Origin of the sequence: Nonomuraea basaltis, from assembly GCF_005893125.1 — a bacterium.
Classification (GTDB): Bacteria; Actinomycetota; Actinomycetes; order Streptosporangiales; family Streptosporangiaceae; genus Nonomuraea; species Nonomuraea basaltis.
Genome location: NZ_VCJS01000068.1, coordinates 1 through 55,366 on the forward strand (window position 1 = coordinate 1; position 55,366 = coordinate 55,366).

The window sequence follows — 55,366 nt, forward strand, 5'->3', positions numbered from 1 at the left end:
GGGCGTTGCTGGGGCGGGGCGCCGTTCATGATGTAGCCGGTGGCGGGGCCCGCGTCGGGCGGCGGCGCCATCCGGGCGGCGTAGTCGACCTCCTGGTCCCCAGCGCGGTATTCGGCAACCAGATCGCCCAGCCCCGTCGGCCGGCGCGGCGGCGCGGGCGGCAGGTCCGCGGCCGGCACGGGCTCGGGCATGGCCCTGCGGCCCCGCTGGGGCCGCTCGTCGTGCGGCACCGGCCGCTCCTCCCTGTGGTTGGCGCGCGCGCCCTGCCGGCCGCTGGGCCGCTCGTCGGCGTCGAGGAAGTCGTCGTCGTCCTCGTCGTCGTAGGGCGCCAGCGGGCGCAGCACGGTGTACCAGATCGCCGCCCCGGCCACCGCGAGCAGCGCCGTGGTGAACAGCGGCGGCACCGCGAACCGCATCGCGCCGACGAGCGCGATCCCGGACGGGACGATGACCACGGCCGCGTGCAGGTTGTCGGTGTCGTACTCGTCGCCGCTGCGCCACTTGAGCGCCGCGACCACGACCATCGCGAGCATGACCAGCACGGCGACGACGTGCACGCCTATCAGCAGATAGGTGGGGAAGACCGACCAGTGGTTCGAGGCCACGGGCAGCGTCTTGCCCATCTCCTCGGACTTGAGCGGGTCGAAGATCATGATCGTGCCCGCGACGATGGTCAGCGCGATGCCCATCAGCCACGCGAGGAACCGCGGCGGCACTTTCTCCGCCAGCAGCTGGATCATGCCGACCGCCAGCCAGAGCGGCGCCAGCATCGATCCAGTCACCTGATAAATCCGGAACGTGACCGCTCCGAACCCCATGAGGTAGCCGATGCCGATCACAGCGAGTGACAAGCACAGCGCCGCGGCTGCAACGGTCCAGGCGATCAACCACCCCTCAGGCTCGTCGCGCAGCCGTCTTATCAGGGCACCGGCCGCGAAAGCGGCAAGGAGCGCACCGGCCAAACCTATGACAGCAACGAGGATCTCCATGGTGACTCCAATGCTGCCGGACTATGCCTCCCAGCCGGTAGCCGAAGAGGGAACAGGTCGAACCACACGGTATCTGCCGATTACGCCTAGTCATGCCAGCACGCTGTGGATTGTGGAATTTCCAGTTGATTTCTAGAGTGTTCGAGCACGCCGCACCCCTTACCCCTAGGGATACCGGATGCCTGACTCGTCACCGTTCGCCGGGCTGCTTGCGCCAGCGGTCGCTGGACCTGCCCGGACGGGCGAGGTCGCCGTGCGCCAAGAAGCGCCCGACGACGACGTGCGTACGCTTGTGCTGCACGCCAAGAACGGATGCACGGAGTCCTTTGGCACGCTCTACGACCGCTACGTGGACCTGGTCTACCGCTACATCTACTTCAGGGTCGGATCACACCAGCTCGCCGAGGACCTCACGAGCGAGACCTTCCTGCGCGCGCTGCGCAGGATCGCCGACTTCACCTGGCAGGGCCGGGACTTCGGCGCGTGGCTGGTGACCATCGCCAGGAACCTGGTGACCGACCACTTCAAGTCGGGGCGGTACCGGCTGGAGATCCCCACCGGGGAGATCATCGACGTTCCGCTCGACGGCTCGCACATTCCGGAGAACGCCGTGGTCACGGCCATCATCAACGACCGGATCCTGCGCGCCGTCCGAGATCTCAATCCTGAGCAGCAGGAATGCGTGGTCCTGCGCTTCCTGCACGGCCTCTCGCTCGCGGAAACCGCGCTGATCATGGGGAAGAAGAGTGGAGCGATCAAAGCGCTGCAGTTCCGCGCCGTACGCGCGCTCGCCCGGGCACTCAAGCACGACCTCGCGTAACCTCCCCCATCCGCACCTCGTTAGGCAGGTGTCACGGCTAGAACGGAGCTGCCATGAGTAGGGCGCGCAGGCGGAGGGAGCGCGTGCTCGAGCATCTCACGGAGTTGCGCCGCCTGCCCATCGGCGGCCTGCCGGAGCCCTCCTTCCGCGCACGGCTGCGCGCGGAGCTCCTCTCGGGCCGCCTCGCGGCGGAGCCCGACGCCGAGGAGCCGGTACGCCCGGCCCCCAGGCACGCGCGCCGCGGCCGCCCCGCGCCCAGGCGTCCGCTGCTGTCCCACCTGGCCACGTTCGGGCTGGCGGCGGCCATGATGGTCTCGTCGTTCGCCACCTACCAGGCGGTGCCGGGAGACTCGCTCTACCCGCTCAAGCGCGCCGCGGAGAGCACCCTCGTCCGCCTCAGCGCCGACGACGCCGAGCGCGGCGAGCGCGAGCTGGACTCGGCCAAGACCCGCGCGAAGGAGGTCGCCAGCCTGCTCGGCTCGGCCGACGACGGCCCGCTGGTCAGCAAGACGCTGAAGGACATGGAGGAGTCGACCCGGTCGGGCATCAGCCGGCTGAAGCGGGCCGAGCCGCGCTCACCGAAGATCAAGAAATTTGCGCGGGACCAGAAAGAGGTCGTCGGGCCCATGCTGCCGCAGCTCAACGAGGACCAGCTGGCCCAGGCGGAGGATTACCTCCACTACATCGAGGGTCTGGCCGCGCCTCAGTAGGTCAGTAAGCTAAGCCCATGTGGCGGCTAATTCGACGACGACCCGAGTCTGAGCCCGAGGCCGCCGGCGAGGCCGCGGCGCAGGCGGCGGTCGCCGTCGCCCCGGTCGAGCCGGACCTCCAGGCGGCGGCCTTCTTCGACGTCGACAACACGATGATGCGCGGCGCCTCGATCTACCACTTCGCCAGGGGGCTGGCCACGCGTGGCATGTTCACCACGTCGGACCTGTTCAAGTTCGCCGTTGGGCAGGCGGTGTTCCGGCTGCGCGGCAACGAGAACCCCGATCACATCGCGGTGGCCCGCGAGACGGCGCTGGCGTTCGTGGCCGGCGCCAAGATCGACGACGTCGTGCGCCTCGGCGAGGAGATCTACGATGAGGTCATGGCCGACCGCATCTGGGGCGGCACCAGGGCGCTCGCGCAGGCCCACCTCGACGCCGGCCAGCGGGTCTGGCTGGTCACCGCCACGCCCGTCGAGCTGGCCAGGGTCATCGCCCAGCGGCTCGGCCTGACGGGCGCGCTGGGCACGGTCGCGGAGACCAGCAACAACATCTACACGGGGCGGCTGGTCGGCGACCTGCTGCACGGCCCCGCCAAGGCCGAGGCGGTGCGGGCGCTGGCCCGCCGTGAAGGACTGGACCTGACCCGGTGCACCGCCTACAGCGACTCGGCCAACGACCTGCCCATGCTGTCGCTCGTCGGGCACGCGGTGGCCATCAACCCGGACAGCGAGCTGCGCGAGCACGCCAAGAAGCACGAGTGGCCCATCAAGGACTTCCGCACGGGCCGTAAGGCCACGCTCATGGCCCTCCCCATCGCCGCCGGCGCCGGCGCAGTGGCGGGGGGCGTGGCGGCGGGCATCGCCCTCCGCCGCCACTACCGCGGTCGATGACGGGCTACTTCAACGACTTGAACAGCTTTGCGGCCTCCGGCTGCTTCCACTGGAGTCGGCTCCTGTCGGCGGCGTACGGCTCCCACGGAATCGTCACCAGGCTCACCTTGGTCTTCGACAGCTCGGTGGCCAGCTCATACATGGATTCCAGGCTCAGATCCGTCTTGACCGACCTGCGCATCGCGCCGAGGAAGGACTTGAGGCGTTCAGGATCGGCCATCGCCGTCTTGGCCTTCTTCAGCATCGCGAGCACGAGCAGGTGCTGGCGCTTGATCCTGCCGACGTCGGAGCCGTCGCCGTAATACCGCAGCCGCACATAGCCGAGCGCCGCCTCCCCGTTCAGCACGTGCTTGCCGGCCGGCAGCTTCAGCTTGGCCATCCGGTCGTCCACCGCCTGCGGCAGGGTGACCTCCACGCCCCCGAGCGCGTCGACCATGCCCTTGAAGCCGGTGAAGTCCACCTCGACGGTGTGATGGATGGGCAGCCCGGTCAGCTTCTCCAGCGTCTTCCTCAGGCAGGACGCGCCGCCGGTGTTGTACACGGAATTGACCATGCCGGTCCTGCCCGGCTGCCCGGAGCAGCTCGGGATCGCCACCATCGAGTCGCGCGGAACGCTGACGGCCGTGGCCTTGCCCCGGTCGGCGGGCATGTGGACGATCATGATGGTGTCGGAGCGCTTGCCGACGTCGCTCTTGGCCGTATGAGGACCATACTTGGCGTTGCCCTCACCCTCTCGCGTGTCCGAGCCGATCACCAGCACGTTCCTGGTGCCGCTCATGTCCACGGTCTGGGCCCCGGCGGGCGGCGCGGCGGTGTGGTGGTCGGCGATCAGGAGGGTGGGCACGGCGACCGATGCGGCCGTGGCGACGGCCACGAGCCCGGTCGTCCACCAGGTCGCCAACCGGCGCCGCGGCCGGGCCCGCAGCAGGCGGTCCCGCTGACGGACCAGTGTCGCGGGCGGTTCGTGCTCGAGCGTCCCGCCGAGGTCGCGGAGCAGCTTCAGGTCGTCCATCGTCACTCCTCCTCCATGGGGTTGGTGTCGCCGAGCGCGGCCCGCACCTTCCGCCTGCCCCTGTTGAGGCGGGAGCGCACGGTTCCGATCGGGATGCCGAGCGCCTGCGCGACCTCCTCGTACGTGAGATCCCCCCAGGCGATCAGCAGCAGGACGTCGCGGTCCTTGGCAGGCAGGGCGGCCAGGGCGCCGGCCAGCTCGGCGCGTACGGCCTGGGCGGTGACGCCGGCGGCCACCCGGTCGGCGGGCGACTCGATGTCGGAGTCGACAGGGGCGCGCAGGAGGGCGCGGTAGCGGGCGCCCTCCTTGCGGTGGTGCCTGGAGATGAGCTTGGTGAGGATGCCGAAGAGCCACGGCCTGGCGTCCGGGTACGCCAGGTCGTAGCTCTTCCTGCGGGAGAAGGCGACCAGGAACGTCTCGCCGACGAGGTCCTCGGCGGGCTCGGGGCCGAGCCGTTTGGAGACGTACCGGTAGAGCATGGCGGAGTAGCGGTCGAATAACTCGGCGAACGCCTCGGGTTCCGTCCAGGAGGCGCTCACGAGCTCCGAGTCCGCACCCCTGGTGGCGGGTTGCGTGATCATCTCCGCCCTTCTGTGGGGGATCGGTCACGGATGTCTTGCCACAACCCCCCACCCAGGTTCACGGTGGGCCGCGGTCCACCGCAGCTAGCGGAGTCCGCACCTACAGTTCCTTGAGCTGGCCTCCGTCGATCACCAGCTCGGCGCCGGTCGTGCTGCCAGAACGCGGCGACACGAGCAGGGCGACCGCGTCGGCGACCTCCTGCGGGTAAACGAGCCGCCCGGTGGCGAGCTTCATCATCGCAGGAGCGACCTCTGCGATCACGCGTTCCTTGTCCGATCCCGCCAGGCCCGCTATGACCTCGGCGGCGCCTCCCTGCTTGGTCCACCAGTGCGTGAGCACCGGTCCGGGCGACACTGTGTTGATCCTGATGCCCTGCGGGCCGTACTCCTCGGAGAGGGACTTGCTGACGTGACGCATGGCCGCCTTGGCGGCGCCGTAGTCGACGTTCATGGCGCCGGGCTGCCTGGCCATGGTGGAGGAGACGTTGACGATCGAGCCGCCGCCCCGCTCGAGCATGACCGGCACGGCGGCGCGGATCATGCGTACGGCCGAGAACAGGTTGAACTCGAACATCGCCTGCCAGTCCGCGTCACCGGGCGTCATGAACCCGATCCGCGGCAGCGTCACCCCGGGCGGCGGCCCGCCCGCGTTGTTGACCAGGATGTCCACCCCGCCGAACTCCTCGACCGCCCGCGCCACGACCCGCGCGGGCGCCTGCGCGTCCATCAGGTCCGCGGCGACCTGCACGACCTTGCCCGGCAGCTCGCCGGTACGGGTCCGCGAGACGACGACGACATGGGCGCCCTCCTCGGCCAGGGTGCGGGCGACGGCCAGTCCGATGCCCTTGGAGGCGCCGGTGACGATGGCGACGCGCCCGGAAAGCTCCAGATCCATGGGTTTCCCTTCGGTGTTCCGGCAAATCGCTCGGAGAACACCGGGGAGGGCCCGCGGGTTGCGGGATTCACAGGAACGGCGGGAACGCGTGTCCTCTGCGCAGCCGCAGCTCGTTGAGCATCTGCTGGATCACCTCGCGCACGTGGTCGGTGATGTTGAACACCAGCATCGGGTCGTCGGCCGCCGACGGCTCGTATTCGTCGGTGCGGATCGGCTCGCCGAACTCGATCATCCACTTGGACGGCAGCGGCACCAGCCCGAGCGGCCCGAGCAGCGGGAAGAACGGCGTGATCGGCAGGTAGGGCAGCCCGAGGATCCTGGCCAGGAACTTCAGATCGCCGATCTTGGGGTAGATCTCCTCGGCGCCCACGATCGCGGTGGGCAGGATCGGCACCCCGGCGCGGATGGCCGAGGCCACGAAGCCGCCGCGGCCGAACCGCTGCAGCTTGTAGCGCTCGGAGAACGGCTTGCCGACGCCCTTGAAGCCCTCGGGGAACACCCCGACCAGCTCGCCCTTGCGCAGCAGCCGGTCGGCGTCCTCGCGGCAGGCCAGCGTGTGGCCGGTCTTGCGGGACAGGTGGCTGAGCATCGGGAGCTGGTAGACCAGGTCGGCGCCGAGCAGCCGCAGCGGCCTGCCGACCTCGTCGTGCATGGCCACCTGCAGCATCAGCGCGTCGAGCGGGAGCGTGCCGGAGTGGTTGGCGACGACCAGCGCCCCGCTCTCCTCGGGCACGTTCTTCAGCTCGACCGTCTCCACCCTGAACCAGTCGGTGTAGAGCGGCCTGACCAGCTCGAGGAAGACCTTGTCGGTCAGCTCGGCGTCGTAGCCGAACTCGTCCACCTCGTAGTCGCCGGTGATGCGCCTGCGGAGGAAGGCCAGCAGCCTGGCCATGGGATCGGGGTCAGGGTCCTCGAAGGACGGCGCGGCACTGATCGGGATCACGCGGGCATCGTCCTCGTCGCGGGGAACGCTCAACTGGGCACACCTCCGAACGGGCGCAGGCCACGGGAACGCAGGAAGTCGTCGAAGGCCGCCCCGGTCGTGAACTTGGGCTTCCAGCCGAGCTCGGCTTCCAGCCTGGAGGTTTCGACGGCGCGGCCGTGGCTCATCAGCCTGACCTGCTCGGGCGAGTATTCGACCAGCCCCACCCTGCGCACGGCGTTGCCGAGCATCCTGAACACGGGTGAGAGCAGCGGCAGCGTCGGCCGCCCCGCTCTCCTCGCGCACTGCGAGAGCAGCAGCACGCCTGCCCCGGCCACGTTGAACGTGCCGGGATGGTCCTCTTTCGCCATCCGGCGCAGCACCTCGACCGCGTCGTCCTCGTGGACGAACTGCAGCCGCGGGTCGAAGCCGAACACGGTCGGCAGCACCGGCTGGGTGAAGTATCGCGTCAGGGGCGAGTCCACGCCCGGACCCATGAAGTTGGCGAAGCGCAGCAACGACACCGTCATGTCGGGACGGCGCCGCGCGAAACCCCGCACGTAGCCCTCGACCTCGACCGCGTCCTTGGCGTAGCCGTGGCTGGGGCCGTCGTGCGGCTCCAGGTCCTCGGTGAACACCGCTGGATCCCGCGGCGACGAGCCGTAGACGGCGGTGGTGGAGCGGACCACCACCCGCCGCACGGTCGCCGACCGCTGGCAGGCTCCGAGCAGCTGCATGGTGCCGATGACGTTGTGCTCTTTCATGGCAGCCCTGCCACCGCTCCGCGAGGGAGCGCTGACCAGGCTCATGTGCACAACGGTGTCGATGTCCGCGGCCGCGATCACCTGAGCGATGTCGGGGCTACGCAGATCGACCCGGACGAACTCCGTCCGGCCGAGTGAGACGCCGCCGTCTCGCGTGAGCGAGGAAGGCGGCACGGTGTCCACTCCGATGACACGGCTGATGTCCGGGTCCGCAGCCAGAACGCTCGCCACCCGGGCGCCGATGTGGCGCGAGACCCCGGTGACGAGCACGGTGTGGGTCATCAGCGCCTCGCAGCTGCGTTGGTTACTTCTTGTTACGCCGCTGGATGCGCGTCTTCTTGAGCAGCTTGCGGTGCTTCTTCTTGGCCATCCGCTTGCGGCGCTTTTTGATGACAGAGCCCACGGGACCCCCAGGTACTGATAGCAAGTCTGAATCGGAGTGCGAGCGCACACCGGCTCACAGACTACCGGCGATCCACGGTAGATCGCCCCTCGGGGGACTCCGTGTCCCCAAGTCGGGGGCGAGAGCCCGGTCTCACCTCGCGGCGGCCGGGCCTCTCTCCCGCGACAGCATTCACGGCGTGACCATCACGTCGCTACGTCAACCTGCCTCGATGTAGGCCTCCCGCAGATAGTCGTGTACGGCCTGCTCGGGCACCCTGAACGACCGACCGACCCTGATGGCCGGCAACTCGCCGGAGTGTACGAGCCTGTACACCGTCATCTTGGACACCCTCATGACCGTCGCCACTTCTGCCACGGTCAGGAACTTCACCTCGCTGAGAGGTCTTTCGCCTGCACCCATCGGACGCCTCTTCCGCACGTGTTTCCGGGTTATCCCCACTGGTGCCATTGCTCACGCACGTGTACTGCCGTCAGCGTAAGTCGGGACTCCGGGCGCGCAAACCCCCCATCTTCTCTCTTGCCGGAGCCGCCCGTCAGCCGAACCAGCAAAGTCGCTGGCCAGCAGCCAGGCCGAGCACCTCACTCGGACGTTGGAACTGTCCAAGTTGCCACACATAAGAGTCGCCGGAGCCGCATCAAAAGTTGGCAAAGGGACAGCGAGCCCCTTGGAATGCAGGCGCGAAAAGACGGTATGGGGATGACCGAATCGGACTCAAAGGGCTCGTGAGACCTGAGTGACGAGCCGCGTCGTCAACGGAGCGTAATAGCGCGGTAGCACATTGTCGTCGAGCGGAACGACCACATCGATTTTGCCTTCCGCCTCACCGACGAACAGCCCGGGGTCGTTGCAGTCGGCGAACGCCACGGTCGGCGCACCGGCCTCTCCAGCCGCTCCCGCCCAGCCGTGGTCCGCGATCACGAGGTCCGGCAGCTCCCCGCCGAGCTCCTCGATCATGTGCCGCATCGGCGCCGCGTCATGGGTGTGCACGAAGCCGCCCTTGTCGTCGAGCATCGCGATGTCCTGCAGGTAGCGGATCCTGCGCGGGCGGCCGAAGCCCGACCCCGAGTACGTCCATCCCTCACCCGGCGTCAGCAGCTGCGCGCCGTGCTCGGCGCAGAGCACGGCCAGCGCCAGGTGGATGGCCAGCACGCCGGTCGGGTGCCCGGTGGCGAACATGATGCGCGGGCTCGGCCGCGACAGCGCCGCCGCGATGCGCTCGGCCATGACGTCGATCGCGTCGATCGTCAGGTCGGGGTCGATGGTGTCCTGGCCCCAGCGGTGCCCGGGGTCGGAGACCACGCCTGCGGACTTGGCCATGAGCGCCAGGATGTCCCGGTAGGGCCACGGCTGGTCGAACGTGAGCCCCAGCATGTAGTACGCGTCGCCGTTGGCGAGGGAGCTGTAGTGGTCGAGGTTGTTCTCTCGGGAGGTCGCGACGTCGCCGGCAATGCGGGTGCGGACAAGGTGCTCGCGGAGTTGGTCGCGGCTCAGCACAGCTCTTTCCTCGCTAGGGCATTGGGTCGAGGCCGTGCAGGGGGAACACCGCATGTCGGGTCGCCATGACCGCACGGTCAATGGGGTCCGCTGGATCATAACCACCGGATATGTCCTGAAATTCCGGGGTGCGGCCATCCGTCATGGTGAGCGGGGGTGTCTCGCCCGTGCGCTCACGTACGAACCGGCGCCATTCCTCGCTCGTCGGCGTGGCCGGGTCGAGCGGATGCCCGGCCAGCTCGGCGATGAGGTGGGTCCACGCCCGCGGCACGACCTGGACCAGCTCGTATCCACCGCCGCCGGTGGCGATCCACCGCCCGCCGGCCGTCTCGTGGGCCAGGCGGTGCAGGGCGGCGTACGCGGCGCGCTGGCCGTCGACGCTGAGCATCAGGTTGGCGAGCGGGTCGAGCGCGTGGCTGTCGCAGCCGTGCTGGGTCACCAGGATGTCCGGCCGGAACTCGTGCAGCAGCGGCGGCACGACCGCGTGGAAGGCCCGCAGCCAGCCGGCGTCGCCGCAACCCGCGGGCAGCGCCACGTTGACGGCCGTGCCGTGGGCGCCGGTCTCCTCGGGGAACCCGGTGCCGGGGAAGAGCGTGCGCGGGCTCTCGTGCAGGCTGATCGTCAGGACCCGCGGGTCGTCGTAGAACATCGCCTGCACGCCGTCGCCGTGGTGCACGTCCACGTCCACGTACGCGACCCGGCCGACGCCCTGCTCCAGCAGCCACGCGATGGCCAGCGCGGGGTCGTTGTAGACGCAAAAGCCGCTGGCCATGGCGGGCATCGCGTGGTGCAGCCCGCCGGCGATGTTGATCGCATGCTCGGCGGTGCCCTCCCACACCGAGCGGGCGGCGGCCAGCGAGGCGCCGGCGATCAGCGCGGAGGCTTCGTGGACGCCCTTGAACGCCGGGTTGTCCGGCGTGCCGAGCCCGCAGCCCAGATCGGGCGAACCGGCGACGGACACCCGCTTGACGGCCTCGATGTAGTCGCGCTTGTGGACCATGGACAGCTCGTCGTCGCCGGCGGGACCGCAGCCGGCCAGCTCGACCTTGTCAAGGACGCCGAGCTCGCGGGCGAGCGCCATGGTGAGCTCCACCCGGATGGGGGCGAGCGGATGGCTTGGGCCGAAATTGTAGGAGATCAGAGCGTCGTCCCAGATCACCCGTGCCGACCGGCTCATCACAACTCCTCCGTGCGCTCCCTCGCCTTGCGCCGACGTTACCGCAGCACAGACACCCGGATGTAGCCCGGCCACGGGGGAAGCAACGCCGATATTCCATCAATTAGGGTTTTGGCGTGCGCATAGCGCGAACCTTCATGAAGATCGTGCGTTTCTTCCGACGCCCCCGGGTCTTCGACGCGACCCTGGTGTTCCTGATCTCCATCCCTGCCGTGCTGGTCATCATCGCCATGGTGCCCCGGGGCGAATACGAGACGCCGCTGAGCGCGGCGCAGTTCCTGGTGAGCGCCCTGTTCCTGCTCATGCGGCGCCGCCTTCCGATACTCACCGCCGGATTGGTGACCGCGGTGGACGCCGTGGGCATCGCGACGCAGCTCGTGACGTTCATGACCGTGCCCTCGGCCATCGCGTTCTACAGCGTGGGCCGGTACACCACCGGCCGCTCGACCCTGATCACCTCGGCGGCGGGCTACGCCGTCTACGCGACGGTCATGGAGCGGTTCTGGCGGGCGGAGGGCGGCTGGCTTGGGGCCCTGTTCACCATCGCCGTACCCGTGGGCGTCGGGCTGATCGTTCGCCTCAGGACCGAGCTCAACGAGCGCAGCAGGCGCGAGGCCGCCGACGCCGCCGTACGCGCCGAGCGGCGGCGCATCGCGAGGGAGCTGCACGACGTGGTCGCCCACCACATCACCGTGATCAACGCCCTGGTGGGCGGCGCGCGGGCCACGCTCCCGCCCGAGCAGGAGGTCACCAGAGACGCGCTGGAGAGCGCCGAGCAGACCGCCCGCCAGGCGATGTCGGAGATGCGCCGCCTGCTCGACGTGCTCAGGGCCGATGGCAACGAGGGGCCCGACGCCGCGACCGGGGTGGGCGCGGAGCGGCTGCCCACGCTGATCAAGGAGGCCAAGTCGGCGGGGCTGCCCGCCAGCCTGACCGTGACGGGAGAGCCCGTGGAGCTGCCCGCAGCCGTGGACCACGCCGTCTACCGGATCGTTCAGGAGGCGCTGACCAACACGCACAAGCACGCGGTCAGCGCCAGGGCCAGCGTGCGCCTGGCGTACGAGCCCGCGGCCGTGGAGGTCGAGGTGATCGACGACGGCCTGGCGGCGCAGAACGGGGTCCCGGGGTTCGGGCTCGGCGGCATGGCCGAGCGGGTGGCGTTATGCGGCGGCCAGTTGTCCACAGGCCCCCGCCCAGAGGGCGGTTTCCGGGTGCACGCCCGCATTCCCCTGGAGACGTCATGATCCGAGTACTGCTGGTGGACGACCACGAGCTGGTGCGCAAGGGCTTCAAGCTGATGCTGGACGCCCAGCCCGACCTCGGCGTGGTCGGCGAGGCCGCCGATGGCGTGCAGGCGGTGGACATGAGCAGACGGCTCAGGCCGGACGTGGTGCTCATGGACCTGCACATGCCGGGCCTGGACGGGGTGCGCGCGACCGAGCTGATCACCGCGGAGCTGCCGGAGGTGCGGGTGCTCGCGCTGAGCACGTTCGACCTGGACGAGAACGTGGTCGCGGCGCTCAGGGCGGGCGCCGCCGGGTTCCTGCCCAAGGACGTCTCCCCCGAGGAGCTGATCGAGGGCGTGCGCGTGGTGCACCGTGGCGAGTCGGCCGTGGCGCCGCGCCTGCTGACGAGGCTGATCGGCACGTTCGTCCGCGCGTCGCGCCCGAAGACGGTGCCGGCTCAGCTGACCGGGCTGACCGACAGGGAGCGGGAGATCCTCGTCCTGATCGCCCGGGGCCGGTCGAACCCGGAGATCGCCGCCGACCTGGCCGTCTCCCCTTCGACCGTCAAGAACCACGTGACGAGCCTGTTCGCCAAGATCGGGGTCAGGGACCGGGCGCAGGCCGTGATCGTCGCCTACGAGGCGGCGCTGATCCACCCAGGAGAGTAGGACCAGGGTCCTAGAGGCGCTCGCGGAGAACGGTTCCCGGGCAGGAAGAAACCGGCCGTCCGCGACGGCACGCTTGGATCATGACCGCGATCCGTGCAACGAACCTGAGCAAGCGGTACGGCGGCACCACCGCCGTGGCAGACCTGTCGTTCGACGTCGAACCCGGTCAGGTGACCGGCTTCCTGGGCCCTAATGGGGCCGGCAAGTCCACGACCATGCGCATGATCCTCGGGCTCGACCGGCCGTCCGGCGGCTCGGTGCTCGTGGACGGGCGGCCGTACCGCGAACTGAAGCATCCGCTGCGCAAGGTGGGCGCGCTGCTGGACGCCAAGGCCGTGCACGGCGGGCGCAGCGCGCGCAACCACCTGCTGGCCATCGCGCAGAGCAACGGCATCCCGGCGAGCCGGGTGAGCGAGGTGCTGGAGACGGTGGGCCTGCGGGAGGTGGCCAAGCGGCGGGTCGGCGGGTTCTCGCTGGGCATGTCGCAGCGGCTGGGCATCGCCGCGGCGCTGCTCGGCGACCCCGAGATCCTGCTGTTCGACGAGCCCGTCAACGGGCTCGACCCGGACGGGATCCTGTGGATCCGCACGTTCATGCGCAAGCTGGCCGCAGAGGGGCGGACGGTGTTCGTCTCCAGCCATCTGATGAGCGAGATGGCGCAGACCGCCGACCACCTGATCGTGATCGGCAAGGGGAAGCTCATCGCCGACACGAGTGTGGAGGAGTTCATCGGGCGCAGCTCGCAGGGGTACGTGCGGGTGCGCTCGCCCCGGCTGGCCGAGGTCGCCGACCTGATCACGGTGGGCGAGCTGCACCCCGACCACCTGCGGGTGACCGCGATGAGCACGCTCGAGATCGGCACGGTCACCGCGCGGGCCGGCATCCCGCTGGAGGAGCTGACGTTCGTGCAGCCCTCACTCGAAGCGGCGTACATGGAGCTCACCAAGGACAGTCTGGAGTTCACGTCATGATCGACATCCTCAGGTCCGAATGGACCAAGATCCGCTCGGTCCGCTCGACAGTGTGGACGCTGGCCGTCACGGTGGCGCTGATGACGGGCATGTCCGTGCTCATCAGCGCCGCCACGAAGAACAACCCGGGCGGGCCACCCGCAGCCGACGAGGCGATCATCATGAGCCTGACGGGCATCATGTTCGCCCAGCTGGCCATGGCCACGCTGGGCGTGCTGGTGATCTCCAGCGAATACCGTACCGGCGGCATCCGCACGTCGCTCATGGCCGTGCCCAAGCGCATGAGCCTGCTGACCAGCAAGATCGTGATCTTCACTACCACGTCACTGATCGTCTCCGCGGTCGCGGCGGCCGCCGCGATCGGCGTCGGCCTGGCCATCTCCCAGCCGCCGTCGGTCGAGATGGGCGACGTGGCGCGGGCCGTGCTCGGGTCCACGCTTTACCTGACCGCGTGCGGCGTGTTCGGGCTCGGCCTCGGCACGCTCGTCAGGCACACGCCGGGCGCGCTCGTGTCGGCCATCGCGCTGATGCTGGTGCTGCCCCAGGTGGCGAACCAGCTACCGGGCCAGTGGGGCAAGACCGTGGCCGAGTACTTCACCACCAACGCGGGCTTGCTCATCGTTGCCGAGCAGGGGCAGAGCTCGCTGGGCCCGTGGAGCGGGTTCGGTGTCTACCTCGTCTGGGTCGCCGTCGCCATGATCGCGGGCGCCGTGCTGATGCAGCGCCGCGACGCATAGACACTGCCTACTCGGCGCGGAGTGCGATGACGGGGTCCAGTCTGCCCGCCCTCCGCGCCGGCGCCACGCCGAAGAACACCCCGACCGCCGCCGACACCCCGAAGGCCAGTGCGATCGACCACCAGGTGATCGAGGCGGGCACCTCGGTCAACGCGGCGATGGCCAGCGAGCCGCCGACCCCGAGCACGATCCCGATGAGGCCGCCGATCGTGGTCAGCAGCACAGCCTCGATGAGGAACTGGGCCAGGATGTCGCGCTGCCTGGCCCCCAGCGCCTTGCGCAGCCCGATCTCGCGGGTGCGCTCGCGCACGCTGACCAGCATGATGTTCGACACGCCGACCCCGCCGACCAGCAGCGAGATGCCCGCGATGGCGGCGAGCACGCCGGTGAGCATGCCCAGCACGTTGCCGATGGTGCCGAGCAGCGCGGTCTGGGTGACGGCCGAGAACTGCTCGCCCGGATAGCGGGCCCGCAGCGCGGCCGTCACCTTGTCCGACAGCGGGTCGATCTCGTCGGGCCCGGAGGCGCCGACCGCCATCCCGTTGATCCGCTCGATCCCGAGCAACCGCTGCGCCGTCGTCACCGGGATGTGGATCTCCTGGTCGCGCGAGAGCCCGAACGTCTGCCCGACCTCGGCGTACACCCCCACCACCCGGAACCTGGCCCCGGAGACCGTCACCTGCCGCCCGATCGGGTCGAGGTCGCCGAACAGCCGGTCAGCCACCTCCGACCCCAGCACGGCCACCCGGCGCCGCGTGTCCACGTCGGTCTCGCTCAGCGGACGGCCCTTGTCGAGGGGCCGCTCGAAGATGTTGACGAGGTTCTGGTCGGTGCCGACCACCGTGACGAACGCCTCGACCCTGCCCACGCGTACGGTCTCGCCCGACTGGAGTGAGACCGTCACCTTCGACGGGTCGCCGACCACGCGCCGCACGTACGCCACGTCGGCCAGGCCGAGCTTGCTCTGCGTCGGGGCGGCGCCCAGGCTGATGCGGCCCGGCACGACCAGGATGATGTTCGTGCCGAGGCCGGAGATCTGCTTCTCGATCTCGTCCTTCGCGCCGGTGCCGATGGCCACCAGGATCACCACGGCCAGCACGCCGATGATGACGCCGAGCATGGTCAGCACGCTGCGCAGCCGATTGACGCGCAACGCCTCCAGCGCCATGACCAGCGCCTCAACACTATTCATGGCCTCACTCCGTGAGGCGGCTCGGCGATGTCCCGTTCGATGAGGCCGTCACGTACATGGATCTGCCGCCGGGCGTGGGCGGCGACCTCGGCCTCGTGCGTGACGAGCACCACGGCCATGCCGCTGTCGCTGTTGAGCCGGTCGAGTATGGCCATCACCTCGGCGCCGTTGACGGTGTCGAGGTTGCCGGTCGGCTCGTCCGCCAGCAGCACCTTGGGCCGGCCGACCAGCGCCCTGGCGATCGCCACGCGCTGCTGCTCGCCGCCGGACATCTGGGACGGCCGGTGCCCCATCCGGTGCCCGAGCCCGACGGACTCCAGCGCCTCCCTGGCCCTGGCCCGCCGCTCGGCCCTGCCGATCCCCCGGTACACCAGCGGCAGCGCCACATTGTCCAGCGCGGTGGTCCGGCCCAGCAGGTGGAAGGACTGGAAAACGAAGCCGATCGTCTTGTTCCGCAGCTCGGCCAGCGCGGTGTCGGACAGGCCGGACATCTCCACCCCGTTGATCCGCAACACCCCGGAGGTGGGGCGGTCGAGGCAGCCGAGCAGGTGCATGAGGGTGGACTTGCCGGAGCCCGACGGGCCGACGATGGCGGCGAACTCACCATGGCCGATCGTCAGCGACACGCCGCGCAGCGCCTCCACGGCCACGCCGTCGAGCTGGTAGCGCCTGGTGAGGTCCACCGCCTCGATGGCCGCGGTCATGGCAGGCGCTGCCCTCCCCGTACGGAGTCCGCGCCCTTCACCACGATCCGGTCGCCGACGGACAGCCCGCTCAGCACCTCGACGACCGCGTCCCCCTGCGCGCCCAGCTTGACCGCCTGCCGCTCGGCGACGCCGTTCCTGACCACCCAGACCACGCTCTCCCGCCCGCTGGAGACGATGGCCGAGGCGGGCGCCGAGACGGCGGTCGGCGACTCGCGCACGGTCAGCCGCGTCACGGCGCTCATGCCCGGCTTGGGCGTCGGCGCCTTTGAGCCATCGTCGAACGCGCCGGCGCCGAGTGTGAGCCGCACCGGGTAGCTGACGCCGCCCGTGGTGCCCTCCTTGGGCGTGACGCCGATGCCGGTGACCACGGCCGTGTACGTGGCCCCGGGGACGGCGTCCAGCTCGACCGCGGCCTTGACGCCCTTCCTGACCAGCAGCACGTCGGTCTCATCGACGTCGGCGTCCAGCAGGAGCTTGGAGACGTCGGTGACGGTGACGATCGAGTCGCCCGCCGATACCGGCACCCCCGTCGCCACCGGGGTGCCGGACGACGATCCCCCCGAGGGCAGGGAGGGCAGTTGCTGCCCGCCTCCCGGGAGCTGGCTGAGCAGGCCCTCGACGCCGCTCCCCGCGCCGTCGCCGGAGACGCGGCCGAGCGTGACGACGCCGCCGAACGGCGCCTTGATCGTGAGCGACTTGACCGTGCTCTCGGCCGCCTTGACCGCGGCCTTGGCCTGGGACTTCGAGACGGCCTGCAGCGAGGCCATGGAGCTGGACAGGCCGCTGGTCACGCCGGACAGTACGCCGTTGATCGAGCGGCTGAGCTGGGCGGTGATCGAGGCCAGGGCCTTCGTCTGCTCCTCGTGCTGGGTCTGGGCCAGCTCGATCGCATTGAGCAGCTGCTTGCGGGCCCCCGCGTCCTCGACCTTCTTCGCCTCCTTGCGCGCCTTGGCGAAGTGGGTGGCCACCTTGCGGTCGAACGCCCTGGTGTCGAGCGACGGCAGCCGCACGTTCGGGGTGACGGTCGCGGGCGCGGACATCTTGGAGGCCTGGCGGGCCTGCTGGAGCTGGCTCTGCGCCTGGGGCGAGCGGATCTTGGCGAGGATGTCGCCCTTGCGCACGCGGTCGCCCTCGCGCACGTACAGCTTGGCGATCGTGCCCTGGGCGGGCGAGCGGAGCGTCGCCGAGGCCCGCGCGCCGATCGTGGCCGGGGCCTCGACGACCTCGGTGACCGGGGCACGCTTGACCTCGCCGACCTGGACGGTGGACGGCTCCTCGGACGTGCAGCCGGTCAGCGCTAAGAGGACGAGCAGCGGCGCGACACCGCGACGTAACGTCACCCGAGACATCGTAGGAGCAGGGGGCGGCGGGCGGCCGACCGGCTCTCAGCGAGCTCTCAGGCGGTGCTCAGCCGGAGGCCAGCTCGCGGCCGCGGTCGCGGGCCGCCTCGATGGCGGCCAGGAACGCGGCCCGCACGCTGTGCCGCTCCAGCTCGGCGATCGCGGCGATGGTCGTGCCGCCCGGCGAGGTGACGGCCTCGCGCAGGATCACCGGGTGCTCGCCCGAGTCGCGCAGCATCACGGCGGCGCCGACGATGGACTGGGTGACCATGTCGAGCGCGGCGGCCCTGGGCATGCCGAGCAGGATGCCCGCGTCGACCATGGCCTCCACCAGGTAGAAGAAGTAGGCGGGGCCGCTGCCGGACAGGGCCGTGGCGGCGTCCTGCTGGGACTCGGGGATGCGCAGCACCTTGCCGACGGGCTTGAGCAGGCCCTCGGTGAGCTTCAGGTGCTCCTCGCCCGCGTGCGCGCCCGCCGAGATCACGCTCATCGCCTCGTCGAACCTGATCGGCGTGTTGGACATCACCCTGACCACGGGCACGTCGACGCCGAGCCGCTGCTCGACGAAGGACGTCGTGATGCCGGCCGCCGCGCTGATCACCAGGCGGTCGGCGGGGACGTACGGGGCGATCTCGGCCAGGAGCGTGGCCATGTCCTGCGGCTTGACGGCCAGGATCAGCGTGTCGGCCGTCTTGGCCGCCTCGGAGTTGGAGACGGTGCGCACGCCGTAGGTCTCGCGCAGGGCCTCCGCGCGCTCGGCCCGGCGGGTGGTCGCCATGATCTCGCCGGGCTTGAACCCGGCACGCAGCAGCCCGGACAGCAGAGCCTCGCCCATCTTGCCCGTGCCCAGAATCGCAATCATCCTGGCAGCCTATCCGCTAGCCCCGCGACACCAGCGACCTGAGGAAGAAGGTCAGGTTGCGGGGGTGTTCGGCGAGGCGGCGCATGAGGTAGGCGTACCAGTCGGAGCCGTAGGGGACGTAGACGCGCATCTGGGCGCCGAGGCCGGCCAGGCGGGCCTGCTCGCCGGGGCGGACGCCGTAGAGCATCTGGTATTCGAAGCCTGTCAGGTCGCGCCCGTGGAGCACGGCGAGCGTGGAGGCGATGCGCACCAGCCTGGGGTCGTGGGTGGCGACCATGGGGTAGCCGGTGCCGGCCATCAAGACCTTCAGGCAGCGGACGAACGAGCGGTCGATGTCGGCGGTCTTGGTGTAGGCGCCGGGAGCGGTGTAGGCGCCCTTGCACAGGCGTACGCGGGCGCCGCCGAGCTTCTCGCAGCGCTCCAGCGCGTCCGGCAGGTAAGCCTGCACCACTACGCCGACGTCTGGATGATCCCTGCGCAGCGCGGCGTGCACGGAGTGCAGCCCCGGGATCGTGTCGTGCTCCTCGGCGTCGAGCGTCACCGTGACGTCCCCGGCCGCGGCGGCCCGGCAGATCGCGGCGGCGTGGTCGAGCGCGAGCTGCTCCGACAGCCGCAGCCCGAGCGCGGTGAGCTTGACCGACACGTCGGCGCCCGCGGGCAGCAGGCGGAGCAGCGACAGGTATTCCCTGACGGACTCCTCGGTCTGCGCCCGGTCCGTCACCTCCTCGCCGAGGTGATCGACGGTGACGAGCAGGCCACGGCGGGTCAGCTCGTCGATCGCGGCGCCGACGTCGTCGGCGACGTACCGCTTGACGACGTCCCTGGTCAGCGGCGAGGTTGAGATGACGCGCTCGGCGCGTTCGCTCTTGGAGACGGCGAGCAGGGCCTGACGGAGCACGGGAACCACACTAACCCCGGCATGGCGCTGAACCACCGGCAATCCTTATCCGTCGTAGAGGTATGCGCACAATGAGGAAAGCGACTCTTCTGGCCGGATCCCTGGTGCTCGCGACGAGTTGTGCCACAGCGCAGCCCGCGAGGCAGGCCGCGTCCCAGACCCCCGACGCGCCTGCGGCGGTGACCCCGGTCACCACCGCCCCCACGAAGGGCCCCGAGCCGGTCAAGCCGACGGGCGACGCCGTCAACGTCCGCAAGGTCAGCTGGACGAAGGCCAAGCCGGTCTCCAAGGGCAAGAAGGTCGCGCTCACCTGGTGGTCGGGCGTGGCCCCCTGCACGGTGCTGCACAAGGTCAAGGTCAAGGAGACCTCGAAGAAGGTCACGATCACTCTGTACGAGGGCACCGCGCGCAAGGCCAGGAACGTGTCATGCATCATGATCGCGGTCGAGAAGACCACGACGGTCAAGCTGAAGAAGGCGCTGGGCAAGCGCAAGCTCGTGGACGGCGCCAAGCCGTAGGAAATTTGGACGTGTCACACGCGGACCCCCGGCGCGCGCTCACCGCACCGGGGGTCCGCTTTGCCGTCCGGTGGAACCTTCCGCGGGCACGGACCCGTTGGCCAGGAAGTGCGATATTCGGGAATGCCGACGCACTCACGAGGGTTGAGTCGAGTAGGCTCAAGTCGTTTGACAAAGCCGACAGGCATCCGTAACTTGAGTCCACCAGACTCAACTTTGACTACAAGGACGTACTCATGGCACGTGCGGTAGGTATCGACCTTGGGACGACCAACTCCGTCGTCTCGATCCTCGAGGGCGGTGAGCCCACCGTCATCGCCAACGCGCAGGGCTCGCGGACCACGCCGTCCGTGGTCGCCTTCGCGAAGAACGGCGAGGTCCTGGTCGGCGAGGTCGCCAAGCGGCAGGCCGTGACCAATGTGGACCGGACGATCCGCTCGGTCAAGCGGGAGATGGGCACCAACTGGTCCCAGGAGATCGACGGGAAGAAGTTCTCGCCGCAGCAGATCAGCGCCTTCGTGCTGCAGAAGCTGAAGCAGGACGCGGAGGCGTACCTGGGCGAGAAGATCACCGACGCGGTGGTCACCGTCCCGGCCTACTTCAACGACGCCCAGCGCCAGGCCACCAAGGAGGCCGGCACGGTGGCGGGCCTCAACGTGCTCCGCATCATCAACGAGCCGACCGCGGCGGCCCTCGCCTACGGGCTCGACAAGGAGCAGGACCAGACCATCCTCGTCTTCGACCTCGGCGGCGGCACGTTCGACGTGTCCCTGCTCGACGTCGGCCAGGAGGACGGCCACGGCTTCGTCGAGGTCAAGGCCACCTCCGGTGACAACCACCTGGGCGGCGACGACTGGGACCAGCGCGTCGTCGACGAGCTCGTCAAGCGCTTCCAGAACGCGCACGGCGTCGACCTGGCCAAGGACAAGATGGCACTCCAGCGCCTGCGTGAGGCCGCGGAGAAGGCCAAGATCGAGCTGTCCAGCCAGTCCGAGACCAACATCAACCTGCCCTACATCACGGCCTCGTCCGAGGGCCCGCTGCACCTCGACGAGAAGCTGACCCGCTCCGAGTTCCAGCGGCTGACGGCCGACCTGCTCGAGCGCACCAAGGGCCCGTTCCACCAGGTCATCAAGGACGCCGGCATCAAGGTCTCCGACATCGCCCACGTGGTGATGGTCGGCGGCTCGACCCGCATGCCCGCGGTGACCGAGCTGGTCAAGGAGCTGACCGGCGGCAAGGAGCCCAACAAGGGCGTCAACCCGGACGAGGTCGTCGCCATCGGCGCCGCCCTGCAGGCCGGCGTGCTCAAGGGCGAGGTCAAGGACGTCCTGCTGCTCGACGTGACCCCGCTGTCGCTGGGCATCGAGACCAAGGGCGGCATCTTCACCAAGATCATCGAGCGCAACACGACGATCCCGACCAAGCGCTCCGAGGTCTTCACCACGGCCGAGGACAACCAGCCGTCGGTGCAGATCCAGGTCTTCCAGGGCGAGCGCGAGATCGCCTCGTACAACAAGAAGCTGGCCACCTTCGAGCTGACCGGCATCGCGCCGGCGCCGCGCGGCATCCCGCAGATCGAGGTCACCTTCGACATCGACGCCAACGGCATCGTCAACGTCTCCGCCAAGGACCTGGGCACGGGCAAGGAGCAGACGATGACGATCACCGGCGGCTCCGCGCTGGCGAAGGACGACATCGAGCGCATGATGCGCGAGGCGGAGTCGTACGCCGAGGATGACAAGAAGCGCCGCGAGGAGGCCGAGGTCCGCAACAACGCCGACGGGCTCGCCTACCAGACGGAGAAGTTCCTCCGCGAGAACGACGACAAGGTCCCCGGCGACATCAAGACCGAGGTCAACGACGCCCTGTCCGAGCTGAAGAAGGCTCTGGAGGGCACCGACACCGACGTCATCCGCAACTCGGCGGAGAAGCTCGCCACGGTCAGCCAGAAGATGGGTTCGGCGATCTACGCCCAGAGCCAGGGCCAGCAGGCCGGCGGCGAGGGCGCCCCGCAGGACGCCGCGTCCGGTGACGGCCAGAAGGCCGACGAGGATGTGGTCGAGGCCGAGATCGTCGACGACGAGCCGAAGAAGGACAAGTGATGCCGCCGCGTGAAAACGGGCATGAGGAGCCGGTGATCCGCGACAAGCGCAAGATCGACCCGGAGACGGGGCAGGTCAGGGAGACGGCCGCCGACCAGGCGGCCGAGCAGCCGCCTGCCGAGGCGCCGGTGCTGGGCTCCCCCGACGGCGAGCTGGCGGCCCAGCTCGCCGAGCGGACCGCCGATCTGCAGCGACTTCAGGCCGAATACGTGAACTACCGCAGGCGGGTCGAGCGCGACCGGGCCGCGGTCAGGGAGCAGGCGGTCGCGGGCGCGCTGATGGAGCTCCTGCCCGTCCTCGACGACATCGGCAGGGCTCGCGACCACGGCGAGCTCACCGGAGGCTTCGCGAAGGTGGCGGAGTCACTGGAGTCGGCCGTCACCAAGCTCGGCCTCAGCCCCTTCGGGCAGAAGGGCGAGCCGTTCGACCCGACCGTCCACGAGGCGCTGATGCACAGCTACTCGCCGGACGTCACCGAGCCGACCGCGATCGAGGTGTTGCAGCCTGGATACCGGATGGGCGACAGGGTGCTCCGCCCGGCGCGGGTGGCGGTGGCCGAGCCCGAGGCCGCTCCTGCCGTGTCCCCTGACGCGGCAGATACTGAAGAAGAAAACTGACGAGGACGAAGGGCCGTAGATGAGCACCAAGGACTACTTGGAGAAGGACTACTACGCCGTCCTTGGTGTGCCCAAGACCGCCACCGCCGATGAGATCAAAAAGGCCTACCGCAAGCTGGCCAGGCAATACCACCCCGACAGCAACCAGGGCGACGCGACCAAAGAGGCCAAGTTCAAAGAGGTCTCCGAGGCCTACGACGTCCTGTCCGACAGCAAGCGCCGCAAGGAGTACGACGAGGCGCGCACGCTGTTCGGGTCCGGGGTGGGCGGCCAGCGGCCCGGCGGCGGTGGCGGATTCCCGTTCGACTTCGGTGACCTGTTCGGCGGGACCGGCCAGCCGGGCCAGAGCGGCGCAGGCGAGCGGCTCGGCGACCTGTTCGGCGGGCTGTTCAACCGCGGCGGCGCCACCCGCACCACCACCACGGCGCGGCCGCGGCGCGGCCAGGACGTCGAGTCCGAGGTCACGCTGACGTTCACCGAGGCGGTCGAGGGCACCACGGTGTCGCTCAGGCTGACCAGCTCGGCCGCCTGCGCCGCGTGCACCGGCACCGGGGCCAAGGCGGGCACGACCCCCAGGGTCTGCCCCACCTGCGAGGGCACCGGCGCGGCCAGCCGCAACCTGGGCAACTTCGCCTTCTCCGAGCCCTGCCGCGACTGCAAGGGCCGTGGGCTGATCGTGGACGACCCCTGCCCCGTGTGCGAGGGCAGCGGCCGGGCCAAGAGCACCCGCACCATCCAGGCCCGCATCCCCGCCGGCGTGGCCGACGGGCAGCGGGTCAAGCTCAAGGGCAAGGGAGCGCCGGGCGAGAACGGCGGCCCGGCCGGCGATCTCTACATCCAGACCCATGTCAAGACGCACCCCGTGTTCGGCAGGGCGGGCGACAACCTGACGATCACCGTACCCGTGACGTTCACGGAAGCCGCGCTGGGCGCCGAGATCAAGGTGCCGATCCTCAAGGGCTTGCCGGTCACGCTGCGCATCCCCGCGGGCACCCCCAACGGGCGCACGTTCCGGGTGCGCGGCAGGGGCGTCGCCCGTAAAGACGGCACCAAGGGCGACCTGCTCGCCACCGTCGAGGTGGTCGTGCCGAAGACGCTCGACGACAAGTCGCGCGAGCTCCTCACCGAGTTCAACACCGCGACCGTGGGAGAGGACCCGCGCGCTGATCTCATTCAGCGAGCCAGAAGCGAGTAGCCGATGGACGCCAACTACTTCGATCTGTCAGACGACACACCCGTCTATGTGATCTCGGTGGCCGCGCAGTTGTCCGGGCTCCACCCGCAGACGCTGCGGCAGTACGACCGGCTGGGGCTGGTCAGCCCTGGGCGCACGGCGGGGCGCGGCCGCCTCTACTCCACGAGAGACATCATCCAGCTCCGCGAGGTGCAGCGGCTCTCCCAGGAGGAGGGCATCAACCTCGCGGGCATCAAGCGGATTCTCGAGCTCGAGAACGAAGCTCTGCGGCTGCGTGAGGAGGTTCACCGCCTGCGTGCCGAGATGCGGATGGTCAGAGCGCTGATCCGTTACGAGCTGCCACCGGGGGCGTAGGAAGACATGGAATACAAGCTCACCCAGAAGAGCCAGGAAGCGCTCTCGGGTGCCATGCGGCGTGCCGCCGCGGAGGGCAACCCGGAGATCTCCCCGGCTCACCTGCTGACCACGTTGCTCTCGCAGACGGGCGGCACCGCCGTGCCGCTGCTCGAGGCTGTCGGCGCCGACTGGCGCACGCTGCGGGCGCGGGCTGAGGAGCTGCTCGCGGCGCTGCCGAAGGCGCAGGGCTCGACGGTGGGGGCCCCGTCCAGCTCGCGCCAACTGCTCACCGTGATGAACACCGCCGCCCAGCACGCCAACCGGCTGGAGGACCTCTACGTCTCCACCGAGCACCTGCTGGTCGGCCTGGCCGCCGACGGCGGCCAGGCGGCCGCGCTGCTCAAGTCGCAGGGCGCGACGCCGCAGGCGCTGCTCGACGCCTTCGAAAAGGTACGCGGCCACGCCCGCGTCACCAGCGAGACCCCCGAGGACACCTACCAGGCGCTGGAGAAATATGGCGTCGACCTGACCGAGCGCGCCCGCGGCGGCAAGCTCGACCCGGTCATCGGCCGCGACACCGAGATCCGCCGGGTGGTCCAGGTGCTCAGCCGCCGCACCAAGAACAACCCCGTGCTGATCGGCGAGCCCGGCGTCGGCAAGACCGCCGTCGTCGAGGGCCTGGCCCAGCGCATCGTGGCCGGCGACGTGCCCGAGTCGCTGCGCAACAAGCGGCTGATCGCCCTCGACCTGAGCGCGATGGTGGCCGGCGCGAAATACCGCGGCGAGTTCGAGGAGCGGCTCAAGGCCGTGCTCTCCGAGATCAAGGAGAGCAACGGGCAGATCGTGACGTTCATCGACGAGCTGCACACCGTCGTCGGCGCGGGGGCCGCCGAGGGTGCGATGGACGCCGGCAACATGCTCAAGCCGATGCTGGCCCGCGGCGAGCTGCGCATGATCGGCGCGACCACGCTCGACGAATACCGCGAGCGGATCGAGAAGGACGCGGCGCTGGAGCGTCGCTTCCAGCAGGTCTACGTGGGCGAGCCCACGGTCGAGGACACGATCGCGATCCTGCGCGGGTTGAAGGGCCGCTACGAGGCCCACCACCAGGTGCAGATCGCCGACAGCGCGCTGGTGGCCTCCGCCGCGCTCTCCGACCGCTACATCACCAGCCGGTTCCTCCCCGACAAGGCCATCGACCTGGTCGACGAGGCCGCCTCGCGGCTGCGCATGGAGATCGACTCCCGTCCCGTGGAGATCGACCAGCTCCAGCGCAACGTCGACCGGATGAAGATGGAGGAGCTGGCCCTGTCGAAGGAGACCGACGAGGCCTCCGTCCAGCGGCTCGAACGGCTCCGCCAGGAGCTGGCCGACCGCCAGGAGGAGCTCAACGCCCTCGTCGGCCGCTGGGAGCACGAGAAGGCCGGGCTCAACAAGGTCGGTGAGCTCAAGAAGCAGCTCGACGAGGCCCGCAGCGCCGCCGAGCGGGCGCAGCGCGACGGCGACTTCGAGGCCGCCTCCCGGCTGATGTACGCCGAGGTGCCGCGGCTCGAGCAGGCGCTGAAGGCCGCCTCGGACGCCGCGCCGCCGGAGAACGCCATGGTCAAGGAGGAGGTCGGCGCCGACGACATCGCCGAGGTGATCTCGTCGTGGACCGGCATCCCCGCGGGGCGCCTCCTGGAGGCGGAGACGGCCAAGCTGCTGCGCATGGAGGAGGAGCTGGGCAAGCGGCTCATCGGCCAGCAGCGGGCCGTACAGGCCGTCTCGGACGCCGTACGCCGCAGCCGGGCCGGCATCGCCGACCCCGACCGGCCGACGGGCTCGTTCTTCTTCCTGGGCCCAACGGGCGTGGGCAAGACGGAGCTGGCCAAGGCGCTGGCGGAATTCCTGTTCGACGACGAGCGGGCCATCACCCGCATCGACATGAGCGAATACTCCGAGAAGCACAGCGTGGCCAGGCTCGTCGGCGCGCCTCCCGGCTACGTCGGCTATGAGGAGGGCGGCCAGCTCACCGAGGCCGTCAGGCGGCGCCCGTACACCGTGGTGCTGCTGGACGAGGTGGAGAAGGCCCACCCCGAGGTCTTCGACATCCTCCTCCAGGTGCTCGACGACGGGCGGCTGACCGACGGCCAGGGCCGCACGGTCGACTTCCGCAACACGATCCTGATCCTCACCTCCAACATCGGCTCGCAGTTCCTCGTCGATCCCAAGCTGGAGAACGGCGCCAAGCGCGAGGCCGTCATGGGGGCGGTGCGCAGCTCCTTCAAGCCGGAGTTCCTCAACCGTCTCGACGACGTGATCCTGTTCGACGCGCTGGGCTCGGAGGAGCTGGCACAGATCGTCGATCTGCAGGTCGAGCGGCTGGCGCAGCGCCTGTCCGACCGCAGGCTGACGCTGGAGGTCACGCCGGCGGCCCGGGAGTGGCTGGCCCTGACGGGCTACGACCCGCTGTACGGCGCCCGTCCGCTGCGCCGCCTCGTCCAGTCCGCCATCGGCGACAAGCTGGCCAGAGCGGTGCTGTCGAGCGAGATCGTGGACGGCGACAAGGTCATGGTCGAGCTCGGCGACGACGAGCTGCTCGTCCAGCGCGCCTGACCCGGCTTCGAAGCCCGGGGATCGATCATGGTCCCCGGGCTTCGGCGTGTCATGGCACGGTCATCCCGGCGCGCGGTCGGTAAGGTTTCGCCCTCTCTCTGTCACTTGAGGCACACCCGTCCCATCAGCGGGCATGCCCGTGTCCGTCCGGGCGCGAGCACACCACGAGGGCGCGCACGCACCGGCTCCCGGACGTGCCCCGGAGGGCCGTGCCGGGAGCGGTGGTCAGCGGGCGAGCGCGTCCAGTTCGTCCTCGGGCAGCCCGAGATCGACCCGGATGCGGTAGCGCGTACGCAGCGCCGCCACATGGTCGGGATCGCTCTCGTCGGAGCCCAGCGCGGCCTGGGTGGCCCACTCGAGCCCTCCTTGGAGGTCTCCGTAGGCGACCAGCGTCTCGGCGATCGTGTGCGCGGTCGCCGTGGAGACGCCGCCTTCAGCCCGTATCGTCTCGATGACCTCCCTTGCCTCATCGGCCCTGTCGAGTTCGAAGAGCGTGTCGGCGATGCCGGCACGCGGGTCGAACCCCGCCTCGCCACCGTCCTCGACCGCGCGCTGGAAACACTCCATCGCGCGCGCGGGCTGGCCCGCCGCTCGCCACTCCTCGGCGGCGAGGACCAGGATGGATGCCCTGGAGACGTCGCCGGACGAGTAGCGGAGCGCGACGTCGTACAGCCGACTGGCCAGGGAACTGTGGTCGTCGGCCAGCAGAGCCTGCTCAAGCAGACGATCAAGGTGCTCACGGGTCACATGCGCCACACCGCGAGACTACCGAGCTACCGGGGCCTTTGCCCGGTCAATGCACATGGCCGGTCACCCCCAAATTCCGTAACGTCTCGTCCAATCATGCTGACTGTGCGCGTGTATATGCAGGTCATGGGGCATATAGCAGTCACTTTGCGTCCCGCGAGCGGAAGGGGCTGTGATGGGCATGTCCAAGCAGATGACCTTCGCGCTGGCCTGTGTGGTCGTCTTGTCGGCCCTCATTCCCGGTGTGGCGGGCTATCTGTCGGCCCGCCTGGAGGCCATCGAAGCCGCAGAACGCAACCTGCGCGCCCTGGAGGCGCGGCTGGATCTCCGCGAGGCGCGGGACGCGCGGCCGGTGTCGTTCCCCGCCCCGTGTCTGCATACGCCTCCGCCTCCCACGCCGCGCCTCCAGGAGATGCCCGCTGCCGCGCTCGGCCACGACGAGCGCTGGCCCCATGAGGTGCCGGCCTGGCTGCCCGGACTCCTGAAGGAGATCGAGGACGCCGTAGAGGACTGAGCGCCCTATCGCGCGTTCCTCGTGAGCCGGGCTTCGAGGCCGTGGTCCCGCGGCAAGTGAGCGAGCCCTACGTGTGCGGTGACCAGGACCTGAGCTGCCGGGACAGGAAGCCGCGGATCAGCTGCTTGGCGGCGTCGATGATCTCGGGGGCGCCGTCGAGGTCGCGCCGGAAGGCCAGCTTCAGGACGGCGTCCCCGGCCTCGACCGCCACCAGCACGGCCAGGTCCAGCTCCGGGCTGTCCGCCAGCCCGAACTCCTTCAGGAACAGCCCGCGCACCCGCCCCGCGATTACCGTGTTGTTGTCGGAGTCGGAGTCGAGCAGGTTGAGGTCCACCGCGTCGCCGAAGTGGAGGCTCTTGAAGCCGGCGACGGTCCGGTGCATGTCGACGTACTCGTCGATGATCGCATCGACCGCCTCCCACCAGCCGAGGTGGTCCTCCTCGAGGAACCTGCGGTCCACCCTGCGGACGAACTCCTCGACGTTGCGCCGGGTGAGCTCCTGCGTGATGGCCCGCTTGTCGGGAAAGAACTGATAGACCGACCCGATCGCCACGCCCGCCCGCTCGGCTATGCGGGTGGTGGACAGGGCCTCGTATCCGGTCTCGTCGAGCAGCTCGGCACAGGCGTCGAGCATGCGCTCGACCCGCCGGGCGCTGCGGCGCTGTGCGGGCTGCCGCCTGAGAGCTTTGGGCTGGGCGCAATCATCATCTATTTGCGGCGAAGACACGTATTCATCTTCTCCTGTACGGGCGATCGTTACTTGCAAATTTGCGGATTTCTCGTGGCTCAACCCCGCCGCGCCAGCCCCCGCATCGCCCGCGGCGAAATCCTGGACAGGGCATATCCCATTTTGCCTTCCAGGTTGATCGGAACGACCGCCTGATTCCGGTGCACCGCCCGCAGAATGTGCGCGGCCACCCGCTCGGGCGGGTACCGGCGCCACGCCAGCCCCCGTACGGCCTCCTCCCGCCGGTCCTGCCCCACGTACGTGGCGTGCCGGGCGATGGGGGTGGACACGAACCCCGGGCAGACGGCGCTGACGCCGATCCCGTGCTCCGCCAGTTCGGCCCCGAGGCAGTCGCTGAGCATCTTCACGGCCGCCTTCGAGACCGAGTACGCCGGCAGCAGCCGCGACGGCGCGAACGCGGCCAGGGAGGCGACGTTGACGATGTGGCCGCCCTCGCCGCGCTCGGCCATGGCTGCCCCGAACAGCCTGCAGCCGTGAATCACGCCCCACAGATTGACGTCGATCGTCCTGCGCCAGTCGTCAACCGTATGATCGAAAAAGGGCCCGGCAACGACGATCCCAGCATTGTTGACCACAATGTCGGGCACCCCATATTGAGAGATGATATTTCGCGAAAAATCCTCCATCTGATCGATATTCGCGACATCTACCTCTACGGCCCACGCCGTACCCCCGAGCTCCCCGGCGATGCCGTCGGCGGCCCGCGCCGCGGCCTCGGCGTCGATGTCCGCGCAGACCACCTCGCCCCCGTGCGCGGCGAACGCCCGCGCCGTGGCCAGCCCGATGCCCGACCCCGCGCCGGTGACCACCACCAGCCGATCCCCGAACGCCCCACGCCGCACCCCCGCCTGCGACCGCCGCAGCTCCTTCGACGGCGCGGCGCCGTCGACGTGCGCCGCGAATTCGGCGATCATCCCGGCGACGAGATCGGGATGGCTGCGGTGCGCCCAGTGCCCGGCCATGATCTTTCGATGCCAGAGCCTGGGCGCCCAGCGCCCGATCGAGGCCAGCAGCGCCGGCGTCACGAAGGTGTCGCGGGCGGCCTCGACGAGTTGCACGGGCACGCCGGGCACGCGGGGGTCCTCGCCGGCAGCGCTCCGGGTGCGCGCCCGGAGCGAGGCGCCGCGCATGTTCCGCCGGTAGAGCCACAGCCCGTTGCGCCCGTCCCTGAGCAGGGTCTCGGCGGGATGTCCGGCCCGCGGCACCGCGCCCTCGGCCCGCAGCCGGCGGTCGAGCAGCAGGGGCACGAGCGAGCGCCACGCCAGCTCGGGGACCACGGGCGCCAGGAATGCGCCGATGTACCACGATCTCGCCAGCTGCGCGGCGACGTCGCGTCGCCTGCCGTGCCGCACGAAGTGGGCCGTTTGCCGCAGCCCCGGCCCGCCGACGCTGGTGAACGAGGCCACCCGCTCCCGGACCCCGGGCCGCCCGGCCGCCTCCCACCCCTGCAGCGACCCCCAGTCGTGCCCGACGAGGTGAACCTTCGGCTTCCCCACGGAGTCGAGCACGGCACACAGGTCATCCATCAGCCGGTCGAGCCCGTAGTCACGCCGGTCCCGCGGCGCGGTGGACGCCCCGGTCCCGCGCACGTCGTACCGCACCACGTGGAAGCGGTCGCGCAATCGCGCGACCACCTCGTCCCAGACGCGGTGCGTGTCCGGATAGCCGTGCAGGAGCAGCACAGTCGGGTCGGCCGGGTCGCCGTCCTCGAAGAGCGCCAGCCGCACGTCACCGGACTCGACCCACCGCATCGCGACCTCCTATTAGACGTGACGTCCAAAACTAGCCTACGGCCGTGCGGTCAGCCCAGTGCAGGAACGCAGCGCCTTCCAGTCCGCCACCGCCTGGGTCCGGGCTGAGCCCGTCATCTGGACCGGGACGCCGCCCTGGATGGTGGCCGGGGTCCACTGGTCCTTCAGCACCTTGCGCCCGTTGATGGTCAACGTCAGCACGCCGGTCCTGCCGGTGGTCGCCGGGTTGGAGTTGTAGAAGATGAAGTTGCCCATGCCGTAGCTGACGTAGGCGTTGTTGAGATATCCGGATCCGAGCAGGATGTGCGCGTGCCCGCCGACGACCACGTCGGCGCCCGCCTTGACCAGCTTGGGGGCGAGCGAGAGCTGAGCCTGGTTCGGGCACTTCTGCATCTCGGTGCCCCAGTGCAGGTGGACGATCACGGTGTCGGAGTTCTTGCGCGCCTGCCGTACCGCTCTCAGCAGGCTCGCCTCGTCCTTGGCCGAGGCCAGCCCGCCCTTGTCCGCCGTGGCCGTCCACGACTGGATGAACTCCGCGTCGAGCACCTGCGTGGCCCCGATGATCGCCACCCGGTTCCCGTTCACGGTCTTCCTGAAGGGCTTGTACGCCTCCGCCGCGTCCTTCCCGATCCCCACCACGGGGTACTTGCTGCGTTTGATCGCCGCCAGCGAGTCCGCGAGCCCGCTCTCCATGTAGTCCATGCCGTGGTTGTTCGCCATGGACACGACGTCCACCCCGGCGGCCTTGAGCGCGGTGAACGCGGTAGCGGGCGCCCGGAACGTGAACTGCTTGCCGGGCGCCGGCGTCCCCCCGGTGGTGATGGCCGTCTCCAGGTTCACCATGGACAAGTCGGCCTTGCGCAGCACGTTCGCGATCGGCCCGAGCGCCGTGCGCGGGTTCGCCAGCCTGGGCCGCAGGATCCCCTCGAAGTGCACGTCCCCGCCGAAGGAGATCGTGTACGGCCGCCGCTCCCGCGTCGGCTTCTCCGTCGGCGAGGCGGCCGCCTCCTGGCCCACCTGCTTGCTCTGCGGCTCCTGTTCAGGCGCCGAAGAGCAGGCGGCCAGCGAGGCGAGGACGGCTAACACCGGGACAGCACGGGGGAATCTCATCTGCCGCCATTTCCACTCGAATCCTGTCTTTCAGGGATCGAGCATGCCATGCACGGCAAATTACTGGTCAAACTGATTAGCGCGGCAGCGACCCATCGCGGGAGCAACTCATCAACTTGCTCATAGCGGACCTGGTCTCATCGTCCATCGGCGTGTAGACGATCACCCGGATCTCGGGGACGGCCGTGAGACTGGTCGTGCTGAAGCGCAGCTCTCCCAGCTCCACGTGCTTGAACGTCTTCACCCTGGGCCCCGGATCGGCCACGTCCTGCCTGGCCCACAACCGGGCGAACTCGGCGCTCTCCGCACAGAGCCGGCGGACGAAGTCCTGCCAGCACGGGTCGTCGGCGTGCCGGCTGTAGGCGCCCCTGAAGACGGCGACCGCCCGCCCCAGCTCCTGGTCGCGGTTGAGCAGCACGGTGCTGGGAGCGGGATTGAGGCAGGTCTGCCAGAGCGAGTTCCGCTCCGCCTCGGGCGCGTTGACCAGCTCGGGGAACAGGGCGGCGTAGGCGTCGTTCCAGGCCAGGGCGTCGCAGCGGCCGTTGGAGACGCAGGCCGGCATGTCGCCGAGCCGGTCCAGGATCCCCCGAAGCTCGGGCGTCACCTGGCCGGAGTCCACCGGGGCGGGGACCTCCGCCTGCCCCGCCAGCCGGTAGAGGTGCTGGCGCTCGGCGCTGTCGAGCCGCAACGTGCGCGCGATCGCGTCGAGCACCTGCGTGCTGGCGTTGATCGGCCGCCCCTGCTCCAGCCACGTGTACCAGGTCACGCCGACCCCGGCCAGCTGCGCGACCTCCTCGCGCCGCAACCCAGGGGTGCGCCTGCGCGGCCCCGGCGCGAGGTCGACCATCTCGGGGGTGATCCGCTCGCGACGCGTACGCAGGAATGCCGACAGATCTGAACGCTTCACCTCTGCCACGGTCATCTCTCCACTAGGGGGCACCCGGCAACGCTTATCCAGTTACCGTCAATACCAGTATAAATGGGCTCTCGTTACTGGTACTGGCCGCACGGCAAACTTGCAATTATGCCGCAAACCTCCTCTTTCACCCCTTCTTTGCGCACAAAGCCACAGGAAGGGCCCAGGGCCAGCGGCCTGCTCCTTGCGATCATCCTCGTGGGGCAGTTCCTGGCCATCCTGAACGTCAACATCGTCAACGTGGCCACCCCGACCATCGAGGCCGATCTGCACTCGTCGGGCGCGGGCCTGCAGATGATCGTCGCCGGATACACCATCGTCTATGCCGTCTTGCTGATCACTGGAGCCAGGGTCGGCGACCTGTTCGGCTACCGGAACGTGTTCCTCGGCGGGCTGGCGGCGTTCACGATCACCACGCTCGCCACAGGCCTTGCACCCACGACGGGCTGGCTGGTCGCCTTCCGCCTGCTCCAAGGCGTCGGCGCGGCGATGATGATGCCGCAGGTCCTGACCCTGATCCAGCGCAATTACCAGGGCGCGGCCCGTGGCCGGGCGATCGGGCTGTGGTCGCTGACGATCAGCGGCGGCATCGTGATCGGCCAGGCGCTCGGTGGGATCCTGCTGGGCTTCGGGGCGGGCTGGCGGATCGTCTTCCTGGTGCTGGTCCCCATCGGCGCGCTGCTGCTGGCGACGGGGCTCAAGGTGCTGCCCGCCGACGAGGGCGGCGGCCGGACCGGGCTCGACCCGTGGGGCCTGGTGAGCCTGTCGGCGGCGGTGCTGCTGTTCGTGGTGCCCCTGGTGCTCGGCCGCGAGCTCGGCTGGCCTCTCTGGGGCTGGATCTCGATGGGGCTGAGCGTGGCGATGTTCGGGGCGTTCGTCCGCATCGAGCGCTGGGTGACGTCCCGCGGCGGCCGTCCCCTGGTGGACGCACGGGTGCTGCGCGCGCCGGGCATGCGGCCCGGGCTTGCGGTCCTGCTCTTCGGCCCCGCCACCTGGGGCGCGTTCCTGTTCACCTCTGCCCTGCACCTGCAGGGCGAGCTGCACCTGTCGCCGCTGGCCTCCGGCATGATGCTGGTGCCGTGCGCGCTGGCCTTCGGCCTGGTCGGGCTCGCCTGGCCGCGCCTGCCCTTCCGGCTGCAGCGTCCCCTGGTGCCGTTCGGCTACGTGGTGGCCGCGCCCGCCTATCTCGGCCTCGGGCTGGCCGCCGGCGGCGGGCTCGCGTACGCGATCATGAGCGCCCTCATCGGCGCCGGCCTCGGCGTGCAGGTCGCGGTGACCAACATGGCGACCGAGCAGGTGGACGGCATGTACGCGGCCGACGCCAGCGGTGCCCTGCTCACCGTCATGCAGCTCGGCCAGGTTATCGGCGTCTCCACGGTGGGAACGCTGTTCATCGCGCTCAGCCAGGGCCCCGCCACTGCGCCCACCATGTCCGCCTCCTTTGGAGCCTCCGTCGCCATGGCCGCCCTGGCCGTGCTCGCCGGCCTGAGCTCGATCTTCCTCGTCCGGCGCCGCCACCCATGACCTGCCTGAACTTGGACAGAACTACACGGCCACCGGATCTGCCGTGCGGCGCGTCCTTTCCAGGACGCGCCGCCACGTCACGTCGGCTACTCGACCAGCCAGCCGATCACGGCGACCAGCGCGGCCACGATGAGCCCCGCGATGATCCCATGCCATACGTATGTGCGGAACCAGCCCCACAGGCGCTTGGGCCAGGACTGCGGCCGGATCTCCTCGGCGATCGCGTCCAGGAGACCCTGCGGCGCCTCCCCATGTGCCGTGACCTCGATGAAGGGGGAAGGGGCGAAAACGGCCCTGATGCAGATGCGGTAGTCCTCGGTGCGCACCTTTAATTTCACGCTGCGCCCCCCGACGTGCATGAAGGCACTGCGGAGAGCGGCGGCCTTAATCTTGGTCCCGTCACGGGCCTCGATCTCTGTTTCTTTCGCGGTCTGCTCAAGAAGCTCCTCCACGTTGTACATCGCGGTGAACAGAGAATCGAGGGACATGATCCACCGACGGTGATACCGGCGCGAATGGTATGCCATCACGTGCTCCTGGTTGATTAACCAGATGTCAATTAGTCGATTATGCGGGCATGGCGATATCCGCCATGGTGGTCGTGAATGCATCCCCTTCGCCGTACGAGCTGCCGGGTGCGCGCAGTTCCCGGGAGCTCGTGCCGCGTCCCGCCCGCTCATCTCGGCGTGGGAGCGGCAGAGAGTCCGGCAGGCGTCCGCCGGGAAATGGACGGGAGCGCCCGCACCTCGATCTCGCCGCTGATCCGCGCTGCTACGCGGTCCGCCCAGGGGCGAGATCGGATGGGCGCTCCCCGCCGGCGAACATCGTGTCGGAGGTTGATCATCCGGGGGGATGCTGTGCCATGATGTGTACGTCTTCTACGCTCGCCCGAAAGGCGAGCCGGAGCTCAGCTGAGGCCCTGCCGGGCCTTGCGGGGAGCGGCCCTGCGATGTTGCGTCCTCAACGTCGCCGGGCCGTTTCTTTCTTCAGACGCTCGTCGCGAGTGTCGCCAGGTCGAATTCACCCTCGCGTACGCCGGAGGTGAACGCGGCCCACTCCGCCGGAGTGAACACCAGAACGGGACCGTCCTGAACCTTGCTGTCACGCAAGGCGACGTTTCCGTCGGAGAGGGGGGCGACCTCGACACAGGCATCTGCGCCATTGCAGAAGGTGCTCTTCCGCCAAGCCGCCTTCGAAGGGTGGTTGTGCATTATCTCCCCAAATAGCTAAAGGGGCTCCATTGCCCCTTGTTGAGGTGGTTCGTCGCTAACGTCGCCACAGCATGGCTTTACGTTGGATGAGCACGCGGGACTCGTCCTCGTCAAGCGCCGCCGCCTTGATGTGATCGAAGGCGGTTTCGTATCCGGCCACGCGTTCGAGGTCTTCGACGAAGTGGGCAGTATACAGCTGTTCCAGGTACACAACATCGTCAAATGCCGCAAACTGCAGGTGAATAAAAGTACCGGTGTTCACCGGATGGATGGCGTCCAGGGTCAGGACGTGCACACCGACATGCGGTAGCAGGGAAATCTCCAGGAGATGCTCCATCTGCTCGCGCATCACCGAGGGCTCTCCGAAGCGGCGCATCAGCGACGCCTCGTCCAGCACGACCGTGAGCCGACAGGGCTCCGGCCGGCGCAGGACGCGCTGCTGCCGATCGAGGCGGGCCTCGACGCGGCTGCGGACACCACTGTGCGTGATGCGCGCGATGCCCCGGGAGGCCAGGATGACCTCCCGCGCGTAGTCCTCGGTTTGCAGGAGGCCGGGCACGATGTGTGGTTCCCAGGATCGCTGAGAGACCGCCTCCGCCTCCAACCCGAGGAATCTTGTGTACTCCTCAGGCAGAGCGTCCTCGTAATCTTCCCACCACCCCCGCTGCTCCGCATCCCGCAACAGGCCGATCAGTTCGTCAAGTTTGTCTCCATCTACGCGATAGAGCTTCACCATGGACTTGATGTCGTCTGTGCTGGGCATGGTCCTGGCGGCCTCGATGCGGCTGACCTTGCTCGCGGACCAGCCGAGCTCCCTGGCCGCCTTGGCGCCCGTGAGCTTTTGCCGCTCGCGCAGCAAGCGCAACTCCTGGCCGAGCCGGAGCCTGCGTACCGTGGGACTGCCCTGCTGCGCTGGCACCGTCCGCTCTCCTTGTCGGGAAGGAAGCTGTGGCGGGAAAGGAGGGTTTGGAGCACGGCTTTCAGGGCCGTTCGCTCAATCTTACACTGCAAGTTGCACGGGTAGTGCCGTCTGGCCTTGCCAGAAGGCTTTCATGGAGAGAGCGTGGGAGCAAGACAGGCTCCGTGAAGCTCCCCGGGCTGGTACAGGTTTTCCACCGTTGCCGCCGGTCCAGGAGATTCCGACACTTCTCGTGCAAGTTGCAGGGCAAGCTATGAGGCAAGGTGCGAAGAAAAGCAAATCTTCCTTGCTCAAGGTATTGCAGCACGACGGACCTCGGGGGACCATCGGAATCAGAAGGGTTTCTCGAGTGTGAGGAGGCCGGGCATGACGACATCGCCGCACGCACCGGGCCTTCCCCAGATGATCGCCCGCACCCCCGCGGGCCGTCTCGCCGGCAACGTCGCCGTCCCGGAAACGCATCTCATCCCCAGGGAGGCCGCTTGCCGGAAGGACCTCGAAATCACCTGAAGAGTGCAGCGCTGTGGAATCCAGCGCCTCAATGCTCATCCGAGCACGAAAAAGGCCGGACCGAGGCTGACCACCAGTTCCCCGCATATGGGCTGCCACCCTGCGACGGAACCGGTCATCAGCCGTCGGACCGGCAAAGAAGCCACCTCTAGAAATGCCGCGAAAGGGGTCTTCTATGTACTCACAAGGTACCAAGGGACTCAGCCGAATCAAGTCCCGGATCCGGGAACTCATCGCATGGGCCGATCGCGAAATCTGCATGGAGCCCGACGAATTCGCGCACCGCATCGGCTGGACGGTGACCAGGACGGGCTTCGGTGCCCGTCGCTACCGGGACCCGCGCTTCGACCAGCTCCGCCTGCCTCGCCGCGTACGCGAGGAGGTGACCTGAGATGCCGCGGAACCCGCGCAACCAGATCTACCCCGCCAACGAGGATCTGCCCGCCGCCCGGGGCGGCGGGCCGCTGGCCCGGCTCTGGCGGGCCCGCACCGAACTGCTGATGGGCGCCGCCCTGGCGCTGTTCGCGCTCACCCTGCTCGGCGCGACGCAGGAGGGCCGCTGGATCCCCTTCGTCCTGCTGACCAGCGCGATCTCGGTGCCGGCCGCCACCAGGGCCGGCCGCAACTGGATCGCCGCCCACTTCTGGTGCGTGGCGTCCAGGCACCGCCTGCAGCGGATCTGCCTGGAGACGACGATGCACACCAGGGCCGGGCGGATCCCGCTGGTGCTGTGGATCACACCGACGACGACGGGCGAGAAGGCACTGATCCTGACGAGGGCCGGGATCTGCGCCGAGGAGTTCGAGGCGTACAGCGAGGAGATCGCCGCGGCCTGCTGGGCCAGGAGCGTGAACGTCTACCGGCACTGCACGCGGGCGCAGCTGGTGATCGTGGAGATCGTCAGGCGCGACGAGGTCCCCGGCGCCGCCTCCCCCGGGCTGGACCGGCTCTACGGCCGGCACGCCTGGGTCTCGCTCAGACGCGACCTCGAGGAGCCGCCTGATCTGCGCACACCGGTCGTGCTGCCGCAGATGGGCTGAAGACCTGGGGATAAATGGGGCCTTCCCCAGGGGGTAAGCCCCGGAGACCGCGGGGGCTCCGGGGCTTCCCCATGTGCCCGGCACGAGCCAAGATGAGTTCAGCTGGCGAACTCAGGAGTCGTGATGACGTCGACCGTCCACCGGACTTGTCCCCTCTGCGAGGCCGTCTGCGGCCTGACGCTCACCCTCGACGAGGGCGGGCACGTGACCAGCGTCCGCGGCGACAAGGACGATCCGTTCAGCAAGGGGTTCATCTGCCCCAAGGGGGCCAGCCTCGGCCGGCTCGACGAGGACCCGGACCGGCTGCGCAAGCCGCTGATCCGCGAGGGCGACCTGTGGCGCGAGGTCGGCTGGGACGAGGCGTTCGCCGCGGTGAAGGCCGGGCTCGACCGGGTCGCCGACCGGAAGTCGATCGCGGTCTATCTCGGTAACCCGAACGCGCACAGCATGGCGGGGGCGCTCTACGGCGCGCCCCTGATCAAGGCGCTGGGCACCCGCAACGTCTTCTCGGCCAGCACCGCCGACCAGATGCCCAAGCACGTGGCCAGCGGGCTGATGTTCGGGCATCCACTGGCCATCCCGGTCCCCGACCTGGACCGCACGGACTACCTGCTCATGCTGGGCGCCAACCCTCTGGAGTCCAACGGCTCGCTGTGCACCGCCCCCGACTTCCCTGGCAGGCTGAGGGCCCTGCGCGGGCGCGGCGGCCGGCTGGTCGTGGTCGACCCGCGGCGCACGCGGACCGCGGCGCTGGCCGACGAGCACGTGTTCGTCCGCCCGGGGACCGATGCCTATCTGCTGTTCGGGATCGTCCACACGCTGTTCGCCGAGGATCTCGTCACGCCCTCACACCAGGTCAACGGGCTGGCCGAGGTACGCGAGGCGGCCAAGCACTTCCCGCCCGAGTCGGTGTCCCACCGTACGGGGGTGGCCGCCGAGGTGATCGTGCGGCTGGCCAGGGAGCTGGCGGGAGCGCGTACGGCCGCCGTGTACGCCAGGATCGGCACCTGCACGGCCGAGTTCGGCACGCTGGCCCAGTGGCTGGTGGACGTGCTGAACGTGCTCACCGGCAACCTCGACCGGCCGGGCGGCGCGATGTTCCCCAAGCCGGCCACGGAGTTCGGGGCGCGACGGAGGCCGTACGCGGTGGGGCGGTGGAAGAGCCGGGTCCGGGGCCTGCCCGAGGCGAACGGCGAGCTGCCGGTGGCCACCCTCGCCGACGAGATCGAGACGCCCGGCGAGGGGCAGGTCAAGTTCCTGCTCACGATCGCGGGCAACCCCGTGCTGTCGGCGCCCCACGGGGACCGGCTGGACGCGGCCTTCGAGGGGCTCGACTTCATGGTGAGCGTGGACCCGTACCTGAACGAGACCACCAAGCACGCGAACGTCATCCTGCCGCCGCCGCGGGTGCTGCAGTCAGGGCACTACGACTTCGCGCTGCTCGGGTTCGCGGTGCGCAACTACACGCGCTACTCTCCGCCGCTGCTGCCGCTGGACGGGCAGCCCTCAGAAGCCCAGATCCTGGCCAGGCTGGCCATGATCGCCTCGGGGCTCGAAGGGGATCTGGACGCGTTCGTCATCGACGAGATGCTGCGCAAGGCCGCGGAGACGCCCGGCTCCGGCATCGAGGGGCGCGACATCGCGGAGCTGCACGACGCGCTGGAGGGCGAGACCGGCAGCGAGCGCAGGCTCGACCTCATGCTCAGGCTCGGCCCGTACGGCGAGTGGGCCGGCAAGGGCGACCTGTCGCTGCGCAAGCTGCTCGACCACCCGCACGGCCTGGACCTGGGAGCGCTCGAGCCCAGGCTGGACGAGGTGCTGAAGACCGCCTCGGGGCTGATCGAGCTGGCGCCGCCGCAGCTCATCGAGGACGTGGAGCGGCTGCGGGGCAGGCTCGCCGAGGAGCCGCCGGAGATCGTCCTGATCGGGCGGCGCCACCTGCGCTCCAACAACAGCTGGCTGCACAACGTGGGCCCCCTGGTCGGCGGCAGCAACACCTGCACGCTGCAGATCAACCCGGCCGACGTGGCCCGGCTCGGGCTCGGCGGGGAGGCCGTGGTGCGCTCGGCGAAGGGCCAGCTCACGGTGCCACTGGAGCCCACCGACACGATCATGCCGGGCGTGGTCAGCCTGCCGCACGGCTGGGGGCACGCGGGCAGCCCGCAGAGCGTGGCGGCCGAGCACGCAGGGGTCTCCGCGAACGTGCTCACCGACGAATCCACCATCGACGTTCCAAGTGGTAACGCAGTGTTCAACGGAGTTCCGGTCACGATTTCACCAACTGGGGTGATCACCGCACATTAAGGTGTCGCGCGTGACTATCGCGCCAGAAGAGGACCGCCTGAACGCCCAGATCTCCTTCGCCATCGAAATCGACAAGTTGAAGCGGATCATCCGCCGCAACCATCTCATCGACGGTTCGCGGCGGGAGAACACCGCAGAGCACTCCTGGTACGTGGGCACGCTGGCGATGGTCCTCGGCGAGCACGCCCCGCCGGGGACCGACCTCCAGCGGGTTGTGGCCATGCTGCTGGTGCACGACCTGGTGGAGATCGACGCCGGCGACACGTTCATCTACGACCCGGTGGAGGTCGCCGCGCAGGCCGGGGCCGAGCGGGCCGCCGCCGACCGCATCTTCGGCCTGCTGCCCGGCGAACAGGGGGCCTGGCTGCGGGAGCTGTGGGACGAGTTCGAGGCAAGGAAGACGCCGGAGGCGAGATTCGCCAAGGCGCTCGACCGCTTCGCCCCCATCCTCGCCAACCACCACACCGAGGGCGGCACGTGGCCGCTGTTCAAGGTCAGGGCGGCCCAGGTCAGGGAGAAGGTGCGGATCATCGAGGAGGGCTCACCCTCGCTCGGCGCGTACGCCCTGGAGCTGGTCGAGCTCTCCGTGACCAGGGGACACCTGTCCGAGTGATCCCCTCATGGCTGGGGTAGGGGACCTGTCGTGAAAGAGGAAGTACGAGCGAAACGTCGGCAATTGCGGGATTTCACCGGTCCTGTCGCCCTTGCCGATCGGCTCGAGAAGTCGAAGGCCATGGACCGACCGGTCAGAGCGCTGGCCAAGGCCGTACGCCGGCGCATCCGCCCTGGATTGCTGCGCGACGTGCTGCACGGCGTGCCCATCGGCGAGCCGCTGCACCCACCGCTGGCCTCGGTCAGCCTGGGCTGCTGGATGTCGACGGCCGTGCTCGACCTGGCCGGGGCCGACCCCCGGGCCGCGCGCCTGCTGCTGGCCACGGGCATCGCCAACGCGGTGCCCACCGCGGCCGCCGGGCTGACCGACTGGTCCTCACTCCACCGTGAGCAACAGCGGGTGGGTTTCGTCCACATGCTGTCGAATTTGACCGCACTGGGCCTGTTCTCCGCGTCCTTGCTGGCCCGCCTGCGCGGCCGCGAGCGCTCCGGCCGGCTGCTGTCCTTCGCCGGGCTCGGCATCGGCACGCTGGGCGCCTATCTGGGCGGCCACATGGCCTACCGGCAGGCAGCGGGGGCCAACCACGCCCCGCAAGTCAGCCACCTGGTGCCGCTGGGCTGGCACGATCTGTGCCCGATCAAGGACCTGCCGGAGGGCCGGCCGGTGGCGCGGCGGCTCGGCTACATCCAGCTCTTCGTGCTGCGCCGGGGCGAGGGCGTGATCGTGCTCGCCGACCACTGCCCCCACCTGGCCGGCCCGCTGCACCAGGGCAGGCTGGTCATGGAGGACGGCGAGGCTTGCGTCGTGTGCCCGTGGCACGGCAGCACGTTCCGGCTGGGCGACGGCTCGGTGCGGCACGGGCCGGCGACCGCTCCCGCGCCCACGTTCGAGACCCGGGTCCGTCGGGACGGCACGATCCAGGTACGGCCGGGCTTGACCTGAAGTTTGGTTCAGGTTCTACGGTCGAGTCATGGGCAAGATTCTGGTGACCGGCGCGACCGGAAACGTTGGCAGGCATGTGGTTTCCCAGCTCGCGGAGGCCGGGCTGGAGGTACGGGCGCTCGTCAGGGACCCCGGGCGGGCACGGTTGCCCGTCGAGATGGCGCGGGGCGACCTGAACGTGCCCGAGACGCTGCACCCGGCGCTGGAGGACGTCGAGAGCGTGTTCCTGCTCTGGCCGGGCTTCACGACCGACAACGCCGCGGAGGTGGTCGCGGCGATCGCCAAGCACGCGCGGCGCGTCGTGTACCTGTCGGCCAACGTGGCGCAGCTCGCGGACGAGCCGGCGACGCACTACCAGGAGATCGAGCGGCTGATCCGGCATTCGGGGCTCGGCTGGACGTTCCTGCGGCCCGGCGGTTTCGCGGCCAACACGCTGGGCTGGGCCGGGCAGATCCGGCAGGGCGTCGTGCGCTGGCCGTACGGGCAGGCCGCCAGGTCGCTGATCCACGAGAAGGACATCGCGGCCGTGGCCGTGCACGTGCTCACCTCGGCGGGACACAACGGGGCCACGTACGTTCTCACCGGCCCGGAGCGGTTGACCCAGGCCGAGCAGGTCAGGGTGATCGGCGAGGTGGTCGGCCGCGAGGTGCGGTGGGAGGAGCAGCCGCCGGAGGAGGCCCGCGACCAGCTCATGGCGGCCTGGGGCGACGCGGACTTCGTGGACGCCGCTCTGAAGACGTGGGAGAGCTTCGTGACGACTCCTGAGCCGGTCACCGACACCGTGGAGCGGCTGCTCGGCCGGCCGGCGCTGACGTTCCGCCAGTGGGCCGAGGACCACGCGGCGGACCTCAGCTGACAATGGCGAGCTCGGCCCATCAGGACTGAGCAGTTGACCTGACCTCGTCCGCAGGGTGCTCCACAAGGGCGAGGATGCGGCTGGACATGAACCTGGCCGTGCGCACCGGGGTGCCGCTGCGGGTGACCTCGCTCACCTCGACGAGCCCCCGGCGCGTGGCCACCTCGACCCGCCGGCCGGCGCGGGTGGCCCTGATCTCGTAAGTTCGCGGGGATCCTCCCGCATCGATGACGATCTCCACCCGGTCACCCTTCATGTCCGCGTTATACCCATTACAGCTTTCCGTACACCAGTACGATAATCGCCGCGACGCCCACGCAGACGATGATTCCGCGCAGCACGGGCGCCGGGATCCGCCGCCCCAACCTGGCGCCCAGGAACCCGCCCGCGATCGCACCCAGCGCCACCCCGAGCACGCCCTGCCACTCCACCTCCGCGACGATCACGAACAGCGCGGCCGCCACGGCGTTGACGATCAGGGCGAGGACGTTCTTGGCGGCGTTCACCCGCTGGAGGTGGTCGTCCAGGAAGCTGCCGATCAGGCCGATCAGCAACACCCCCTGGGCGGCGCCGAAGTACCCGCCGTAGACGCCCGCGGCCAGCACGCCCAGCCACAGCGCCGGCCCGCCGTGCGCGTGCTCGTGCTCGCGCCGCTCGGCCAGCCACCGGTTGATCCGGGGCTGCACGACGACAAGCACGCAGGCCAGCGCGATCAGCGCGACGACGACGACCTCGAAGACGTCGGGGTCCAGGAAAAGCAGCAGGATCCCGCCGATCAGCGCCCCGGCCGCCGAGGCCGCGCCCAGGCGCAGCAGGCGGTCGCGCTGGCCATGGAGCTCGGTGCGGTAGCCGTACGCGGCGGTGAAGGAGCCCGGCACCAGGCCGATGGTGTTGGAGACGTTCGCCGTGACGGGGTCGACGCCGACGGCCACCAGAGTAGGGAACGTGATCAGGGAGCCCGATCCGACGACGGCGTTGATGGCGCCCGCCACCACCCCGGCCGCGCAGACCGCGGCCAGTTCCCACCCCGTCACGAACCCTCCTTACGTATCCGGGCTCTTGGGGGGTGTGAAGAGGCCGCCCAGACCTTCCAGGACCTTGCCCATTTCCGACGGGACGATCCAGATCTTGTTGGCATCGCCCTTGGCGATCTCGGGGAGCGTCTGCAGGTACTGGTAGGCGAGCAGGTGCTGGTCGGGCTTGCCCTCGTGGATGGCCTTGAACACCATCCCGATCGCGTCCGCCTGCCCCTTGGCGCGCATGGCCTGGGCCTCGGCATCCGCCTGGGCGCGCAGCACCGCCGCCTCCGCCTCGCCCCGGGCCCGCAGCACCGACGCCTGCTTCTCGCCCTCCGCGGCCAGGATCGCCGCCTGCCGCTGCCCTTCGGCGGTCAGCACGGCGGCGCGCTTGTCGCGGTCGGCGCGCATCTGCTTCTCCATCGAGTCCTGGATGGAGGCGGGCGGGTCGATGGCCTTCAGCTCGACCCGGTTGACGCGGATGCCCCACTTGCCGGTCGCCTCGTCGAGCACGCCGCGCAGCGCGGTGTTGATGTCCTCGCGCGAGGTCAGCGTGCGCTCCAGGTCCATGCCGCCGACCACGTTGCGCAGCGTCGTGACCGTGAGCTGCTCGACGCCGACGAGGAAGTTCGCGATCTCGTACGTGGCCGCCTTCGGATTGGTGACCTGGAAGTAGATCACCGTGTCGATGGAGACCACCAGGTTGTCGGAGGTGATCACCGGCTGCGGCGGGAACGACACCACCTGCTCCCGCAGGTCGATCATGTCCTTGATGCGGTCGATGAACGGCATCACCACGTTCAGCCCGGGCGTCAGCGTCCGGTGGTAGCGGCCGAGCCGCTCGATGATGGCCGCCGTGGCCTGCGGAATGATCCGGATGGTGCGGGCCACCCCGAAGCCCACCGCGGCGACCACGACGAGAGCGACGATGAGCTGCTGGGTGGACATGGCGACGCTCCGAAGCCGAGGGAACCGACTCCGTAGATCCTATTTCTTTTCAGCTCAGGGCGGCTTTTGTATGTCTAAATGGTGATCTAGTGAGCTCGGGCGTACCAGCGGCCCTCCGCGCTGCGGTCCAGCGACAGCGGCACCCCGAAGGTCTGGGACAGGTTGTCGGACGTCATCACGTGCTCAAGCGGCCCCTGGGCCACCACGGAGCCGTGCCGCAGCAGCAGCCCGTGCGTGAACCCGCTGGGCACCTCCTCGACGTGGTGCGTCACCAGCACCAGCGTCGGTGAGCGATAGTCGCCGGCCAGCACCGTCAGGCGGCGCACCAGATCCTCGCGCCCGCCCAGGTCGAGCCCGGCCGCGGGCTCGTCGAGCAGGAGCATCTCGGGGTCCGGCATGAGCGCGCGGGCGATCTGCACGCGCTTGCGCTCACCCTCCGACAGCGTGCCGAACCGCCGCCTGATCAGATGGGCCGCCCCCATCATGTCGATCAGCTCGACGGCCCTGGTCACGTCGTTGGAGTCGTATTCCTCGGTCCAGCGGCCCATGATCCCATAGGAGGCGGTCAGGACGAGGTCGATGACTTTCTCCTCGGGCGGGATGCGCTCGGCCAGCGAGGCGCTCGCCAGCCCGATGCGCGGCCGCAGATCGAACACGTCCGCCTGTCCCAGCCGCTCCCCGAGCACCTCGACCAGGCCGTCGCTCGGATAGAGCAACGTGGCCGCGACCTGCAGCAACGTGGTCTTGCCCGCACCGTTGGGGCCGATGACCACCCAACGCTCGTCCTCGTTGACCGTCCAGTCGATGCCGCGCAGCAGGGCCGCTCCGTCGCGCCTGACGGCGACGTCCTGGAGCCGCAGCACCTGACCACCCATCCCCGATCCCTCCTTAGGAGTCACCCTCGGGACAAACCTATTGCAGCGCGAGCGCTTATCGTGGATCGGTGCGCCCTGAATCGCCTGTCTGTCCCTCCCTGGTCGCCTGGGGCAACGCGTGGCTCGTCGGCCACGTCGGCCTCGACGAGGCGGCTGACCACGTAGAATCCGCCGGCGGACCCACCGTCGCGGGCGAGGTCCCGTTGCGTAAATACCTCGCAAACCTGCGCGCCGGCGGGCTGCGCGAGCTGCGGCTCGCCCTCCCCGCGCCCGGCGACCCTCTGGGATTGTCCGGGCCCGCGTCCTTCAACTCGGCCGCGATCGACGCCGGGCAGGCCGTGATCGCCGTGCTCGACGACGGCAACCTCGGGCTGGTGCCGGCGCCGGACCGGCGCGGCTCGTCGTATGTCGGGGTACGCCTGGACGTGCACGACTCCGGGCCCGTCCGCCACGACCTGCCGTCGCTGGCCGAGGCCGAGCGCGAGCTGTCGGACGCGATCCGGGCCGCCACCGAGGCGCTGGCCTCCGTCGAGGGCCCCGCGAAGGACCGGCCCGAGCTGGGGCGGCAGGGCGGCGAGCTGGCGCCCGGCTATCCCGCGCGGGCACACCGCGTCTCCACGCTGGCCACGCGGCTGGCCGCGGTGCTGCGCCACGCCGACGAGCGGGGGCTCACGACCGGGCAGATCGCCGCCCGCGGCGCCGCCCTGCGCGAGCTCGACCGCGCGGTACGCCGTGCACTCGTGGCCGCCCACCACGCGATCTTCGAACCGCTCAGGAACCACTAGTCGCGTCCCCAGTTGCTTCTTGTTCGCCGCCAGCAGGCGAACAAGAAGAAGCACACCTGATCCATCAGCCCAGGCCGTGCCGAACCGCGTAGAGCGCGGCCTGGGTGCGATCCTGCACGCCCAGCTTCATCAGCACGTTGGACACGTGGGTCTTGACCGTCTTCTCCGCGACGGCCAGGCTCCTGGCGATCTCCCTGTTGGACCGGCCGGCCGCGATGAGCGCGAGCACCTCGCGCTCGCGGTCGGTCAGCGGGACCGGCGTGGGCACGTCAGGGGCGGCGCCGGCCAGCATCGCCTCGGCCGCCTCGGGGGCGAGCAGCACCTGGCCGCCGTGCACCGCGCGTACCGCCTGGACCAGCGCGAGCGGGTCGACGTCCTTGTAGAGGAACCCGGCCGCGCCCGCGCGCATCGCCGGGCCCACGTCCGCGCGGTCGCTCACCGACGTCAGCACAACCACCCTGGTCTTGGACCCGGCCAGCCGCTCCAGCGCGCCGAGCCCGTCGAGCACGGGCATCTTCAGGTCCAGCAGCAGCACGTCAGGGGCCAGCTCCCCGGCCAGTTCGACGGCCTGCGCCCCGTCGCCCGCCTCGCCGACGACCGTGATGTCGTCCTGCAGGTCGAGGAACGTCCGCAGCCCCTGCCGCACGACTGGATGATCGTCGGCGATCAGCACCCGGATCAAACGCCCACCTCCACGCGTACCGTCGTCCCCTGTCCAGGATCCGATTCGACGGTCATCACGCCACCGACGGACTCGGCCCTGTCCCGCATCGACACGAGCCCGAGGCCGCGCGACTCCGCCTGCTCGAACCCGCTGCCGTCGTCGCTGACGGTCAGCGCCAGCTTGCCGTCCTCGATGACCAGGCGTACGAGGACGCGGCCGGCCCCGGAGTGCCTGAGCGCGTTGTGCAGCGCCTCCTGGGCCACCCGCAGCACCGCCACCTCGACCGCCGAGTCCAGCGGCGGCAGCTCGCCGCACTCGAACGCGACCAGGGACGGGTGGAGCCGGTCCAGCATGCGTACGTGCTTGCGCAGCGTCTCCGCCAGCCCGTGCCGGTCGAGCTCGGCCGGGCGCAGCTCGACGATCACGGCGCGCAGCTCCGAAAGAGCCTCGCCGGCGAGGCGTTGGACGCGTTCGAGCTCCACAGCCGCCTTGTCGGGGGCCCGCTCCAGCATCGCCCCCGCGGCCTGCGCGGTGAGCCGGAGCGAGAACAGCTTCTGCGTGACGGCGTCGTGCAACTCCCTGGCCACCCGGTTGCGCTCCTCCAGCATGGCCAGCTCGCGGCCGCGCTCGTAGAGCCTGGCGTTGGTCAGCGCGATCGCGGCGTGCGCGGCGAACAGCGTCAGCAGGTCCTGGTCGTCCTGCGTGAAGCCGCCGAGCGTGCGCTTGTTGGCCAGAAAGATGATGCCGAGCACCTGCTCGCCGTCGCGGATGGGGACGCCGAGGAAGTCCTTCATCACCGGGTGCGCCTTCGGCCACCACTCGAACCTGGGGTCCTTGCGCAAGTCGGGCAGCCTGACGGGGCTCTCTTCGCGGAGCATCGCGCCGAGCATGCCATGCTGTCTGGGCAGCGGCCCGATCGCGTCCCACTGCTTGTCGGTGATGCCCTCGGCGACGAACTCGGCGAACGACCCGTCCTCGTCGGGCACGCCGAGCGCGGCGTAGCGGGCGTCGAGCAGCCGCTGCGCCGAGCGTACGATGACCTGCAGCACCTCGCGGGCCGACAGGTGGCGGGTGACCGCGAGCACCGCGGAGCTCACCGCCTGCAGGATCTCGTCTCGGTCGGCCGTCACGGGACTCACTCTATGGTCCTAGGACGAAGTGCCCAGCCCGGCACCGGTCCTCAGCCCGATGTCCGCCGCTCGTCGCGTTCCTACCGTCGGAACCATGACGAACACCGCACTCATCACCGGCGCCTCCCGCGGTCTCGGCCTCGCCCTGGCGAGGTCCCTGTCAGCTTCGGGCTGGAACCTCGTGCTCACCGCCCGCGGGGCCGACGACCTGGAGCGGGTCGCGGCCGAGCTGGGCGCCACCGCGATCCCCGGGGACGTGGCCGACCCGGCGCACGTCGAGCGGCTGGCCCGGGCGGCGCCCGAGCTGGACCTGCTGGTCAACAACGCCAGCGACCTGGGCGTGACGCCGTTGCCACCGCTGGCGGGGTACCCCCTGGAGGCGTTCAGGGCACTGCTGGAGACGAACGTGACTGCTCCCCTCGCCCTCATCCAGGCCACGCTGCCGGCGCTGCGGGCGGCGAGCGGCGCGATCGTCAACGTCACCTCGGACGCCGCCACGGGCGCGTACGAGGGCTGGGGCGGCTACGGCGCCGGCAAGGCGGCCCTGGAGCAGTTGTCGAACGTGCTGGCCGCCGAGGAGCCCGAGCTGCGCGTCTGGTGGGTCGATCCGGGCGAGATGAACACCCGCATGCTCGCCGACGCCGTGGGCGCCGAGGAGGCGTCGGCCGCGACCGACCCGGCGAAGGTCGCCACGGCGCTGCACGACCTGGTCGGCTCACGCCCGGCCAGCGGAAAAGTGAGCCTGCAATGACCCTGGCGCTCGACTTCGTCCTGCCGCCCGGGCTGTCGGCCCACGAGCCGCCCGAGGCCAGGGGGCTGTCCAGGGACGCGGTACGCCTGATGGTCTCGCGCGGCGACCTGGAGCCCGGGCACCACCGGTTCGGCGACCTGCCGGGGCTGCTCGACCCGGGGGACCTGATCGTGGTGAACAACTCGGCGACGCTGCCCGCGGCCATCAGGCTGGACCGGCTGGCCGTGCACTTCTCCACCGCGCGGGAGGACGGCACGTGGCTGGTGGAGCTGCGGCGGCGTACCTCGAAGGCGTCCGAGCCGTACGGCGGGGGCGAGGCCGGCGAGTGGCTGCCGCTGCCGGGGCGGGCCACGCTGCGGCTGATCGATCGGGAGACGCCGCGGCTGTGGCGGGCGCGGCTGGATCGCGACGTGGAGGCGTACCTGCGCGAGTACGGGATGCCGATCCGCTACTCGTACGTGGACAGGGACTGGCCGATCGACGCCTACCAGACCGTGTTCGCGACCGTGCCGGGCAGCGCGGAGATGCCGAGCGCGGCGCGGCCGTTCACCGCCGATCTGGTGACCGCGCTCGTGGCGCGCGGCGTCGGGATCGCGCCGATCACCCTGCACACGGGGGTGGCCTCGCCGGAGAAGGACGAGCCGCCGTACGACGAGCGGTACGAGGTGCCCGCCTCGACCGCGCGGCTGGTCAACCTCGCCAGGGAGAGCGGCAACCGGGTGGTGGCGGCGGGGACGACCGTCGTGCGGGCTCTGGAGACGGCCGTAGGCGTGGACGGGCGGGTGGCCGCGTCGGCGGGCTGGACCAGGCATGTCGTCACGCCAGAGGGCGGCGTACGGGCCGTCACGGGGCTGATCACGGGCCTGCACGAGCCGCGCTCCAGCCATCTGCTGATGCTGACCGCGATCGCGGGCGAGGAGGCGCTGGCGCGGGCGTACGAGGAGGCGCTACGGGAGGGGTATCTGTGGCATGAGTTCGGCGACACGCACCTGATACTGAAGAAATAGCTTTACACAGATTTTGCAATTGTGATAGGAACAGCCGACATTTACGGGGGCTTGTTCGAGTGCGTCCCCGTGCCCCTTCCTCACCGGAGCCGTTGAATGCGCAACTCCCTTCCCAAGGCCGCCTCCCTGGCATTGCTGGCCGGCGCCCTGCTCATCCCGGCTGTTCCGGCCTCCGCCGCCCCGGTCGCCGCCAAGACCGCCGCGGTCACCGCCGCCGATCCGTTCTCGGCCTTCGACGTCAAGGTGAAGGCCCCCAAGACGGCCAGGGCCGGCGGCAAGATCCGCTACACCATCGTCGCCACCAACAAGGGCCCGCACTACGCGAACGCCTGGTTCATCGGCGGCGAGTTCCCCAAGGGCGTCGACCTGAAGAAGATCTCCTACGCGGCGAGCATCAAGGGCACCGAGTGCTTCGGCGAGGGCCGCGCGTTCTTCTGCTTCCTGCCGAAGGTTCTCGAGGTGGGTGACTCCGCCGCCGTGATGTTCGAGGCGAAGCTCAAGAAGTCCGCCAAGGGCACGCAGAAGGCGACGCTCGGCGTGGTCTCCTACAACCTCGACACGGGCATGGAGGACATGAGCAAGGAAGAGCTGGACCGGCTCGGTGTCCCCGAGTTCGGCTTCCAGAAGACCGTCAAGACCAAGGTCGTCCGCTAGCACACCCCGCTGCGCCCGCGTCCGAATGCCGCACCTGCTGCGCGACCATCGGACCGGGCGCAGTACCGTGGCTGGATGTGGACCAGCGCACCCTCCTGATCACCCTGACCGGCCCCGACCGGCCCGGCGTCACGTCGCGCCTCTTCTCCGTTCTCTCCGGCTTCCCCGTGACTGTCGCGGACATCGAGCAGGTCGTCATCCGAGGCCGGCTCACGCTCGGCGTGCTCGTCGCGTACGCGGGCGGCCCCTCGACGGGCACCGGCACCACGCTCGGCGCCATGTGGACCGCCGTCGAGCGGGTGGCCGAGGACCTCGGCTTGGAGGTGGAGCTCTCCACCGGATCCCAGACCAAGGAGCAGCGCCGCCGCGGCCGCCTGTCGGTCAGCGTGCTCGGCGCCACACTGCAGCCCGCCGCGATCGCGGGCATCGCCGGGCGCATCGCCGCCGCAGGCGCGAACATCGACCGCATCGAGCGCCTCGCCCAGTGGCCCGTCACGTGCCTCGAGCTGTCCGTCTCGGGCGCCAACCCTGACGCGCTGCGGATCGAGCTGGCCGCCGAGGCCGCCGCCCAAGAGGTGGACGTGGCCGTGCAGCGCACGGGCCTGTCGCGGCGCGCCAAGCGGTTGATCGTCATGGACGTCGACTCGACGCTCATCCAGGGCGAAGTCATCGAGCTGCTGGCAGCGCACGCCGGCTGTCTGGACGAGGTCGCCCGGGTCACCGAGCAGGCCATGCGCGGCGAGCTGGACTTCGCCGAGTCGCTGCGCAAGCGGGTCGCGCTGCTCGAGGGGCTGCCCGCCGAAGTGTTCGAGCACGTGCGCAAGGAGGTCGTGCTCACGCCCGGCGCCCGTACGCTCGTGCGTACGCTCAAGCGCCTCGACTACCGCTTCGCCATCGTCAGCGGCGGCTTCACCCAGATCACCGACGGCCTCGTCGAGGAGCTCGGCATCGACTACTCCGCGGCCAACGTCCTGGAGGTCGTCGACGGGCGGCTGACCGGCCGGGTCGTCGGCGAGATCGTCGACCGGCCGGGCAAGGCCCGGGCGCTGGAGCGCTTCGCGCGCGAGGCCCACCTGCCGATCTCCCAGACCGTCGCCATCGGCGACGGGGCCAACGACCTGGACATGATCGCGGTGGCCGGGCTGGGCATCGCGTTCAACGCCAAGCCGGTCGTACGGCAGGCCGCGGACACCGCGGTCAACACGCCCTACCTGGACTCGATCCTCTACCTGCTGGGGATCTCGCGGGACGAGGTGGAGGCCGCCGACGCCGAGGACGTGCTCGCGGCGGGGTGACCCGTCAGTCCTCCTTCGGATCCCAGTGGGTGACCAGGCGGCCCTCCCCCGGATAGAGATCCGCCCACGCCGACTCCACCCGGATCACCGCGAAAGCCCCTGGCCGGAACACGTAGTCGCCTCCGGCCAGCCCCAGGGCCAGCTCGTGCACGCCCGGGTTGTGCCCGCACAGGACCACGGTGCCCAGGTCGGGATCGGACCGGCGGACCAACTCGAGCAGCTCCTCGGGGTAGGCCTCGTAGATGTCGCGCTCGTAGCTGATCTCCACCTCGGGGAAGGCGATCTCGGCGGTGCGCTTGGTCCTGAGCGCGGGCGAGCAGAGCACCATGTCGGGCTCCAGCCCGGCCGCCCTGATCTCGTCGCCCGCCCGCTTGGCGTCCCGCTCCCCGCGGCCGGTCAGCGGCCGCTCGTGGTCGGCCAGGCCAGGGACCTGGGCGGCTTTCGCATGCCGCAACATGATCAACGTTCGCACCGGATCACCCTGAATTCGAAGCCCAGACGGCCAGCGCGACGATCACAGCCAGGATGACGAGCATGGCCAGCAGAATGAGGCCCAGGGTCTTGCCGCCGCTGGGCTGCTTGTCATCTTCCACGCGCCCAGTTTCCCACCGCAAGTCGCCGGTGCCTCGCCCGCCTACCGAACCAGTCTTCTGCCGCGCGGCCGCCCTCGACCTTCTCGACCACCCCCGACCTTCTCGACCGCCCTCGACCGCCTTGGCCTTCCCGACCGCCCTCGAACGCGTGAACCCGCAGACGCGAAACGCCCGCCCCCGCGCAGGGGAGCGGGCGTCTCGCGCGTGCGGTGGTGCTACGACGCGACGGGCTCCTGCTCGCGGTCGTTGTTGTTGCTGGTCGGCTCGCTGGTGACCGACCGGCGCTTGGACACGATGATGGCGCCGACCACCACGCCCACTGTGACGACCGTGACGCCGATGCGCACCGCCGGGTTGCCCGCGTACAGGACCACCGCCGGGGCGACCAGCAGCGCCACCAGGTTCATCACCTTGATGAGCGGGTTGATGGCCGGTCCTGCCGTGTCCTTGAACGGGTCGCCGACCGTGTCGCCGATGACCGTGGCGGCGTGCGCCTCCGAGCCCTTGCCGCCGTAGTGACCGTCCTCAACGAGCTTCTTGGCGTTGTCCCAGGCGCCGCCGGAGTTGGCCAGGAAGACGGCCATCAGCGTGCCGCAGGCGATCGCCCCGGCCAGGAACGCGCCCAGCGGCGCATAGCCGAGCGCGAAGCCGACCGCGATCGGGGTCATGACCGCCAGCAGGCCGGGCGTGGCCAGCTCGCGCAGCGAGTCGCGGGTGCAGATGTCCACGACGCGGCCGTAGTCCGGTTTCTGCGTGCCGTCCATGATGCCGGGATTGTTGCGGAACTGGTCGCGTACCTCGAAGACCACCCGCATCGCGGCCCGTCCGACCGCCGAGATCGCCAGCCCGGAGAACAGGAACACGACCGCGGCACCGATGATCAGGCCGACGAGGACGTTCGGCTGGTCGATGCTGAGGCTGAAGCTGGAGAAGGCGCCCAGCGCGTCCTTGATCGCCTGGTCGGCCTTGGCGAGTTCGATTTCCACGGCGGTGCGGAAGGCGCCGAAGAGCGCGGTGGCCGCCAGCACGGCCGTGGCGATCGCGATGCCCTTGGTGATGGCCTTGGTGGTGTTGCCGACGGCGTCCAGGCTGGTGAGCACCTGGGCGCCCTCGCCCTGGACGTCGCCCGACATCTCGGCGATGCCCTGGGCGTTGTCGGAGACCGGGCCGAAGGTGTCCATGGACACGATGACGCCGACCGTGGTCAGCAGCCCGGTGCCGGCCAGGGCCACCGCGAACAGGGCGATGGTCACGTTGCCGAAGCCGAGCAGGAACGCGCCGTAGACCGCGCCGCCGATGATCAGGGCGGAGTAGACGGCCGACTCCAGGCCGACGCTGATGCCGGCCAGGATGACGGTGGCGGGGCCGGTGGCCGAGCTCTCTCCGATCTCGCGTACGGGACGCCGGGTCGTCTCGGTGAAGTAGCCGGTCAGCAGTTGGATGGCGCTGGCCAGCACCAGGCCGATGAGCACGGCGCCGATGGCGATGAGCCGCGGGTCGGCGGTGGACTCGACGGTCGAGCCGGTCAGGCCGGCGAAGCTGTCGGGCAGGTACAGGAACGCGGCCACCGCCACCAGCACCGCCGAGATCGCGGCGGAGATGAAGAAGCTGCGGTTGATCGCGGCCATGCCATTGCGGTCGCGGTCGCGCATGCCGGTGATGAAGATGCCGATGATCGCCGTGATGACGCCGATCATGGGGACGATGAGGGGGAAGATCAGCCCCTCCTCGCCGAAGGCCACCCTGCCCAGGATGAGGCTGGCGACCAGCATGACCGCATACGACTCGAACAGGTCGGCGGCCATGCCCGCGCAGTCGCCGACGTTGTCGCCCACGTTGTCGGCGATGGTGGCGGCGTTGCGCGGGTCGTCCTCCGGGATGCCCTGCTCGACCTTGCCGACCAGGTCGGCGCCGACGTCGGCGGCCTTGGTGAAGATGCCGCCGCCGACTCGCATGAACATCGCCAGCAGCGCCGCCCCGAACCCGAATCCTTCGAGCACGACGGGCGCGTCGCCCTGGTAGATGAACACGACCACGGCCGCGCCGAACAGGCCGAGGCCCACGGTGAACATCCCGGCCACGCCACCGGTGCGGAACGCGATGCGCATGGCGCGCTTCTCGCCCGAGTCGTTGGCCGCGGCGGCGACGCGGACGTTGCCGCGCACGGCCAGCCACATGCCTACGAACCCGGTCAGCGCGGAGAACACCGCCCCGACCACGAAGAAGATCGACCGCCCGATGCGTTCGTCCCACTCTCCGGGTAGCAGGAGCAACAGGAAGGGAATTATCACGACGAAGATCGCCAACGTGCGGAACTGGCGCGCCAGATAGGCCGCGGCGCCTTCCTGCACGGCACGGGCGATGTTCTGCATACGTTCGGTGCCCTGGTCGGCGGACAGCACTTCGCGCACCAGGCCGCCGGCGACGGCTAGCGCGATCAGTGCGACCGCGGCGACCACGATCACGATGGTGAGATTGTTTCCGCTCAGGGCCAGATTGGACGCTGGCTCCGCTGCCAGCATGTGCCTGCTCATCGTTCTCCTCGGCAAGACCGGTCGTCCTGCCCGGGCGGTGCTGCGACATGTCCTCGGCGGGTGTTGCGGCACCATCCGGGTTGTGGGTGCCGCTTCCGGTTGAATCCGCATTCCGCCGGATCACCTTGGCCGGTGCCGGGAGTCTACGCAGGCCCTGTACGGATATGAAGAGTCCGAAGGTCACTAATTGGGCATGCGTCCAGTAAGCCCCTGACAACGCCCCGGTTTGGGTTCTGACAACCGAAATTTCCCTCGGTTTACGGTCATGACAAGCCTCTAATACGGTTGTCCGAAACCCGGGTATGGGAGGGCGCGCCGAAGGCAGGAAGGGCGCCGTTGCTACGGCGAGCGGAGGGCACGTTCAAGGGTGACGTGACCGGGACTGCTCGAAGGCCGCGGTCATGCTCTCGCGGAGGCGAGCACGCGGCCCTCGATGGACGGGGCGAGGTGCGGCACAGGGCTCCTCCTCCACGGAAGCGAACCGTCGTCACGCCTGCGCGAAGGCACGAGCGGTGGGCGGTATGCGTGCGCGGAAGCGCTAGTGGTACGCCTGCACCGCGCACGGTGCCCGCGCGCCGTGACGGCGGCCGGCCCCGTGCGGGCCAGAGGGCGTCTCCCCCGGAGGCCCCCCGCCCGAGTCGGCGGGTGGCGCCTCGTTGGCTTGCCGTACAAGATGAGGGTCTTGGACTCCTACGTCGGGACCCCGCTGCCGGCGGGCCAGCTCATCCGGATGTCGGTCCCCTTGGCCGTGGGGAAGACCTCGACGTCGTCGGCCAGCCCCG

General features: G+C 69.8%; 57 protein-coding genes and 2 pseudogenes (1 of these 59 cut by a window edge). 27 read left to right on the forward strand and 32 right to left on the reverse strand.

The features are described 5' to 3' along the window. Positions 1-989 (reverse strand): annotated as a pseudogene (locus EJK15_RS29320) (hypothetical protein); the annotation flags it as partial. Positions 990-1,167: 178 nt separating this feature from the next. Here EJK15_RS29320 and EJK15_RS29325 point away from each other — a divergent pair. From EJK15_RS29325 to EJK15_RS29335, 3 genes are all read left to right on the forward strand, one after another. After that, positions 1,168-1,809 carry a sigma-70 family RNA polymerase sigma factor gene (locus EJK15_RS29325; RefSeq protein WP_138713706.1) on the forward strand — a complete coding sequence of 214 codons (642 nt, stop codon included), beginning with the start codon at positions 1,168-1,170 and terminating at the stop codon, positions 1,807-1,809. Between the two features lie 83 nt (positions 1,810-1,892). Then, the gene (locus EJK15_RS29330; protein ID WP_206061163.1) at positions 1,893-2,519 is read left to right on the forward strand and encodes a DUF5667 domain-containing protein; all 627 of its coding nucleotides are present in this window, start codon (positions 1,893-1,895) and stop codon (positions 2,517-2,519) included. Between the two features lie 17 nt (positions 2,520-2,536). Continuing rightward, a complete protein-coding gene (locus EJK15_RS29335) occupies positions 2,537-3,409 on the forward strand; it encodes an HAD family hydrolase (protein ID WP_138713708.1) in 873 nt (290 codons plus the stop codon). Between the two features lie 4 nt (positions 3,410-3,413). Here the strand turns inward: EJK15_RS29335 and EJK15_RS29340 are convergent, their stop codons facing one another. The 9 genes from EJK15_RS29340 to EJK15_RS29380 all read right to left on the reverse strand — a co-directional run bounded on the left by EJK15_RS29340 (position 3,414) and on the right by EJK15_RS29380 (position 10,660). Continuing rightward, on the reverse strand, positions 3,414-4,421 hold the full coding sequence (locus EJK15_RS29340) for an LCP family protein (RefSeq protein ID WP_138713709.1): 1,008 nt from the start codon (positions 4,419-4,421) through the stop codon (positions 3,414-3,416). A gap of 2 nt (positions 4,422-4,423) precedes the next feature. After that, positions 4,424-5,002 (reverse strand): RNA polymerase sigma factor, encoded by a 579-nt coding sequence (locus EJK15_RS29345; RefSeq protein ID WP_138713710.1) that lies wholly within the window; start codon positions 5,000-5,002, stop codon positions 4,424-4,426. 100 nt (positions 5,003-5,102) lie between these two features. Further along, positions 5,103-5,897, reverse strand: a complete 795-nt coding sequence (locus tag EJK15_RS29350; protein WP_138713711.1) for an SDR family NAD(P)-dependent oxidoreductase — start codon at positions 5,895-5,897, stop codon at positions 5,103-5,105. A gap of 67 nt (positions 5,898-5,964) precedes the next feature. Then, positions 5,965-6,873, reverse strand: coding sequence for a lysophospholipid acyltransferase family protein (locus EJK15_RS29355; RefSeq protein WP_420847098.1), 909 nt, complete (start codon positions 6,871-6,873; stop codon positions 5,965-5,967). Further along, entirely contained in the window at positions 6,870-7,865 is a 996-nt protein-coding gene (locus EJK15_RS29360) for an NAD-dependent epimerase/dehydratase family protein (protein ID WP_138713712.1), read from the reverse strand. Before EJK15_RS29360 ends, EJK15_RS29355 begins: the two co-directional genes overlap by 4 nt. A 22-nt stretch (positions 7,866-7,887) precedes the next feature. Further along, entirely contained in the window at positions 7,888-7,986 is a 99-nt protein-coding gene (locus EJK15_RS29365; RefSeq protein WP_018654693.1) for a 30S ribosomal protein bS22, read from the reverse strand. A gap of 198 nt (positions 7,987-8,184) precedes the next feature. Then, the gene (locus EJK15_RS29370; RefSeq protein WP_026214222.1) at positions 8,185-8,388 is read right to left on the reverse strand and encodes a helix-turn-helix domain-containing protein; all 204 of its coding nucleotides are present in this window, start codon (positions 8,386-8,388) and stop codon (positions 8,185-8,187) included. A gap of 312 nt (positions 8,389-8,700) precedes the next feature. Next, positions 8,701-9,483 carry a phosphatase gene (locus EJK15_RS29375; RefSeq protein ID WP_138713713.1) on the reverse strand — a complete coding sequence of 261 codons (783 nt, stop codon included), beginning with the start codon at positions 9,481-9,483 and terminating at the stop codon, positions 8,701-8,703. A gap of 13 nt (positions 9,484-9,496) precedes the next feature. Next, positions 9,497-10,660: an acetoin utilization protein AcuC gene (locus tag EJK15_RS29380; RefSeq protein WP_138713714.1), complete on the reverse strand. Its 1,164-nt coding sequence runs from the start codon at positions 10,658-10,660 to the stop codon at positions 9,497-9,499. 137 nt (positions 10,661-10,797) lie between these two features. On the opposite strand from EJK15_RS29380, the gene EJK15_RS29385 reads away from it, so the two are divergent. From EJK15_RS29385 to EJK15_RS29400, 4 genes are all read left to right on the forward strand, one after another. Further along, positions 10,798-11,904 (forward strand): sensor histidine kinase, encoded by a 1,107-nt coding sequence (locus tag EJK15_RS29385; protein ID WP_138713715.1) that lies wholly within the window; start codon positions 10,798-10,800, stop codon positions 11,902-11,904. Then, positions 11,901-12,554 carry a response regulator gene (locus tag EJK15_RS29390; protein WP_138713716.1) on the forward strand — a complete coding sequence of 218 codons (654 nt, stop codon included), beginning with the start codon at positions 11,901-11,903 and terminating at the stop codon, positions 12,552-12,554. The genes EJK15_RS29385 and EJK15_RS29390 overlap by 4 nt, the downstream gene beginning before the upstream one ends. An 80-nt stretch (positions 12,555-12,634) precedes the next feature. Beyond that, on the forward strand, positions 12,635-13,525 hold the full coding sequence (locus tag EJK15_RS29395) for an ABC transporter ATP-binding protein (protein ID WP_138713717.1): 891 nt from the start codon (positions 12,635-12,637) through the stop codon (positions 13,523-13,525). Then, positions 13,522-14,262: an ABC transporter permease gene (locus EJK15_RS29400; protein ID WP_138713718.1), complete on the forward strand. Its 741-nt coding sequence runs from the start codon at positions 13,522-13,524 to the stop codon at positions 14,260-14,262. The genes EJK15_RS29395 and EJK15_RS29400 overlap by 4 nt, the downstream gene beginning before the upstream one ends. Positions 14,263-14,269: 7 nt before the next feature. On the opposite strand, the gene EJK15_RS29405 is transcribed toward EJK15_RS29400, so the two are convergent. The 5 genes from EJK15_RS29405 to EJK15_RS29425 form a co-directional block, all read right to left on the reverse strand. Further along, a complete protein-coding gene (locus tag EJK15_RS29405; RefSeq protein WP_138713719.1) occupies positions 14,270-15,454 on the reverse strand; it encodes an ABC transporter permease in 1,185 nt (394 codons plus the stop codon). Continuing rightward, positions 15,451-16,158 (reverse strand): ABC transporter ATP-binding protein, encoded by a 708-nt coding sequence (locus EJK15_RS29410; RefSeq protein ID WP_138713720.1) that lies wholly within the window; start codon positions 16,156-16,158, stop codon positions 15,451-15,453. The genes EJK15_RS29405 and EJK15_RS29410 overlap by 4 nt, the downstream gene beginning before the upstream one ends. Beyond that, positions 16,155-17,501 (reverse strand): efflux RND transporter periplasmic adaptor subunit, encoded by a 1,347-nt coding sequence (locus EJK15_RS29415; protein WP_171074600.1) that lies wholly within the window; start codon positions 17,499-17,501, stop codon positions 16,155-16,157. Before EJK15_RS29415 ends, EJK15_RS29410 begins: the two co-directional genes overlap by 4 nt. Positions 17,502-17,568: 67 nt before the next feature. Beyond that, the gene (proC, locus tag EJK15_RS29420; protein ID WP_138713722.1) at positions 17,569-18,363 is read right to left on the reverse strand and encodes a pyrroline-5-carboxylate reductase; all 795 of its coding nucleotides are present in this window, start codon (positions 18,361-18,363) and stop codon (positions 17,569-17,571) included. Positions 18,364-18,379: 16 nt separating this feature from the next. After that, the gene (locus EJK15_RS29425) at positions 18,380-19,261 is read right to left on the reverse strand and encodes a proline dehydrogenase family protein (protein WP_138713723.1); all 882 of its coding nucleotides are present in this window, start codon (positions 19,259-19,261) and stop codon (positions 18,380-18,382) included. Positions 19,262-19,332: 71 nt separating this feature from the next. Here EJK15_RS29425 and EJK15_RS29430 point away from each other — a divergent pair, with 71 nt between their 5' ends. From EJK15_RS29430 to clpB, 6 genes and pseudogenes are all read left to right on the forward strand, one after another. Further along, complete coding sequence (locus EJK15_RS29430; RefSeq protein ID WP_240777282.1) at positions 19,333-19,779, forward strand: hypothetical protein; 447 nt, start codon at positions 19,333-19,335, stop codon at positions 19,777-19,779. A 236-nt stretch (positions 19,780-20,015) separates the two neighbouring features. Next, on the forward strand, positions 20,016-21,884 hold the full coding sequence (dnaK, locus tag EJK15_RS29435) for a molecular chaperone DnaK (protein WP_138713724.1): 1,869 nt from the start codon (positions 20,016-20,018) through the stop codon (positions 21,882-21,884). Beyond that, a complete protein-coding gene (grpE, locus tag EJK15_RS29440; RefSeq protein WP_138713725.1) occupies positions 21,884-22,501 on the forward strand; it encodes a nucleotide exchange factor GrpE in 618 nt (205 codons plus the stop codon). The genes dnaK and grpE overlap by 1 nt, the downstream gene beginning before the upstream one ends. Before the next feature lie 19 nt (positions 22,502-22,520). Continuing rightward, complete coding sequence (gene dnaJ / locus EJK15_RS29445; protein ID WP_138713726.1) at positions 22,521-23,696, forward strand: molecular chaperone DnaJ; 1,176 nt, start codon at positions 22,521-22,523, stop codon at positions 23,694-23,696. A 3-nt stretch (positions 23,697-23,699) separates the two neighbouring features. Then, a pseudogene (locus tag EJK15_RS29450) lies at positions 23,700-24,023 on the forward strand (heat shock protein transcriptional repressor HspR); the annotation flags it as partial. Positions 24,024-24,056: 33 nt separating this feature from the next. Next, positions 24,057-26,627 (forward strand): ATP-dependent chaperone ClpB, encoded by a 2,571-nt coding sequence (clpB, locus tag EJK15_RS29455; RefSeq protein WP_138713727.1) that lies wholly within the window; start codon positions 24,057-24,059, stop codon positions 26,625-26,627. Positions 26,628-26,852: 225 nt separating this feature from the next. On the opposite strand, the gene EJK15_RS29460 is transcribed toward clpB, so the two are convergent. After that, positions 26,853-27,383 carry a tetratricopeptide repeat protein gene (locus tag EJK15_RS29460; RefSeq protein ID WP_240777283.1) on the reverse strand — a complete coding sequence of 177 codons (531 nt, stop codon included), beginning with the start codon at positions 27,381-27,383 and terminating at the stop codon, positions 26,853-26,855. 172 nt (positions 27,384-27,555) lie between these two features. Between EJK15_RS29460 and EJK15_RS29465 the strand changes: the two genes are divergently transcribed. Further along, entirely contained in the window at positions 27,556-27,888 is a 333-nt protein-coding gene (locus EJK15_RS29465; RefSeq protein ID WP_138713728.1) for a hypothetical protein, read from the forward strand. A gap of 67 nt (positions 27,889-27,955) precedes the next feature. Here the strand turns inward: EJK15_RS29465 and EJK15_RS29470 are convergent, their stop codons facing one another. The 4 genes from EJK15_RS29470 to EJK15_RS29485 all read right to left on the reverse strand — a co-directional run bounded on the left by EJK15_RS29470 (position 27,956) and on the right by EJK15_RS29485 (position 32,404). After that, on the reverse strand, positions 27,956-28,522 hold the full coding sequence (locus tag EJK15_RS29470; RefSeq protein ID WP_138713729.1) for a TetR/AcrR family transcriptional regulator: 567 nt from the start codon (positions 28,520-28,522) through the stop codon (positions 27,956-27,958). 152 nt (positions 28,523-28,674) lie between these two features. Continuing rightward, positions 28,675-30,387, reverse strand: coding sequence for an SDR family oxidoreductase (locus tag EJK15_RS29475; protein WP_138713730.1), 1,713 nt, complete (start codon positions 30,385-30,387; stop codon positions 28,675-28,677). 36 nt (positions 30,388-30,423) lie between these two features. Further along, positions 30,424-31,497 (reverse strand): CapA family protein, encoded by a 1,074-nt coding sequence (locus tag EJK15_RS29480; RefSeq protein ID WP_138713731.1) that lies wholly within the window; start codon positions 31,495-31,497, stop codon positions 30,424-30,426. A 76-nt stretch (positions 31,498-31,573) separates the two neighbouring features. Beyond that, the gene (locus EJK15_RS29485) at positions 31,574-32,404 is read right to left on the reverse strand and encodes a helix-turn-helix transcriptional regulator (RefSeq protein ID WP_240777285.1); all 831 of its coding nucleotides are present in this window, start codon (positions 32,402-32,404) and stop codon (positions 31,574-31,576) included. Between the two features lie 147 nt (positions 32,405-32,551). On the opposite strand from EJK15_RS29485, the gene EJK15_RS29490 reads away from it, so the two are divergent. Beyond that, entirely contained in the window at positions 32,552-33,937 is a 1,386-nt protein-coding gene (locus tag EJK15_RS29490; RefSeq protein WP_206061164.1) for an MFS transporter, read from the forward strand. An 86-nt stretch (positions 33,938-34,023) separates the two neighbouring features. On the opposite strand, the gene EJK15_RS29495 is transcribed toward EJK15_RS29490, so the two are convergent. From EJK15_RS29495 to EJK15_RS29505, 3 genes are all read right to left on the reverse strand, one after another. Next, entirely contained in the window at positions 34,024-34,425 is a 402-nt protein-coding gene (locus EJK15_RS29495; RefSeq protein ID WP_171074601.1) for a hypothetical protein, read from the reverse strand. Between the two features lie 498 nt (positions 34,426-34,923). Further along, complete coding sequence (locus EJK15_RS29500; RefSeq protein WP_138713735.1) at positions 34,924-35,148, reverse strand: DUF397 domain-containing protein; 225 nt, start codon at positions 35,146-35,148, stop codon at positions 34,924-34,926. Positions 35,149-35,203: 55 nt separating this feature from the next. Further along, positions 35,204-36,067: a helix-turn-helix domain-containing protein gene (locus tag EJK15_RS29505; RefSeq protein WP_138713736.1), complete on the reverse strand. Its 864-nt coding sequence runs from the start codon at positions 36,065-36,067 to the stop codon at positions 35,204-35,206. A gap of 366 nt (positions 36,068-36,433) precedes the next feature. Between EJK15_RS29505 and EJK15_RS70945 the strand changes: the two genes are divergently transcribed. The 7 genes from EJK15_RS70945 to EJK15_RS29530 all read left to right on the forward strand — a co-directional run bounded on the left by EJK15_RS70945 (position 36,434) and on the right by EJK15_RS29530 (position 42,332). Beyond that, positions 36,434-36,577, forward strand: a complete 144-nt coding sequence (locus tag EJK15_RS70945) for a hypothetical protein (RefSeq protein WP_171074602.1) — start codon at positions 36,434-36,436, stop codon at positions 36,575-36,577. A 259-nt stretch (positions 36,578-36,836) separates the two neighbouring features. Next, a complete protein-coding gene (locus EJK15_RS76465; RefSeq protein WP_276615440.1) occupies positions 36,837-36,968 on the forward strand; it encodes a hypothetical protein in 132 nt (43 codons plus the stop codon). 1 nt (position 36,969) lies between these two features. Next, positions 36,970-37,617 carry a hypothetical protein gene (locus tag EJK15_RS29510; protein ID WP_138713737.1) on the forward strand — a complete coding sequence of 216 codons (648 nt, stop codon included), beginning with the start codon at positions 36,970-36,972 and terminating at the stop codon, positions 37,615-37,617. Positions 37,618-37,740: 123 nt separating this feature from the next. After that, the gene (locus EJK15_RS29515) at positions 37,741-39,921 is read left to right on the forward strand and encodes a molybdopterin-dependent oxidoreductase (protein ID WP_138713738.1); all 2,181 of its coding nucleotides are present in this window, start codon (positions 37,741-37,743) and stop codon (positions 39,919-39,921) included. Between the two features lies 1 nt (position 39,922). Further along, positions 39,923-40,534: an HD domain-containing protein gene (locus EJK15_RS29520; protein ID WP_138713739.1), complete on the forward strand. Its 612-nt coding sequence runs from the start codon at positions 39,923-39,925 to the stop codon at positions 40,532-40,534. Between the two features lie 120 nt (positions 40,535-40,654). Beyond that, positions 40,655-41,476 carry a Rieske (2Fe-2S) protein gene (locus EJK15_RS29525; protein WP_240777286.1) on the forward strand — a complete coding sequence of 274 codons (822 nt, stop codon included), beginning with the start codon at positions 40,655-40,657 and terminating at the stop codon, positions 41,474-41,476. A 28-nt stretch (positions 41,477-41,504) separates the two neighbouring features. After that, on the forward strand, positions 41,505-42,332 hold the full coding sequence (locus tag EJK15_RS29530; protein WP_138713741.1) for an NAD(P)H-binding protein: 828 nt from the start codon (positions 41,505-41,507) through the stop codon (positions 42,330-42,332). Positions 42,333-42,351: 19 nt separating this feature from the next. On the opposite strand, the gene EJK15_RS29535 is transcribed toward EJK15_RS29530, so the two are convergent. The 4 genes from EJK15_RS29535 to EJK15_RS29550 all read right to left on the reverse strand — a co-directional run bounded on the left by EJK15_RS29535 (position 42,352) and on the right by EJK15_RS29550 (position 45,171). Then, a complete protein-coding gene (locus EJK15_RS29535) occupies positions 42,352-42,588 on the reverse strand; it encodes a hypothetical protein (RefSeq protein WP_138713742.1) in 237 nt (78 codons plus the stop codon). Between the two features lie 16 nt (positions 42,589-42,604). Continuing rightward, positions 42,605-43,366: a sulfite exporter TauE/SafE family protein gene (locus EJK15_RS29540; protein WP_138713743.1), complete on the reverse strand. Its 762-nt coding sequence runs from the start codon at positions 43,364-43,366 to the stop codon at positions 42,605-42,607. A gap of 9 nt (positions 43,367-43,375) precedes the next feature. Further along, on the reverse strand, positions 43,376-44,296 hold the full coding sequence (locus EJK15_RS29545) for an SPFH domain-containing protein (protein ID WP_138713744.1): 921 nt from the start codon (positions 44,294-44,296) through the stop codon (positions 43,376-43,378). Positions 44,297-44,382: 86 nt separating this feature from the next. After that, complete coding sequence (locus EJK15_RS29550; RefSeq protein ID WP_138713745.1) at positions 44,383-45,171, reverse strand: ABC transporter ATP-binding protein; 789 nt, start codon at positions 45,169-45,171, stop codon at positions 44,383-44,385. A 68-nt stretch (positions 45,172-45,239) separates the two neighbouring features. Between EJK15_RS29550 and EJK15_RS29555 the strand changes: the two genes are divergently transcribed. Then, complete coding sequence (locus EJK15_RS29555; RefSeq protein ID WP_240777287.1) at positions 45,240-45,956, forward strand: hypothetical protein; 717 nt, start codon at positions 45,240-45,242, stop codon at positions 45,954-45,956. A 64-nt stretch (positions 45,957-46,020) separates the two neighbouring features. Here EJK15_RS29555 and EJK15_RS29560 read toward each other — a convergent pair whose 3' ends face one another. Together EJK15_RS29560 and EJK15_RS29565 are read right to left on the reverse strand one after the other, a co-directional pair. Further along, positions 46,021-46,638, reverse strand: coding sequence for a response regulator (locus EJK15_RS29560; protein ID WP_138713746.1), 618 nt, complete (start codon positions 46,636-46,638; stop codon positions 46,021-46,023). Next, the gene (locus tag EJK15_RS29565; protein WP_240777288.1) at positions 46,635-47,750 is read right to left on the reverse strand and encodes a GAF domain-containing sensor histidine kinase; all 1,116 of its coding nucleotides are present in this window, start codon (positions 47,748-47,750) and stop codon (positions 46,635-46,637) included. The genes EJK15_RS29560 and EJK15_RS29565 overlap by 4 nt, the downstream gene beginning before the upstream one ends. A 94-nt stretch (positions 47,751-47,844) precedes the next feature. Here EJK15_RS29565 and EJK15_RS29570 point away from each other — a divergent pair, with 94 nt between their 5' ends. The 4 genes from EJK15_RS29570 (at position 47,845) to serB (ending at position 51,457) form a co-directional block, all read left to right on the forward strand. Further along, a complete protein-coding gene (locus tag EJK15_RS29570) occupies positions 47,845-48,501 on the forward strand; it encodes an SDR family NAD(P)-dependent oxidoreductase (RefSeq protein WP_138713747.1) in 657 nt (218 codons plus the stop codon). After that, positions 48,498-49,508: an S-adenosylmethionine:tRNA ribosyltransferase-isomerase gene (locus EJK15_RS29575; RefSeq protein ID WP_138713748.1), complete on the forward strand. Its 1,011-nt coding sequence runs from the start codon at positions 48,498-48,500 to the stop codon at positions 49,506-49,508. Before EJK15_RS29570 ends, EJK15_RS29575 begins: the two co-directional genes overlap by 4 nt. A gap of 96 nt (positions 49,509-49,604) precedes the next feature. Beyond that, positions 49,605-50,162 carry a DUF11 domain-containing protein gene (locus EJK15_RS29580; RefSeq protein ID WP_138713749.1) on the forward strand — a complete coding sequence of 186 codons (558 nt, stop codon included), beginning with the start codon at positions 49,605-49,607 and terminating at the stop codon, positions 50,160-50,162. 77 nt (positions 50,163-50,239) lie between these two features. Next, a complete protein-coding gene (gene serB / locus EJK15_RS29585) occupies positions 50,240-51,457 on the forward strand; it encodes a phosphoserine phosphatase SerB (protein ID WP_138713750.1) in 1,218 nt (405 codons plus the stop codon). A gap of 4 nt (positions 51,458-51,461) precedes the next feature. Here serB and EJK15_RS29590 read toward each other — a convergent pair whose 3' ends face one another. The 3 genes from EJK15_RS29590 to EJK15_RS29600 all read right to left on the reverse strand — a co-directional run. After that, on the reverse strand, positions 51,462-51,929 hold the full coding sequence (locus EJK15_RS29590) for a SixA phosphatase family protein (RefSeq protein WP_240777289.1): 468 nt from the start codon (positions 51,927-51,929) through the stop codon (positions 51,462-51,464). 336 nt (positions 51,930-52,265) lie between these two features. Next, on the reverse strand, positions 52,266-54,584 hold the full coding sequence (locus tag EJK15_RS29595) for a sodium-translocating pyrophosphatase (RefSeq protein ID WP_138713751.1): 2,319 nt from the start codon (positions 54,582-54,584) through the stop codon (positions 52,266-52,268). Between the two features lie 690 nt (positions 54,585-55,274). Further along, on the reverse strand, positions 55,275-55,366 hold the end of the coding sequence (locus EJK15_RS29600; RefSeq protein WP_138713752.1) for an ATP-binding protein. It continues 334 nt past the right edge of the window; 92 of the gene's 426 nt are visible here — the last part of the coding sequence; its start codon lies off the right edge, out of view — the gene reads right to left on this strand; it ends in the stop codon at positions 55,275-55,277.

Excerpts from the sequence above, each read along its gene's own strand:
- EJK15_RS29325 (WP_138713706.1), top strand. The coding sequence starts at position 1,168 with ATGCCTGACTCGTCACCGTTCGCCGGGCTGCTTGCGCCAGCGGTCGCT.
- EJK15_RS29335 (WP_138713708.1), top strand. The coding sequence starts at position 2,537 with ATGTGGCGGCTAATTCGACGACGACCCGAGTCTGAGCCCGAGGCCGCC.
- EJK15_RS29340 (WP_138713709.1), bottom strand. The coding sequence starts at position 4,421 with ATGGACGACCTGAAGCTGCTCCGCGACCTCGGCGGGACGCTCGAGCAC.
- EJK15_RS29345 (WP_138713710.1), bottom strand. The coding sequence starts at position 5,002 with ATGATCACGCAACCCGCCACCAGGGGTGCGGACTCGGAGCTCGTGAGC.
- EJK15_RS29350 (WP_138713711.1), bottom strand. The coding sequence starts at position 5,897 with ATGGATCTGGAGCTTTCCGGGCGCGTCGCCATCGTCACCGGCGCCTCC.
- EJK15_RS29360 (WP_138713712.1), bottom strand. The coding sequence starts at position 7,865 with ATGACCCACACCGTGCTCGTCACCGGGGTCTCGCGCCACATCGGCGCC.
- EJK15_RS29370 (WP_026214222.1), bottom strand. The coding sequence starts at position 8,388 with ATGGGTGCAGGCGAAAGACCTCTCAGCGAGGTGAAGTTCCTGACCGTG.
- EJK15_RS29380 (WP_138713714.1), bottom strand. The coding sequence starts at position 10,660 with ATGAGCCGGTCGGCACGGGTGATCTGGGACGACGCTCTGATCTCCTAC.
- EJK15_RS29385 (WP_138713715.1), top strand. The coding sequence starts at position 10,798 with ATGAAGATCGTGCGTTTCTTCCGACGCCCCCGGGTCTTCGACGCGACC.
- EJK15_RS29390 (WP_138713716.1), top strand. The coding sequence starts at position 11,901 with ATGATCCGAGTACTGCTGGTGGACGACCACGAGCTGGTGCGCAAGGGC.
- EJK15_RS29395 (WP_138713717.1), top strand. The coding sequence starts at position 12,635 with ATGACCGCGATCCGTGCAACGAACCTGAGCAAGCGGTACGGCGGCACC.
- EJK15_RS29400 (WP_138713718.1), top strand. The coding sequence starts at position 13,522 with ATGATCGACATCCTCAGGTCCGAATGGACCAAGATCCGCTCGGTCCGC.
- EJK15_RS29405 (WP_138713719.1), bottom strand. The coding sequence starts at position 15,454 with ATGAATAGTGTTGAGGCGCTGGTCATGGCGCTGGAGGCGTTGCGCGTC.
- EJK15_RS29410 (WP_138713720.1), bottom strand. The coding sequence starts at position 16,158 with ATGACCGCGGCCATCGAGGCGGTGGACCTCACCAGGCGCTACCAGCTC.
- proC (WP_138713722.1), bottom strand. The coding sequence starts at position 18,363 with ATGATTGCGATTCTGGGCACGGGCAAGATGGGCGAGGCTCTGCTGTCC.
- EJK15_RS29430 (WP_240777282.1), top strand. The coding sequence starts at position 19,333 with ATGAGGAAAGCGACTCTTCTGGCCGGATCCCTGGTGCTCGCGACGAGT.
- dnaK (WP_138713724.1), top strand. The coding sequence starts at position 20,016 with ATGGCACGTGCGGTAGGTATCGACCTTGGGACGACCAACTCCGTCGTC.
- grpE (WP_138713725.1), top strand. The coding sequence starts at position 21,884 with ATGCCGCCGCGTGAAAACGGGCATGAGGAGCCGGTGATCCGCGACAAG.
- dnaJ (WP_138713726.1), top strand. The coding sequence starts at position 22,521 with ATGAGCACCAAGGACTACTTGGAGAAGGACTACTACGCCGTCCTTGGT.
- clpB (WP_138713727.1), top strand. The coding sequence starts at position 24,057 with ATGGAATACAAGCTCACCCAGAAGAGCCAGGAAGCGCTCTCGGGTGCC.
- EJK15_RS29465 (WP_138713728.1), top strand. The coding sequence starts at position 27,556 with ATGTCCAAGCAGATGACCTTCGCGCTGGCCTGTGTGGTCGTCTTGTCG.
- EJK15_RS29470 (WP_138713729.1), bottom strand. The coding sequence starts at position 28,522 with ATGCTCGACGCCTGTGCCGAGCTGCTCGACGAGACCGGATACGAGGCC.
- EJK15_RS29475 (WP_138713730.1), bottom strand. The coding sequence starts at position 30,387 with ATGCGGTGGGTCGAGTCCGGTGACGTGCGGCTGGCGCTCTTCGAGGAC.
- EJK15_RS29480 (WP_138713731.1), bottom strand. The coding sequence starts at position 31,497 with ATGAGATTCCCCCGTGCTGTCCCGGTGTTAGCCGTCCTCGCCTCGCTG.
- EJK15_RS29495 (WP_171074601.1), bottom strand. The coding sequence starts at position 34,425 with ATGTCCCTCGATTCTCTGTTCACCGCGATGTACAACGTGGAGGAGCTT.
- EJK15_RS29500 (WP_138713735.1), bottom strand. The coding sequence starts at position 35,148 with ATGCACAACCACCCTTCGAAGGCGGCTTGGCGGAAGAGCACCTTCTGC.
- EJK15_RS70945 (WP_171074602.1), top strand. The coding sequence starts at position 36,434 with ATGACGACATCGCCGCACGCACCGGGCCTTCCCCAGATGATCGCCCGC.
- EJK15_RS76465 (WP_276615440.1), top strand. The coding sequence starts at position 36,837 with ATGGAGCCCGACGAATTCGCGCACCGCATCGGCTGGACGGTGACCAGG.
- EJK15_RS29510 (WP_138713737.1), top strand. The coding sequence starts at position 36,970 with ATGCCGCGGAACCCGCGCAACCAGATCTACCCCGCCAACGAGGATCTG.
- EJK15_RS29515 (WP_138713738.1), top strand. The coding sequence starts at position 37,741 with ATGACGTCGACCGTCCACCGGACTTGTCCCCTCTGCGAGGCCGTCTGC.
- EJK15_RS29525 (WP_240777286.1), top strand. The coding sequence starts at position 40,655 with ATGGACCGACCGGTCAGAGCGCTGGCCAAGGCCGTACGCCGGCGCATC.
- EJK15_RS29530 (WP_138713741.1), top strand. The coding sequence starts at position 41,505 with ATGGGCAAGATTCTGGTGACCGGCGCGACCGGAAACGTTGGCAGGCAT.
- EJK15_RS29535 (WP_138713742.1), bottom strand. The coding sequence starts at position 42,588 with ATGAAGGGTGACCGGGTGGAGATCGTCATCGATGCGGGAGGATCCCCG.
- EJK15_RS29545 (WP_138713744.1), bottom strand. The coding sequence starts at position 44,296 with ATGTCCACCCAGCAGCTCATCGTCGCTCTCGTCGTGGTCGCCGCGGTG.
- EJK15_RS29550 (WP_138713745.1), bottom strand. The coding sequence starts at position 45,171 with ATGGGTGGTCAGGTGCTGCGGCTCCAGGACGTCGCCGTCAGGCGCGAC.
- EJK15_RS29570 (WP_138713747.1), top strand. The coding sequence starts at position 47,845 with ATGACGAACACCGCACTCATCACCGGCGCCTCCCGCGGTCTCGGCCTC.
- EJK15_RS29575 (WP_138713748.1), top strand. The coding sequence starts at position 48,498 with ATGACCCTGGCGCTCGACTTCGTCCTGCCGCCCGGGCTGTCGGCCCAC.
- EJK15_RS29580 (WP_138713749.1), top strand. The coding sequence starts at position 49,605 with ATGCGCAACTCCCTTCCCAAGGCCGCCTCCCTGGCATTGCTGGCCGGC.
- EJK15_RS29595 (WP_138713751.1), bottom strand. The coding sequence starts at position 54,584 with ATGAGCAGGCACATGCTGGCAGCGGAGCCAGCGTCCAATCTGGCCCTG.